Raw genomic sequence first — 57,671 nt, forward strand, 5'->3', positions numbered from 1 at the left:
GATACAATGTTTGAAGGTGGCAGCGAAGCGACTGACGAAGTTGCTGAAGAAGAAGCCGCTGCTGTACTTGCATCTGTTGAAAATGAACCCGGTCGTACCACTGACCCAGTGCGTATGTATATGCGCGAAATGGGTACAGTTGAACTTTTGACACGTGAAGGCGAAATTAGCATTGCAAAACGTATCGAAGAAGGTATTCGTGACGTTTTACACTCTATTGCTTATTGGCCAAATGCGGTCGAAGTTGTACTGCAAGAATATAAAGATTATGAAGCGGGTGAACGCCGTTTAGCGGATATTCTTTCTGGTTATTTAGATCCAGAATCTGACGAAGCCATCCCTGAAGTGATCGACGAAGAAGATTCTGAGATCGATGAAGACGAAGCGTCAACCAACAAGCCGACTAAAGATGTCAAACTTGATGATGACGATGAAGACGAAGAGTCTGAAGGTGATGATGATTCTGAAGGCGAATCTGGTCCAGATCCTGAAATTGCTAAAGCACGTTTCACTGAGCTTGAACAAGCATGGTTAGTGACTAAAGCTGCTATTGAAAAAAATGGCCGTAACAGTAAAGAAGCTGCTGCTGCACTTGAAGCACTTGCAACTGTGTTCATGATGTTCAAATTCACACCACGTTTATTCGACATCATCTCTGATTTGATCCGTAATACCCATGACCAAATCCGTACTTCTGAACGTGAAGTCATGCGTTATGCAGTACGCCGTGGTCGTATGGACCGTACTCAATTCCGTACGTCTTTCCCAGGTCAAGAATCTAACTTTGCTTGGTTAGATGAACAAATTGCGAAAGCACCTGCAGAAATGAAAGGCTATCTTGAAAAAGTCCGCCCTGACGTTCTTGCATTCCAACAAAAAATCGCTGACATCGAAAAAGAACTTGGCTTAGATGTTAAAGGCATCAAAGACATTTCTAAACGTATGTCGATTGGTGAAGCGAAAGCTCGTCGTGCGAAAAAGGAAATGGTTGAAGCCAACTTACGTTTGGTAATTTCGATTGCGAAAAAATACACCAACCGTGGTTTGCAATTCCTCGACTTGATCCAAGAAGGTAACATCGGCTTGATGAAAGCGGTGGATAAATTCGAATATCGTCGTGGTTATAAGTTCTCTACTTATGCAACTTGGTGGATTCGTCAGGCGATTACGCGTTCTATTGCCGACCAAGCACGTACGATTCGTATTCCTGTGCACATGATCGAAACCATTAACAAGATCAACCGTGTATCTCGTCAATTGCTTCAAGAAATGGGTCGTGAACCGACACCTGAAGAATTAGGTGAACGTCTAGAAATGGACGAAGTGAAAGTTCGTAAAGTGCTTAAAATCGCGAAAGAACCAATTTCAATGGAAACACCAATTGGTGATGATGAAGATTCGCATCTTGGTGACTTCATTGAAGACGGCAACATTACCTCTCCGATTGATGCTGCAACGTCTGAAGGCTTAAAAGAAGCAACACGTGAAGTTCTTGAAAACTTGACTGAACGTGAAGCAAAAGTCTTGAAGATGCGTTTTGGTATCGATATGCCAACAGACCATACTCTGGAAGAAGTGGGTAAACAGTTTGACGTAACACGTGAACGTATTCGTCAGATTGAAGCGAAAGCTTTACGTAAACTTCGCCATCCATCACGTTCAGAGCATTTGCGTTCATTCCTTGAGAATGACTAACCTATAACTAGGACAATGCAGGCTTGAATATGGGGTTTTCCACCCCATATTATGAGCATGTAGCAAAGATTCCAAATACCTGCTCATTGCAGGTATTTTTAAATAATGAGGTGTCCCATGACTGATATGACTAATCGCGCTCCTTCACGTGAATTGCAAGAGCATCTTTGGGTCTTCCCTATGGACTACCCAATTAAATTGATTGGTAATGCAGGTGAAGAACTTCGAGTTGCTGTTGTTGATATTTTACAGAAGCACTTCCCTGAATTTGATGGTGACACAGTAAAAATACAGCCGTCACGCACAGGTAAATACCACTCTTTAACTGCTCAACTGCGCTTTGAAGAGTTGGAACAAGTTCATGCCTTATACGCTGACCTTGCAGCCTGTCCTTTAATTAAGACAGCGCTATAATTAAAAAGTCCAAAATGCGAAAGTGTTTTGGACTTTTTTTGTGAGAATAAAATAAAATGCAAAATATTGATGATGAATTCTATGAGCGAGCGGATCAACACATTCAGTTATCTAATCAGCAAATTACGGAAGAGATAGGAAAAGGGAAAGTAAGCGCCTCTATGCTTTTTGCAACATCCCGTTTTAATGCTTGGATCAGCGCATGTGGATGGGAAACAGCAGAACAGCTCGCTAATGCAAAACAAGAAACCATCGAATATTTCCTTGCTGAATATCGCAAAATGCTTGAAGAAAATTTAGATGAATACATCGAAAATTTTAAAGAATATATGTTTATCCCTCCTGAATAACGACATAATTCAACGACCAATCAATTTAACGCTGCCAAGGAAATCCTGTTGTAATGATCGCTGCAAAACCAACTTTAATCATTCGCCAATACAATCATCTGACTCCCTATGAAGATCGTTTTGTCGAAATGAAAACTTATACTGAACAGCGCGATGAAAACACACCTGATGAACTGTGGATATTGCAACATCCCGATGTATTAACTCAGGGGCAAGCTGGCAAACCTGAACATATTTTGGTGCAAAGTAACATCCCTGTGGTACAAACAGACCGTGGTGGGCAAGTCACTTGGCATGGGCCGGGTCAATTGGTGGCTTATTTCATGTTTGACCTAAACCGTTTGGGATGGAATGTTCGTACATTGGTTTCGTATGCCGAAACCCTCATGATCGATTTGCTGAACAAATATGGTATTCAAGCTTATGCTAAGCCTGATGCACCGGGTGTATATGTCAATGAACGAAAGATTGGTTCCTTGGGCTTTAAAATTCGTAAAGGCCGTTCATATCATGGTTTAGCACTGAATATTGATTGCGATTTATTTGGGTTTCATACCATCAATCCATGTGGCTATGCAGGATTGGAAATGGTGCGCATACAAGATTTAGTACAGGATTACCCTAAATTTGAAAACTTATGCGTCGATATCATTGATACTTTGAAAAACAGTGGTTACTTTAAAGACGTAACAGTCAAACAACTATAAAAGACTTTGCTTTCTCAAATAAAATAATTTAGAGTAAAAGCTCTAAATTTAATAATTATAGATAAGGGATGTACACGTGATTGCAACTAAATCCGTTAAACCCGCGCTCCAGCAGGCCTATGTCAAACTCATGATGGATGTGATTGGCAGAGGTCTGGTCATGGCGAGCCAGGTCGATGAAGAAATTAAACAAGAAGTTGCTAAATTTCCAGTTAATTTTATTTTATCTATGAATGTTTTTCCAAATGGTGCTGCATTTGTCGCGCAAGTCACGGAAGACCACCAACTCAAACTCCTCACACCCGGCACTCAAAAGCCTGACTTAACCATTACGTTTAAGCATTTGAGTCATGCCTTTTTGGTCTTCTCATTTCAAGAAAGTACCGCACAAGCCTTTGCCAATGACCGCATGATCGCCGATGGTGATTTGTCTTATGCAATCCGATTGGTGCGTTGTCTCAACAAAATGGAAGCGTTAATTTTACCTAAATTGGTGGCTGAATTGGCTGTCAAAGAATATCCAACACATTTAAGCCTAAAAGAAAAACTGAGCGGTGCTGCAAATATTTATTTAAAAGTAGCCCAGTCTTATTTAAAACGGAGCGCATAACACATGGCTAAACCATATTACGAATTTTTCTGTCCTGTAAAAGTGATTGCTGGCCATGCTGCTTTAGAACACATCCCATTCGAACTGTCTACTTTGGGTGCTAAACGCCCCATGATCATTACGGATAAAGGCGTTCGCAGTAATCAATTACTTGCACCGATTGAAGCGGCATTTGAAAGCACCGAGACGGTGATTGGCTATATTTTTGATGATGTTCCGCCAGACTCTAGTTTAGAAACCGTACGTAAGGCAGCTCAACTTTACCGCGACAACCAATGTGATGCCATTATTGCTGTCGGTGGCGGTTCAGTGATTGATACCTCTAAGGCAACCAACATCTTGGTATCTGAAGGTGGTGATGACTTACTGAAATACTCAGGTGCGCACAACTTACCTAAACCTTTAAAACCATTTTTTGTGATTCCAACAACTTCGGGGACAGGTTCGGAAGTGACTATGGTCGCTGTGGTTTCTGACCCTGAAAAGAATGTCAAAATGGCCTTTGCATCGAATTATTTGATGCCACATGCGGCAATTCTTGACCCACGCATGACGCAAACTTTACCACCCCATCTTACGGCGATGACAGCGATGGATGCGATGACGCATGCGATTGAAGCCTATACGTGCATGGCGGCAAACCCTATTTCAGATGCCTATGCTACTGCCGCAATCAAGAAAATTAGCAATAGCTTATTTGGTGTATTAGATAATACCAGCGATGCGCATGGACGCTTAGAACTTGCACAAGCTTCTACGATGGCAGGAATTGCATTCTCGAACTCAATGGTTGGTTTAGTGCATTCATTAGGCCATGCGCTGGGTGCAGTCGCTCACCTGCCCCACGGCTTATGCATGAACTTATTCTTGCCGTATGTGTTGGAATACAACAAAGAAGTGAATGGCGATAAGATTGCTGAATTGCTATTACCACTGGCTGGCCCTGATATTTATGCACAAACGCCGGCCAACCTACGCGCTGAAAAAGCCATTTCAACGCTTTTAGCCATGCGTGACCGCTTGTTTAGTTTGACCAAATTACCACGTACTTTGAGTGAAACAGGTAAAGTGACTGAAGCTCAATTAGATGAAGTGGCAGAGAAAGCACTGAATGATGGATCTATTATTTATAATCCTAAAGAAGCCAGCTTAGAAGACCTCAAAACTATTCTAAAAAAAGCTTGGTAATTGCTGAAAAATAAGCGAATATAGCGAAAAATTAAGCCTGATGTTTTTTTAAACATCGGGCTTTTCACTTGCAGAACGCAATATCAGTTATTTTTTAATCAAACTGGCATAATTTCTGCTAAAAATAATTTCAAAGTTACTGACAAAATGTACCAATTTGGAGTAGATTGGCGCACTTTTGTTTTAAAACGTAGGGGGGATCGTTCGTCTCAAACGATCCTTAGAATATGACTGATCCTTGATCAACGATAAGAGGATAACGCCGTTGACAAATATCTCTGGGACTCAATCGGCAGCTAAACTGCAAAAAACGCTTGGACTCTGGCACATTATTATTATTGGTTTGGCTTACATCCAACCAATGACTCTATTTGATACTTTTGGTTTAGTATCTGAAGAAAGTCATAGACACGTGCCGACTTCTTACATTATTGCCCTTATTGCAATTCTGTTTACCTCGATTAGTTATGGTCATATGATCCGTCGCTACCCTTCTTCGGGTTCTGCGTATACCTATGCCCAAAAATCTATTCACCCGAACGTAGGTTTCATGGTGGGTTGGTCTTCTTGGTTAGACTACCTATTATCTCCAATGGTGAATATTATTCTTGCAGTGATTTACCTTGAAGCACTATTTCCAACAGTAAACCACTGGGTATGGGTCATTGTACTGACAGCATTCATGACTGGAATTAACTTACGCGGCGCGCGTTTTGTTGCTAACTTTAACAGCCTGATTGTACTTGTGCAGTTATTAGTAATTGGTATTTTCACGTGGATGGTCTACAGCAAGCTTCAAATGGGCTTCAATGCTGATGGCCCGATTTCTGCGGCAGAACGCTACCAATTATGGAGCCTTGAGCCATTCTGGAATGAGCTGACGTCTGTGGGTGCGCTGATTACAGGTGCAACATTACTGTGCTTCTCGTTCACTGGTTTTGACTCATTAAGTTCATTGGCAGAAGAAACAAAAGATACTGAGAAAACACTGCCGAAAGCGATTTTCTTAACTGCTTTAATCGCAGGGATTATCTTCATTATTAGTACCTACTTCATGCAGCTGTTCTTCCCTGCTGAGCCGGGTAACTATTTCAAGAATATTGCTGAAACACAGCCAGAGATACTCTTGCTCGTCGGCGGCTCACTGTTCCAATCCTATGTTTTAACTTTTGCGATTGTGACAGTAATGGCATCAGGTATTTCTGCACATGCCGGTGTATCACGTCTGATGTACGTAATGGGGCGTGATGGCGTCATTAACAAGAAGATCTTTGGTCATATTAGTCCGAAAAACTTCACACCATCGTACAACATCATGATTGTAGGTGCGGTTGCATTAACTGCGGGCTTTATGGATCTTGATATTGTCATTTCGATGATTAGTTTTGGTGCATTGACAGCCTTTACTTTCGTGAACTTATCTGTGATTTCACGTTATGCACTTCGTGATGGCCGCACAAAAACAGCCAAAGATATTTTTAGCTTTGTCGTTATTCCAATGCTTGGCTTTATCAGTATCTTTGCGATGTGGTTAGAAATTGAAGAAACTGCTTTGAAATATGGTTTATGGTGGGCAATGTTCGGTATTTTATACCTTGGTTATAAAACTAAAGGTTTTAAACACCCAGCACCACAACATAACGAATTTGATGATAAATTCTAATCAAGTTTATCTCTAAACAAAAAAGGCGCTTAAAGCGCCTTTTTTGTTTTAAATATACCAATTAAGGTTGTATGAATTTTCTAGATTGCTGAAATTGAATTGAAATTTCTTCACACTTGTCTGGTGTATTGCCTTTTAATTCAACCGATGCTCCATCACCGTGTGACCATATACCATCTTCAACAGTCTCTAAATTTACAGCTGCTTCAAATATATGCTGTTGTTGTGGATAGAGTTTGATATCTATAGGTGTATCACATACTTGTTTTGGAAAATATGGTCTAACCTGCTCGAATAATTGCATGGTTAATGGCATATCACATTGCAAATGAATGGTGACTGGTACGCTATTGGTATTTTTTAAGATCAATTGAACATTTTGCGAATTAAGATCCGCTTGGGCAGCAGGTATTTCTACATACGTTTTTGTGTCAATCGACTGACGATCAAATGGATTGAGGAAGGCTAATTTACGTTCCACGCCATAACAAGAATCCTGCACGGAAGCTGAAAACTCTAAATATCGTGTCCCCAAGATAATTGTTCCGCGGCCATCCCCTGCATGACCGATATCAATGATTGGATCACCTGTGCCTTCGATCGTTACCCCACCGCTCGAAAAAAAATCAATTTCACAGCCTGACAATATGGACATCAGGCTGCAAAGTGTCAGTATTTTAAAATTTAATTTTCGCATCATGTTGATAAACTCCAAAGCGAAATGCACGATTTGCTTCAGGATTCCCGTCATCCATTGCGCAACGCTCCGCGGCAAGTTTTAAAAGTTGTAGTGAGTATTTCTGCCAAAGCTCTAAGCTCATTTCATGTAATTTATTAATCGATTCTTCTGTTAATTCGTCAGCACAAATGGCTTGTTCTAAGTAAGGTATTTCATCAGGATTCAATAAATTATGCAAACCCGCTTCTAAATGCGCTTGAACATTTCGTGTTAAAATTTTACGTGCTTCTAACTGCGAAGGATCTGGAATAAAACGACGTTGTTGTAAATACACCTGTCCATCTTTTTCAGTGGCAATTTCCAAACGAACAAGCTCATTGAGTACCGAACGTGGATGGCGCTCGGTGGAGATACGTTTCACTAACATTTCAAAACTATTTTCCGACTCACTACTAAAGGGCAATGAATCCCCCCAGCCTTCTGCAAGCCACAAACCAATCACACGTGATGGCACACTAATTGGCTCCGAAACAGTTGCTTCAGTCAGATCCTTACCCTCAGAAATCACTTCTTTATAAGCAGTCACGTCTTTACGGTGCAGGCCAGAAAGTAAACTGATCGCGGAAATCGTCGGTTTTTGATCGATACGCTCTAACTCTTGTACAGCTTGTTGGAAAAAAACCGGTTTCAATGCAGCAGTAAACTCGGTATATCCCACACCTGAGCGAATCAGCCATTGGCTCAGCTCATTCATCAGCACCAATACTTGCTGTAAATTTTGATCTGCCTCATTAGTGAGAAGTTTGCTCATTGAATTGCCATGAAAATTAGACTGCATAAGTGAAATTTTCGCATTGTTTAATCTACTTCACAATTTTTATCTGATGAGATCTTGAGGATATTCAGTAAAAAAATGATTATTTACATTAAAATGCGTAAAAGAAACACTGATCGAGATATCTAAACTTTCAACACTATGCCACCAACCAATTGGGATAAATAAGGTTTCCCCTGGTTGCAAAATGCACTCGAACGGTGTCACATTTTCTAACAGTGGATAGGCTACTAGATCAGCCTTTGCGACGTCTGAAACCTGACTGAATACCCAATGATCGTTATACATATACGGCATTTGCCATGCAGGAATCAAAGTCACTTTTTTACGTCCATAGATTTGTGCCAACATATTATTGGTTAAGTCATAATGCAGTGGTGTAAATGTGCCTGCAGGGCCAAACCATAAAAAATGTCGATCTTTGATCTCTTTTTGACAATAACCTTTGGCGAAGTCACCTAGATCCTCACTTATCTTTTGCATGAACTGCTTATTTTGAGCGGCGTTATTCGCAGTTAAATAAATGTCATTGCTACGCTTAGTGGCTTTGATTTGTGCGACAAAATCTTGCATCAAAATAATGCGTTTCAACTGTACCGATTTTTTTTCAAAATCTTGATACTGCTCACGATGCATCTGGACTTCAACCAACTCATTTTCAAAATGCTGTGCAAAATATTTAGGACTCCATTTATGCAATGCAGGCCAATGTTGTATCCCACCTTTTAAAATGACCGGCCGCATCTGGCTATAATACTGCTCTAGAAATGTTGCAAAATCAGGTGTTTCTATGCAATCGATTGTGGATGGACTGTGGTCGTTCAATTGATTCAATTGACCCATCACCTGTAATAACCAGCGCTGTTTATTCTGCTGTTGCTGTAGTTGCTTCAGTTTTTTTAAAATTACGTTATTGTTTACATGCTTTAAAAACTGAATGATCAAATGATTTGAAATATTTTTTTGCTTAATTTTTTCTAAAATTTCAACTGTCTCTAAGCTCTCAAGACTGTAGTCCAAAAGTTCATTTTGCAGCTGTTCTGAAAGTTGTTCATCTTCAGAAAATAAGTATTGATCCACCCTTGGGCTTAATCCATGTGATTGTAAAATTAGACTTATTTTCTGTACATCGCAACCATTTTCAATATTTTCATTCAACCAATTTTGCCATTCCGTCGGTAAGGACTGATACCAATTTTTACTTTGCTTTAGATGTTCACTCTGGCTTTCTACATTCATTTTCACCACTCCACCCTCTTTACAAGTGAAGTATAAATGATCTATTTTTAAAATGCTAAATTTTCGCATTTTATAATTATTTAAACACCGCGAATGTTATGAATCCGTCAAATATCACGCGGAATGACATAACAAAGTAAAGGAGAAAGTTCATGAAAATTCGTCATTTAGTCATCGTTAGCAGTCTGTCTTTAGCTTCAATACCGGTATATGCAGGTTTTGCCGATACCATGCGTGATTTAAGAAATACGCTGAATCAATTTAATGAAACATCCAAAGAAGTATCGAATACCGCAAAAGAATGGACAGGCAGTCAGGCCACGACTAATTCAAATTATGCTGCAAATGGTTTCAGTATGGGACAGCAACTTAGACCTAAAATTAATAATCTACCGCTTTATAAAACTGCCGATAAATCGAGCCAAGTCATTAATAAACTGTCAAAAAATGCAGATATTATTTTTGCGGGAAACATGACTAAAACAGGTTTGATAGAAGTCACTACAGAACATGGCAATGGCTGGATTGAATCACACCTTGTTCAATAAATCTTGATTTTAAATGTTTATACAACCGCATCAGCCGTACATAACAACTTTACTCTATTGAGCACTAGTCATGAATAATAATCACAAAATCAGCATTATCGCTGCTGTATTTACGACATTGGTGGGCTGTGGTGGATCAAGCTCCAATGATGGTGGCGCGACACCTACACCTACACCTACACCTACACCTACACCTACACCTACGCCAACGCCAACGCCAACGCCAACGCCAACGCCAACGCCAACGCCAACGCCAACGCCAACGCCAACGCCAACAACTGTAGCGGATAAATTCACAGGTGAATGGATTCAAGGGAACTCTGCTCTCGGTAACAGTAATTGCGATTTACCACAAATTTCAATTCATAAAACCAGTGAAAATTCAGTCAGTGCACTGAACGAAGAACTTAAATATGCGGTACACAATAGTTCAAGCAAAACCTGCAGCGGCGAATTTATTTCCAAACGCTATCAATTACTTCATGACATGGTTATAAGTGAAATACAGCCGGCTGCAACACTAAATAACTTTGAATATCATGCGATTAAGTTTCAACCAGTCAGGGGTGGCGCGACTACCAACCGTGTCTTAACTTTTTTAAATAATCATTCTTTCTGCGTAATTAATGCGACGATTTCAAATCCAAGCTATATCATCATGCAACGTGGTCTAATTACTGACCCACTCAAGGACAGCCGCTGCTATACAAAAAATTCCAATGAATTCTTCACCAATTTAAAACCGAAAACCAAAATCACAACTGCAGACTTCAAGACTGAGAGCTTTATTAATACCACCGACACTGTGAACTTCTTGGCTCAGCTCAATACAATGGGACAAAGTGGTTATAAGTTAATTGGCTATGATTCTAAAACTTTGGACAATGGCAATGTTAATAGCTACATGAAACTTGCCAATAAAAATACGCGTTTCAATCATATTGTGGCAGATCGTACAGCACCCTCTACCGCTGACATTTATTTTACATGGCGTAATCAGTTAAACGAAAAAGGCAAATCAGGCTATCAATACCTGCATAGCGTCAGACCAACCAATGCCCTGAATTTCAAAGATTATTTTATTAAGAAGGAAAATGATACCGCAACATACACCTATGACAGCGGCTATGTTTCCCCACTCGTCGACCCAGTGCAACTGGAAACCATACTTAATACACTGGGTGCCCAAGGCTGCCGTATTATTCAGTTCAAAAACTATTTCACAGGTTTACGACCTGAAGTTCTGAACGGCAAACAAAATAGTCCTAAAGTTGCAACCTGTATAAATAGCAGCGCACACCATGGCACTTACAGCTATCGCTATAAAACTTACCCAACCGGCAGCAATAGTGTAGAACGCAGCATAAAATTACAGGAGATGATCGATGAGCAAGCTAAAGACGGTTACCGCTTAGTCAGCCGTGCTTTAGATATGAGTTCAACCACCAAAAACGGTATGCTGTTTATGAAAGACAGTGAAAACACCAATGTCGGTGAGTTTAAAGTCTTTAGCGAAACTGTCTTTGCAACGTCGACATTTAACGACGTCTTACTGAAACGTCTTCAGCAGCAAGGTCAATTGGGTTGGTTATACACCAGCGGTCAACTGCTGTTTGCAAATAATCCAAAACATCTGCAAACAGAGCTGAGTGACTTTAATCTAATTGATTAATTCACGAGGTAATTTGAGCTTTTAAAAGTACTTAAGCTTTTCTATGTCCTTGTTGTTTCGACATCAAGGACATTAATTATTGAAATGGATCAAAGCAATAATACACACCGATTATTTTAAGCGGCAGTTAAAACCCATCTTGGTATCTACTATATTTTTTTCATAACCTAAACTTTGAATAAATTGATTTCGATCTGCTACTAACTGCTGATCGGCAGGGCTAAGACGCGCTTTATTTTTTTGAGCCAAGCTGTATGTTTCATTGACTAAGTCTTGATATAGCCCACATACTTCCTGACGCTTTGCTTTTTTCAATTGGCGACCACCATACCAAGAACGCTCAAAATCGTCGGCTTTTAGTGTTTTTCCCCATTCCTCAATACGCTGATTTTGCCTTTGCTGCATTTCCAGCATGCCCTGCTGGATTTCAGCCTTAGTAAAAGGCTTGATCACCTCAACCTTCGGTACAACTGGAACATTTTCTGTAGTTGCAGTGACGGTCACTGGTGTCTGTTCTGTTGTGTTCGATACGGTTGGATTAGCCCAACTCATTGATGAAATGAATCCGGTCGCAATCACGACACCAAAAGCTTTTAAATTTATAGATTTCAAGTTTTAAGTACCCGTTTTATTTCTTCACAGTGTTCTTATACACATTTTTATATTGATGCTGAAGTTTTTAAGCCCTTATTTTACAAAACTTCATTGCTGTAAACGGTTCACTGTGTTCACTCCCAATAAAAAACCGCTCGATAGAGCGGCTTTTTGAACAGATCACACTTAGACCAATTCTTTAAAGTCTTGCTGACGCCAAGCTTCATATAAAATCACAGCAGTAGCATTGGACAAGTTTAAACTGCGTGAATTTGGTGCCATCGGCAGGCGAATCCAATGTTCTTTCGGGAACATCATACGGACATCTTCTGGCAAACCACGTGTTTCTGGCCCCATCAACAATGCTACAGGGCGATTTAGATTAGAGGTATGCGGTGTTTCAAATCCTTTGGTGGTTAATGGATAAATGGCATCCATCTCAATACCTTGCGCTTTTAAGCCCGCAAGGCATTCTTCAAAGTTTTCCCACACTTTCATGTGCGCCCATTCATGATAATCCAAACCGGCGCGGCGAAGTTTTTTATCATCCAGCTCAAAGCCTAATGGCTTGACCAAATGCAACTGCGCTCCAGTATTGGCACATAAACGAATGATATTCCCTGTATTTGCAGGAATTTCTGGCTCGTATAAAACAACATGGATCACAGTTTTTTTCTCTACTCTTTAGTTAAATAATGGCTTAAAACTCAGGCTATAGTTACAAAGCTAAAGCATAAGTTTAGATGATACTACAAGCGCTTGTTTATCCTCTTTGCTTAGCTTTCGCATTGCAATTGGATAATACCAGAACTTGTTTATCCTCTTTGCTTAGCTTGCGCATTGCAATTGGACAATACCAGAACTTGCTTATCCTCTTTGCTCAGGCATAGCCTTCGTCTTGCATGTGGACAATTCAGCAGCCTGCTTATCCTCTTTGCTCAGGCATAGCCTTCGCCTTGCATTTGGACAATTGAGCAGCTTGCTTATCCTCTTTGCTCAGGCATAGCCTTCGCCTTGCGCTCGGGCAACGCGTTGCGTTGCTTATCCTCGCTCATGCCATTGAAGTTGTTCACGCAGACTCACCACATCACCAATAATGGTCAATGTAGGCGCCTGAATTTGGTATTCACTGACTTTAGATGCAATATCTGCCAATGTCCCAACCACGACTTTTTGTTCAGGTGTCGTCCCTTTAGAAACCAATGCGACAGGCATGTCTGGACGCTGCCCGTGCGCGATGAGTTTCTCACAAATTTTTTCTAGTCCTACCAAGCCCATATATAGCACAAGCGTTTGATTTTGATAAACCAACTCATTCCAAGGCAGCTCAGGCGAACCTTCTTTCAGATGGCCTGTCAGGAAGCGTACACTTTGCGCATAATCACGATGCGTTAAAGGAATCCCTGCATAAGCCGAACATCCAGAGGCAGCAGTAATTCCCGGAACGACTTGGAAGGCAACGCGTGCCGCAAAGAGTTCCTGAATTTCTTCACCGCCGCGGCCAAAGATGAACGGATCTCCACCTTTTAAGCGACAGACGCGTTTGCCTTCACTTGCGTATTTTACCAGTAAGGCATTAATGCCTTCTTGCGGAACAGCATGATTGGATCGTGCCTTACCTACGTAGATTTTCTCTGCATCACGGCGGCAGAGGTCCATAATCGGCTGAGAGACCAAACGGTCATAGATCACCACATCCGCTTGCTGCATTAAACGCAGTGCTTTTAAGGTCAGCAGTTCAGGATCACCCGGCCCCGCCCCAACCAAATACACCTCACCTTTCGGCTGTTTCCATTCCAATATGGCCTGTTCAATCAAACGATTTGCTTCAGTCAAATTGTCATTGAATACTTGCTCTTTGAGCGGGCTTGCATACAAGTCTTCCCAAAAAATACGGCGTTCATCTGGATTGACGATTTTGGCTTTAACGGCTGCGCGCCATTGACCTGAAAACTTAGCCAGTTTGCCCATGCCATGCGGAATTGAGCTTTCTAACTGGGTGCGTATTTGGCGTGAAAGCACTGGCGATGTGCCATTAGATGCAACAGAGATGACCAGCGGAGAACGGTCAATTATCGCAGGAACCATAAAACGGCAATGCGGCGGATCATCAACACTATTGACCAAGACATTTTCAGCTTCGCAGGCTTCAAAAACCGCCTGATTGACCGCTTTGTCATTGGTTGCTGCAATCACTAAACGAAACTGACGCAGCGCAATGGCATTTTCTTGATAAACCGATTCGTGATAAATCGAGTTGAGATATTGACCTTGGGTTTTATTAACCAAGGTCAATAAATCATCTTCAATTTCGGGTGAGCAAACTGTCAGCTGAGCGCCCGCTTTTGCAAGCAGCACAGCCTTTCTATATGCAATTCGACCACCACCAACAATCAGACAAGGTTGCTGCTGCAACTTCAAAGAGATTGGAAAGATATCCACACACGACCTCAATAGTTTAAATCTGATTGTCTTAAGCAATTTTTGTGCACAAATGTATGCACTTTATCGACTATTAATCGATAAATTCAGCACCGCCCATATATGGACGAAGTACTGCTGGAATTTCAATTGAACCGTCTGCACGTTGATAGTTTTCCATCACGGCAAGTAAAGTACGACCAACTGCCAAACCTGAACCATTCAGCGTGTGTACAAACTCAGTTTTCTTTTGGTCAGCACGGTAACGCGCTTTCATACGGCGTGCTTGGAAGTCACCCATGCATGAGCAAGATGAAATTTCACGGTAGGTATTTTGACTTGGCACCCAAACTTCTAAATCATAAGTTTTGATTGCACCAAAGCCCATGTCTCCGCCACACAGAACGACTTTACGGTATGGTAAGCCTAATGCTTGAAGAATACCTTCGGCATGACCCGTTAATTCTTCCAAAGCATCCATCGAAGTTTCAGGTTTTACAATCTGAACCATTTCTACTTTGTCAAATTGGTGTTGACGGATCAAACCACGTGTATCACGGCCATACGAACCCGCTTCGCTACGGAAACATGGCGTATGTGCTGCATATTTTAAAGGTAGACGTTCTGGGTCAATGATTTCATCACGCACGAAGTTGGTTACAGGCACTTCTGCAGTCGGGATCAGGTAGTATTCTTTTTCGCCTTGAAGTTTGAATAAATCCTCTTCAAATTTAGGCAATTGGCCTGTACCACGTAAAGAATCTGCATTAACTAAATAAGGTACATACGCTTCTGTATAGCCATTTTCCAAGGTATGTGTATTTAACATAAATTGGGTAATTGCACGCTGTAAACGCGCCAATGGGCCTTTGAGTACGCTAAAACGAGTACCTGTCAATTTGGTTGCGGTTTCAAATTCTAAACCGCCCATCATTTCACCCAAGTCAGTATGGTCTTTGATCTCAAAATCAAACTGACGTGGTGTACCCCACTTTAGAACTTCAACATTGTCATTTTCGTCTTTGCCTTCTGGCACAGACTCATGAGGTAAATTTGGAATCGATAAAGATTTGGCTTCAAGTTCAGCCTGAAGCTCAGAAAGTGCAACTTCTGCGGCTTTAATTTCATCACCAATAGCAGACATACGTGCCATGATTTCAGATGCATCACCGCCAGCTTTTTTAATTTGACCAACTTGTTTTGCACCAGCATTACGTTCAGCTTGTAACGACTCAGTTTTAGACTGAATTTCCTTACGGCGAGCTTCAAGGTCTGCCCACTCTGCTACGTTAAGTTGAACACCACGTTTTGCTAAGGCTAAGTTTACAGCCTCAATATTATTTCTGAGTAATTTCGGGTCGATCATAGCCAATCTTAAGTAAAGAAAAAAACTGGCTATAGTGTAAGCTCTTAACACTTAAAAATACAGTGACCGAGCTTACAGGTGCCCCTTATTAGACCAATAATCTTGCTTCAAATTGTCTTATTTGGTTTCGTAATTTGGCAAACTTGGTAAATATTCAGGTTTAAATAGCTCTTTAGCCATAAAATATGGAAGTTTTAGCTCAGGCATGCCCTCTGCGTAGCTCGCCAATTCATACAATGGATAAGCAAATACGATCCCGTTCGCGCCATAATAAAAATTATCGCTTAACTGTAGTTTTGAACGTTCAATATCGTGACTATCCAACCACATATAGTTGGCATCAAACAGTGCGCTAATCACTTTCGCGTCTGCACCTTTGACCAAGACATCTTGTAAAGCCAAACGTTTTTTGGCTTTTAAATCAAAATTGACATATTCAACATGCGACATGCCATGAGCCGCATGCGCTGCGTAGGTATAGCTTTCGATTGCAAAAGTTGCGATATGTCCCCACTGACTAATATATCGAACAGAAGTGGTACTTTGACTTAGGCCTGCATCCGTCTTGTCTGATAAATCGATTTTTTGATTCGGCTCAGTTGAAAATGCAATCGGGTCTGCTTTTTTAATCCGATCAGTAAAATATTGATTAATCCAATCAACATTGGTTTCAACTGTTTGAATCCTATATTGGGTACAACCTTCCGCATCGCAAGCTTGAGCTTTTGGTAATTGCATCTCAACAGATTTAGATTGAATAAGTGGAATCGCATCAGCGACGACCGCTGGCTTCTGTTCCGTTGTTTCACCTTCAACAGGTTCATTTCGAGGATGGCAGGCCGTTAATGACCCGACTAAAACCACAGCTGAAACAGCCCAAGCTATATTATTCATATGATTTTTTTTCATCCCAAAATTCCCTATAGCAACAGTCAAAACCACAAGTCACTTCATTTAAGCAAACTGTGAATATCAGCATACTACTAAATTTCTCTTATATTCAGCTTGCTGGCTTTACATTTCTCCATAAAAAAAGCAGACGGATGTCTGCTTTTTTTCGATTATGAGAATTATTGATCAATAATGTCCGTACCTTTTGGAGGTACAAAATTAAAGGTTGACGCTGGAATAGACGCATTCACCTTCACATTATTGAAACGTACATGGGTTGTTTGACCTAATGAGTCTTGGAGAATCATTAAAGTCGGCGCATTTTTCGCACCAAAACTAATGGTTAAGCTTTGAAACACACCATCATCACTTTTTGGATATAAAGTGTAATAAGTTTTCGTCTTATTCGGCTGTGTAATACGATAAGACTTCATAATTTGAGCCGTATTACCCGACAATAATAATGCAGGCGTATTCGCAACTTGGTCATCTAAGCTTTGGCGTACCGCTTGTTGTAGGTCTGGATCATAGATCCAAACTGTTTTACCTGTAGTCGCAATGGTTTGCTTAGATGGGCTGGTTGTTTCCCAATAGAATTTACCCGGGCGCTGAACTTTCATGACCCCAGTAAAAGTCTGGTTCATATGCTGCGCACTTAAACCTTTCTTTTGAGTTGCTTTGGGGTTAGTCACTTTTGTAGTTTGCTGAAAGTTAGCTGTAAAACTTTTAATACCCGATAATTGTTTCACCAAATTTGCAGTTGCCTGCTGCTCCGACGCTGCAACTGGTGCCGCGAATACTGTCGTACTCATAACCGGTGCCAGTGTCGCTGCACCTAATGCCATAGCACAGATGGTTTTACGAAGCATTTTCATAGATTCACCTTTTATATTTGCATCAACGCAATTTGTTAGATGGCTCCATCTTAAACCACTTTCATTGACTAAATTTAGAGAAAATAAGAAGTTTTGTATGGTTATTAATGCAAATTGCTGTTTTTTATTCATCATGATGGAGAAATATAAAATAAAAAGGCACTTGATTTGATTCAAATGCCTTTCAAATAGTTAAACAACGATTTAGCAATTTTAATAATCCAATATTAAGTTACTTCCATTGCCAACCGATCGATGCACCAGCGCCAAAGTCACCTTCAGAGTTCCCTGTTGCAGCCAATTTATACACATATTTATTGCTCTCAGTTACTCCACTAAAACCTACTGCATAGCCTTGTGAACCTTCCCAAGTCCCCATACCTACACTGAACATGTTATATCCAGCATCTGTGGGTTGAGGTAAGGAGGCGATTGCAATACTTGAAGCAACAGCACCGTAAACATTATCTTTAAATTTATTGAAATTATGGTTCAATTCATTCACACGTTGATTGGTATAACTATTGGCTTGATTAAGTACATTTGCCCCATGCTGATCTGTATATGCTTTTGAACTATTTAACACTACTAGATCTGCTTGACGTATTTGTTTCACGTTTACCGCATCGGTGTCTGCCGTACCAGCTGCCACATGGATAATTTGCCGCTCTGCACCAGCCGAGCCAACGGAAACCGTATTATTGCGGTCAGAGCTTGAACCATTGCCAAGTACAACAGCATTATTTGCAGAGGTGTTGATATTGTTACCAACCACATAGGTATTATTACCTGTGACTGTTTGAACCTACAGCACCAGATCCATCACCACTGACTGTATTGTTTACACCGAGGGCAATAGACTGATTACCATCAGCTTTATTACCTGCACCGACTGCAATCGCATCTTGTCCATTCGCAGTTGGTTTAGGTGCTGTATTGGCAACGTTTGATTGAATTTTAATGTACGGATCTGTTTCTTTTAAGCTCAACAACCATTCAACTTCAGTACCGACAAATCCATTTTTTATCGCAAGTTCATACGCACTAAAACCATTTTCACCAGTTAGTCCTTGTGCGCCAACTGCACCACGTAGACTTTCTAACCATTGGTCTTCATTGCCTTCATAACCATTGCTCACCGCAACTTGATAAGCACTTGCACCATCTAGACCATTGCTGCCATTCAGACCGTTCAACCCATCCTTACCATCGATGCCGTCTCGGCCATTGAGTCCATCTTTACCAGTAGCGCCTGTTGCTCCTGTATCGCCTTTGTCACCTTTAGCTCCGGTTGCACCTGTTGCTCCTGTATCGCCTTTTTCACCAGCAGGACCTTGAGGTCCCATTGGCCCTTCTGGGCCAGGAATTCCACTATTGCAACGATTACAAGTATGCTCAGGATATGACGAGCCACTCCCACCAGCCCATGCAATTGAACCTAAGAAAATAAAATACTCACAGCTAGTAATTTTGGTACAGCTTTAATAGCGATTGAAGTTATTTCACCAAGTCCTAGTGTCTTTTCAAATGCAATTTGTTGGCTTTTATCAGGACAATTCCTTTTCTGATAGTCAGCACCGATAAAAACTGTATTCAATATTTTATTCATGTCCTTATCCTTTTTTTGTATTTGTACTCCTCTATTACGCTCTTTATTTTTTTATGATTTAAATCACTATTTATGGTGAATTTATTGATTTGTACATCATTTGTAACAATCTAAAAAATACCTCACATTTTATTCAGACGAAAAAAAACCCGCAAAAATGCGGGTTTTTTTCTATTAAAGCTTACGCTTCAACAGATACGTAGCGACGACCGAATTGGCCTTTCACTTCGAATTTCACAACGCCGTCAGCAGTTGCAAATAAAGTATGGTCACGGCCCATACCTACATTTACACCAGCGTGGAATTCAGTACCACGTTGACGAACGATGATGTTACCAGCAGTCACAGATTGACCGCCGTAGATTTTAACACCCAACATTTTTGGGTTCGAGTCACGACCGTTTTTAGTCGAACCACCGGCTTTTTTAGTTGCCATGTCTACTTACTCCTCGTAATTAGCCTGAAATAGCTGTAATTTTCAACTCAGTGAACCATTGACGGTGACCTTGTTGTTTACGATAGTGTTTACGACGACGCATTTTGATGATGCGGATTTTGTCGTGACGACCATGGCTAACTACTTCAGCAGTTACTTTAGCGCCAGCTACTACTGGTGCACCAATTTGAATGCTGTCACCGTTAACAAGCATCAACACGTCATCAAAAGTAACAGTTGAGCCAGTTTCAGCTTTCAATAATTCTACTTTAAGGGTTTCACCCTCAACTACACGGTGTTGTTTACCACCGCTTTGGATTACTGCGTACATTTAAGTACTCCAAACATGCCCGTGTTGTCGTGCCGGTAAAGGGATATACCGATCTTAAAACGATCGTCACTGGGGTTTCGCAAAGGCAAAGATTTTAAGGGATAACCCGAAAAACAACAAGTCATTTCCGTAAAATATTAGATGAGTATGCGTTTATTATATAAACAGTGTCATTAAAAGTATTAAAATGAGTGCTCTATTTCACTTATCATGCTTTTGACAAGGTTTGACATAGATTTTTAGCAACAATTCGCTAATATACACTGGACTGACATCAACAACATGCTGTTCAAACAACATGCTAAAGATAAAAGTCTGTTAAAAAATAAGTACAATACTTCCGCTTGATGAAAAAAATCACTTAAGATTAAGTCAATTGAGTAAGTTCTTATCTGTTATTCATATAACAAATTGCTACACTACGTCTGTAATTCAAAAATTATTGAGGTTTCTCTTCATATGACCATCGACTTTAAGCAAGATATTCTCGCGCCTGTTGCTACTGACTTTGCTGCGATGGACAAATTTATTAATGAAGGGATCACGTCTAAAGTTGCCTTGGTCATGGCAGTCAGTAAACATGTGGTTGAAGCAGGCGGTAAACGCATGCGTCCCATTATGTGCTTACTTGCAGCAAAGGCTTGTGGCGCAGAAGATTTAGAAAAACACCGTAAACTTGCAGCAATTATTGAAATGCTGCATACCGCGACCTTGGTACATGACGACGTAGTCGATGAATCGGGTTTACGCCGTGGCCGCCCAACAGCAAATGCGACATGGAATAATCAAACTGCCGTACTTGTGGGTGATTTTTTGATTTCTCGCGCTTTTGATTTATTGGTGGATCTAGACAGCAAAGTATTACTCAAAGACTTTTCAACGGGTACCTGTGAAATTGCTGAAGGTGAAGTTTTACAACTTCAATCACAGCATCAACCAGAAACCACGGAACAGACCTACTTAGATATTATTCACGGCAAAACATCACGTTTATTTGAGCTCGCTACCGAAGGTGCAGCGATTCTGACTGGTACACCAGAGTACCGTGAACCGCTTAGAAAATTTGCCGGACACTTTGGAAATGCCTTTCAAATTATTGACGATATTTTAGATTACACCTCAGATGCTGAAACATTAGGTAAAAATATTGGTGATGATTTGATGGAAGGTAAACCAACTTTACCTTTAATCTCGGCCTTAAAGAATACCACTGGCGAAGAACATGACATTATTCGCCGCAGTATTGCCACAGGTGGTACGGCAGATTTAGAGCGTGTAATTCAGATTGTACAAAGCTCTGGGGCACTTGATTATTGTAGCCAACGAGCGACTGAAGAAACTGAGGCAGCACTAGCCGCTTTAGCAGCGCTACCAGATACTGAATATCGTCAAGCTTTAATCAACCTCGCAAACTTGGCATTACACCGAATTCAATAATTAACAATATTCCTCGTAATTCCCATTGCCTATGCATATAAAACTGAATGATATCTTTTTGACCATGCAGCAACAGCTCGATACCCCTCGGGCTGTGCTGGATGAAAACTTGCTGATCGAATTGGTCAACCGAATTCGACCAGAAGATACAAAAAATACTGACGAAATTAAGAAAAAATTTCAGGCTTTCATCCAAGCTTTACTCATCACGCCAGATGCAGCCTCTACCCTGCAAAGCTTTGTTCTAAAACTCATTAGCCGATATAAACAAACCAGTTTATATGCGGACACGGGTATTTTGTCTCTCGATGGTTTTTGGGGACAACTGTTCCAACGTCTTGGCGCACATTTTCTTCCCCTGATCAATGACGAAACTCAACTACAAGATTTAGTCCGTCGAGTTTTTTATCGTCATAACGACAAATATTGGCTCGACAGTATTGATGATCAGCAATGGATGCAGCTCTTTCGATTGTTTAACCAAGGTCATAGCAATCAGGAAGAAAAAAAGAAAATTCGCCGTGAATTAATTAAGGCCATTACCGTTTTGTCTTATCGGGTGAGTGGTATTGGCTTATATCCTGAATTTATTAATGCGCAGCCTGAACTGACCGAATATGAATCGCCTTTTTTGGTGCAAAACCGTGAAATAAACGATTTTATTCAACAGTATAAAAAGCTCCATCAAAGTGCTGAAGAAATGAGTGCCGTGCTACCGCCGGATGCTTCTCAAGCGTTGGTGATGCTGGAACAATGTCGTGATGTGGTCCTGAAGATTCGCCGTGCGACCAAACGTATTGGTGTAAGTGTCAGTCTGACTTACTTATTATCACTTTTAGAACAGTGTTTAGATCGCTTAGAAATCTTACTCAACCTGATTGTTGAAGAAGATGACGTCCGCTATGTGTCTATGGGCAGTTTACTCAGTGATGTGACTTCAGCGATTTATAGCGAGCGTAGCGTGCGCGATTTACTTGCCACCAATAGTGAATTGGTTGCCCTACAAGTCACCGAAAATGCAAGTAAAACTGGCGAACACTATGTAAGTACGGACAAACAAAGCTTTATGAGCATGTACCGATCTGCGGCAGGTGCCGGCGTGATCATTGCATGTATGGCAACACTAAAAGTGCTGATGACCCGTGTCACCATGGCACCGCTCATGCAAGCCATTTCATATAGTCTGAACTACTCTTTCGGCTTTATGCTGATTCATGTCTTACATTTTACGGTTGCTACCAAACAGCCTGCGATGACAGCTGCCGCACTTGCCTCAACGGTTCAGCATCGTAAAGGCTCGAAAATGGCTCAGATTGCCGAACTTGCCGCGCTGATTATTAATATTATCCGCACCCAGTTTATTGCAATTTTAGGCAACATCAGTATTGCGATTCCTGTTGCAGCGCTGATTGCCCTCAGTTGGGACATGGCTTTACATGAACCTTTAATGAATCATGCAAAAGCAGCCAAAACATTACACGACCTTAACCCATTCACTTCTCTCGCTGTCCCACATGCTGCGATTGCTGGGGTATGTTTGTTTTTATCGGGTTTGATTGCCGGTTACTTTGACAACATGGCGGTCTATCGCAAAGTTGGACCACGAATTCAAGCGCATCCAAAGTTAAAACGCATCATGGGTCAAGACAGACTGGATAAGTTTGCCGCTTACATTGAACGAAACTTAGGTGCTTTGGCGGGTAACTTCTTATTCGGGATCATGCTGGGTAGTATGGGCACAATTGGTTATATCTTAGGTTTACCTTTAGATATTCGCCATATCGCCTTCGCCTCGGCCAACTTCATTCAAGGCCTCATCAATATTAATGGTTCACCAGACATTGGCTTAATCATTGTGTCATTCTTAGGAGTTATTCTGATCGGTCTGACTAACTTATTCGTCAGTTTCACGTTAACCATTATTGTGGCACTACGGGCACGTCGCGTAAGATTTGAACAATGGAAACCACTGGCTAAATTGGTGATGACTCATTTTCTAACGCGACCAAGTGACTTTTTCTGGCCACCAAAAGCCCCACTTGAAGTTGAAGATGGCACACAAGCCAGTAAGAACAATCATTAGCAGATTTGTGTTTTATTTTAGTAAGATGTAAATGAACACAAAAAATAAAATCAGTATGATTTACACAGACTTGAAATAAAGTGTACTGATGAGTACACTTTAGTCCATTAATTAACCGAGCTCAAACCGGTTAAAATGACAAGGAATAAAATATGCCACGAACGCTACTGTTTGTTGGTTTTTTTGCATTAATTATCAGTGTGTTGTCGCTTTATCCCACCTATTTAAATCTATTAGATTTAAATATCGTGGAATGGATGAGTCAGCACCGTATTGCTGTTTTTAATCAAATTGCCATCGGACTTTCCGCGCTAGGCGGCATGCCTTTTGTATTATTTTTCACCACGCTATGGTGTTTACACTTTGCGTGGTATAAAAAATACACAGAGATTGTTTTTATCAGTATAGGGATCTTTGGAAGTATCGGCCTTGCATGGTTGCTTAAATTTACGTTCACCAGACCGCGCCCCCCAGAAATGTACCATCTTGTAGCGTCTTACGGGAGTTCATTCCCAAGCGCACACAGTTGTTATGCTGCATCGCTTGCGTGTCTTATGATCTTGATTTACCGACAACATGCTCAACATCGCTTGATCACCATTTTGGCATTGTTATGGATGCTGTGTATGGGTGTTTCGCGAGTATATGTTGGGGTTCATTTTCCGACAGATGTCTTATCCGGTTGGAGCATAAGTTTTATTTGGATCGCGCTACTTTATTTGAGTTACATCAAAATCAGTAAAGCGTAAACAAATGAATAATTTAGATAAATATCTAATTGAGGTGGAACAATGATGTCTGCAAAGCTTTGGGCTCCTGCCCTGACTGCTTGCGCATTGGCAACAAGTATTGCACTTGTTGGTTGTAGCAAAGATCCTAAAGATGCACAGCAAGCTGCTGCTGCACAGCAAATGCCACCAACTGAAGTCGGTGTCATTGTTGCCCAACCGCAAAGCGTTGAACAATCTGTTGAACTTTCTGGCCGTACATCTGCCTATGAAATTTCAGAAGTACGTCCACAAACCAGTGGTGTAGTACTTAAACGTCTATTTGCAGAAGGCAGCTATGTTCGCGAAGGACAAGCCTTGTACGAGATCGATTCACGTACAAACCGTGCGTCAGCTGACAGTGCTCGTGCTGCTTTAACACGTCAACAAGCAAACCTAAACGTGTTACGTGTTAAAGAAGGTCGTTACCGTCAGCTTGTTGGCTCAAATGCGATTTCTAAACAAGAATATGACGATATTGTTGCGCAAGTTAAACTGGCTGAAGCAGACGTTGCTGCATCTCAGGCAGAACTTAAAAATGCAGAAATTAATTTAGGTTATTCAACTGTACGTGCGCCAATTTCGGGTCAAACAAACCGTTCAACAGTGACTGCTGGTGCATTAGTTACTGCATCTCAAGCTGATCCATTAGTCACAATTCAACGTCTTGATCCAATGTACGTTGACATTAACCAATCAAGTGCTGAACTTCTTCGCTTACGTCAACAATTAAGCCAAGGCAACTTGGACAGCAGTAATAACACCAAAGTGAAATTACGTCTTGAAGATGGTAGTGAATACCCGATTGAAGGTCGTTTAGCATTTTCTGATGCAAGTGTAAACCCAGATACAGGTACGGTTACACTTCGTGCTGTTTTTTCTAACCCGAACCATTTATTACTTCCGGGTATGTTTGCCAATGCTCGCATCGTTCAGGGTGTGATTCCAAACGCTTACATTATTCCACAAGCTGCTATTACACGTACCCCTACAGGTCAAGCAATGGCAATGATTGTGAATGCAAAAGGTGCTGTAGAATCTCGTCCTGTAACAACAGTCGGTACTCAAGGTGCAAACTGGATCGTGACTCAAGGCTTAAACACTGGCGATAAAGTGATTGTTGACGGTATTGCAAAAGTGAAAGCTGAGCAACAAGTTGTAGCCAAACCGTATCAACCTCAGGCTGCTGCACCTCAAGGTGCTCAACAACCTGCTGCAGCAAAGCCAGATGCTAAAGTTGCAGAACAAGCAGCACCTAAATCTGAACAAAAAGCTACTTCAAACGCATAGGGAGTAGACTGAATGGCTCAATTCTTTATTCATCGCCCCATTTTTGCGTGGGTGATTGCATTGGTGATTATGCTGGCGGGTGTACTCACGCTATCTAATATGCCAATTGCACAGTATCCGACCATTGCGCCGCCAACGGTTTCAATCTCTGCGACTTACCCTGGTGCGTCTGCAGAAACAGTTGAAAACACCGTAACCCAAATCATTGAACAACAAATGAATGGTTTGGATGGCTTACGTTATATTTCGTCAAACAGTGCGGGTAACGGTCAAGCATCTATTACATTGAACTTTGAACAAGGGATCGATCCAGATATCGCCCAAGTTCAAGTCCAAAACAAACTCCAGTCTGCGACAGCGCTATTACCTGAAGACGTACAACGTCAAGGTGTAAAAGTCACCAAATCTGGCGCAAGCTTCCTACAAGTTGTAGCATTCCACTCACCGTCGGGCAAGTTGACTGCGGACGACATTAAGGACTATGTAAACTCGAATATTTCTGAACCTCTCAGCCGTGTGGCAGGTGTAGGTGAAGTCCAAGTATTTGGTGGTTCTTATGCGATGCGTATTTGGCTAGATCCAGCCAAAATGGCAAACCTGAAAGTTACACCGAGTGATGTGGCTGCGGCTATCCGTACACAGAATGCTCAGGTTGCTGTTGGTCAGTTAGGCGGTGCGCCTGCAACTGAAGGTCAAGTACTGAACGCGACAGTTACAGCACAAAGTTTGTTGCAAACACCAGAGCAGTTTAAAAACATTTTCCTGCGTAACAGTAGTGATGGTGCTCAAGTACGTTTAGGTGATGTTGCACGTGTTGAATTAGGTGCTGACAACTATCAGTTCGACTCTAAGTTCAACAACAAACCTGCTGGTGGTGTAGCGATCAAACTAGCAACTGGTGCAAACGCATTAGATACAGCCGAAGCTGTTGAAGCACGTTTAAAAGAACTACGTCCAAACTACCCTGAAGGTTTAAAAGACACGCTTGCATTTGATACGACTCCATTCATTAAGTTATCGATTGAAAGTGTTGTACATACCCTTGTAGAAGCCGTGATTCTTGTATTCTTTGTGATGTTCTTATTCTTACAGAACTGGCGCGCAACGATTATTCCGACATTGGCTGTACCTGTAGTGGTATTGGGTACTTTTGCTGTCATTAACATGTTTGGTTTCTCGATCAACACACTCACCATGTTCGCGATGGTACTGGCGATTGGTCTCCTCGTGGATGATGCGATTGTTGTCGTAGAGAACGTTGAACGTGTCATGGTTGAAGATCATCTTGACCCCGTGACTGCAACTGAAATCTCAATGAAACAGATCTCGGGTGCCTTAATCGGTATTACCTCTGTGTTAACCGCTGTATTCGTGCCGATGGCATTCTTCGGTGGTACGACAGGTGTAATTTATCGTCAGTTCTCAATCACGCTGGTAACAGCAATGATTCTGTCATTGATTGTAGCATTGACCTTTACCCCTGCCCTATGTGCGACCATGTTGAAACAACATGATCCAAACAAACCAGAAAGCAACAATATCTTTGCCCGTTTCTTCCGTTGGTTTAACAGCTCTTTTGATAAAGTTGCGCATAAATACCAAGGCGGCGTGAACTTCATGACACACCACAAGATTTTCTCTGGTGTGATTTATGCAGTTGTAATCGGCTTATTAGTGCTTTTATTCCAAAAGTTACCATCATCATTCTTACCTGAAGAAGACCAAGGTGTTGTAATGACACTGGTACAGTTACCACCGAATGCCTCACTTGAGCGTACGGATAAAACTGTCACTGCAATGACCGATTACTTCCTGAAAAACGAAGAAAAATATGTCGATTCTGTATTCAGTGTTGCCGGTTTCTCGTTCACAGGTGTGGGTCAAAACGCAGGTCTTGCATTCATCAAGTTAAAAGATTGGGAAGACCGTACATCACCTGAATCTCAAGTGGGTGCGATTATTCAACGTGGTATGGCATTGAACATGATCGTGAAGGATGCTTCATACATCATGCCAATCCAATTACCAGCAATGCCTGAATTGGGTGTCACTGCTGGCTTCAACTTGCAGTTAAAAGCTTCTGCAGGCCAAACCCATCAACAACTTATCGATGCCCGTAATATGGTGCTCGGTATGGCTGCTCAAGATAAACGCCTCATGGGTGTTCGTCCTAACGGTCAAGAAGATACGCCACAGTACAAAATCACAATTGACCAAGCTCAAGCCGGTGCCATGGGTGTCAGCATTGCTGAAATCAATACCACAATGGGTATGGCCTGGGGTGGTTCTTACATCAACGACTTCGTTGACCGTGGTCGTGTGAAGAAAGTCTATGTACAAGGTGAAGCTGCGGCACGTATGATGCCTGAAGACCTGAGCCAGTGGTATGTCCGTAACAACCAAGGCACAATGGTACCATTCTCGACCTTCGCTACTGGCGAATGGACTTATGGTTCACCACGTCTTGAACGTTATAACGGTATCGCATCTGTGAACATTCAAGGTTCACCGGGTGTAGGTGTAAGTTCGGGCGACGCGATGAAAGCGATGGAAGAAATTGTACAAAAACTTCCTTCGATGGGCGTTCAAGGCTTTGACTATGAATGGACTGGTTTATCTCTAGAAGAACGTGAGTCTGGCGCACAAGCACCATTCCTATACGCACTTTCATTGTTAATCGTCTTCCTATGTCTTGCTGCCTTGTATGAAAGCTGGTCTATTCCGTTCTCAGTATTACTGGTTGTACCATTAGGTGTATTGGGTGCGTTATTACTGACTTTCCTTGGAATGGTGTTCTTCAAAAATCCAAACTTGGCGAATAACATTTACTTCCAGGTGGCTATTATTGCCGTCATTGGTTTGTCCGCGAAGAATGCGATCTTGATCGTAGAATTCGCCAAAGAACTTCAAGAAAAAGGTGAAGATCTGTTTGACGCAACATTGCATGCCGCTAAAATGCGTCTACGTCCAATTATCATGACCACTTTAGCCTTTGGTTTTGGTGTACTTCCGCTTGCGCTTTCTTCGGGTGCAGGTGCAGGTAGTCAGCACTCCGTAGGTTATGGTGTATTGGGTGGCGTAATCAGTTCTACCCTACTTGGTATCTTCTTTATTCCTGTGTTCTACGTATGGATCCGAAGTATCTTTAAGTACAAACCAAAACAACAAAATAATCAGGAGCATTTATCGTGATGCAAAATGTATGGTCTATTGCAGGTCGTAGCATTGCGGTTTCTTCACTTGCGCTTGCTTTGGCTGCCTGCCAAAGCATGCGTGGTCCAGAGCCGGTTGTTCAGACCAATATCCCCGAAAGCTACACAGCAAGTGCTTCTGGTACTTCTGTTGCTGAACAAGGATATAAAGATTTCTTTGCTGACCAACGTCTGGTACAAGTTCTTGACTTAGCTTTAGCCAATAACCGTGACCTACGTACGGCTGCTTTAAATATTGAACGTGCACAGCAACAGTATCAAATCACTGCCAATGGTCAATTACCAACCATTGGTGCAAGTGGTAGTGTACTTCGTCAAGACACGTTGAATACACAAAAGCCTATCACCTCTTACAATGTCGGTTTAGGTGTCACTGCCTATGAACTTGATTTTTGGGGTCGTGTACGTAGCTTAAAAGACAATGCCTTAGATAGTTACCTTGCAACTGCAAGTGCCCGTGATGCAACACAAATTGCGTTGATCGGTCAAGTGGCTCAAGCATGGTTAAACTATGCATACGCTAACTCAAACTTGAAGCTTGCAGATCAAACCTTAAAGGCTCAGCTTGAATCTTACAACCTCAACAAAAAGCGTTTTGATGTCGGTATTGACAGTGAAGTTCCTGTTCGTCAGGCTCAAATTTCTGTAGAAACTGCACGTAATGATGTTGCGAACTACAAAACTCAAATTGCTCAAGCGCAAAATTTATTGAATCTATTAGTGGGTCAACAAGTACCTGCGAACTTACTGCCGAACCAACGTGTCAGTCGGATTACTTCGACCAATACCATTGGTTCAGGTATTCCAAGTGACTTGTTGAACAACCGTCCAGATGTCCGTGCAGCTGAATATAAACTGTCTGCTGCCGGTGCGAACATTGGTGCAGCTAAAGCACGTCTGTTCCCTACGATTAGTCTGACAGGTTCAGCGGGTTATGCTTCAACGGACTTAGGTGATCTATTTAAATCAGGCAACTTTGTATGGTCTGCTGGCCCGAGCCTTGATATTCCAATCTTCGATTGGGGTACACGTCAGGCCAATATTAAAGTTTCTGAAACTGACCAGAAAATTGCATTGTCTGATTATGAAAAATCAGTTCAGTCAGCTTTCCGTGAAGTGAATGATGCGCTTGCAGTTCGTCAAAACATCGGTGACCGTATTGCAGCACAGCGCCGTTTAGTTGATGCAACCAATACAACTTACAAACTGTCAAATGCCCGCTTCCGTGCTGGTATTGATAGCTACTTAACTGTACTGGATGCGCAGCGTGCATCTTATGCAGCTGAGCAAGGTTTGTTGTTGCTTGAACAAGCAAATCTCAACAACCAAGTTGAATTGTATAAAACACTTGGTGGTGGTATCAAAGCCAACACTTCTGATGCTGTGCAATACCAACCTTCTACTGCTGAGCGTAAAGCTGCATCAAAACAATAATTTGAGTTAGCCTAGCCCGTAATATTTGAAAAGCTCACTTCGGTGGGCTTTTTCATTTTTAGATCGGAGCTTCAAAATAAAAATGAACATATTGCTTTTTGCTGAAGAGTTTCCTATCTTCAATTCACCTTTTTATATTGATAACTAAAAATGCTTTTAAGTAATCTTGAATCTGTTCCGGGCCATACCATTACACAACAACTTGATGTCGTTTATGGCAGTACTGTCCGCAGTAAACATGTTGGTCGTGACTTTATGGCTGGCCTAAAAAATATTGTGGGTGGTGAGCTCAAAGGTTATACAGAACTACTCGAAGAATCTCGTCAAGAAGCTATGAGCCGTATGATTGATAAAGCACGTGCCTTAGGCGCGAATGCGGTCGTCGGCATCCGTTTTTCAACCTCAAATATTGCTCAAGGCGCCTCTGAATTATTTGTGTATGGCACCGCTGTTCGCGTAGAAGCCAACTCAGCAAAACTCCCAGACCCATTTCCAACTCAGGACTAAGTCATGGATGCCTTTATTTTTAAAGTCCTGATTTTTGTGGTGCTCTTTTGTATTGGTTGGGGCTTCGGTCGCCATATCGAACAAAAACATCTCAAAGAACTCGAAGCTCAAGAAAAGCGATTGGCACATATTCGCATAGACAACAACCGCTTTAAAACTACTGAACATTTCGGACAACTGATTTCGAGTAATGTAGTGATTTCACATGATTATTTTAAATATGTGATTGCCAATATTCAGAACTTCTTTGGCGGACGTTTAACCAGTTATGAAAGCATCGTCGATCGGGCACGTCGTGAAGCCGTGGTGCGTTTAAAGCAAGAAGCTGAAAAGATGGGCGCAAACCAAATTATGGGCTTACGTTTAAGCACCACTGAGTTGGGTATGCAAGGCGGCATGGTCGAAGTCTTTGCGTATGGAACAGCAATTCAAAAGAGAGACATCTGATCTCTCTACTTCTCCCCAATTCATTTTTACTATTTAATTTACTTTACACAATGTGTTTTCAAACTCTTCATAACTCACATTTTCATTGCGACAAACTTTAAAACAAACTTCATTAAATTTCTTTTCATCAATATTTGGATCATGATAACTAAATGCAACATCTCCAGCATAAGCACGTGCCAGATCTTGCACCACAATGTCAGCTTTACATCCATATAAAGTTGGACATGCCTCTAATGTTCCTTCGTAATACTCTTTACACTGAGTCGCTTCGACATCCACCTTATTGGGTTTTTGCATCGACACATTTAAACCATTTTCATTCATTAGAAGAAAATATTGAAGTTTTCTAAATGGTTTTAAGTCAATCTCGAGTCCCGAATGATTGATACGAGCCAATTGATCTTTGTAAGAATTATGATCATCTGAGATTAACTCTGCATTACCAGCTTTGTCGATTTTGATAAAGCTATAGTTGACAGGCATATATGCGCCACTCCCCTTATGTGCAATCACTTCGATCAAATGATCTTTCGCAATAAATGCTCCCGTAAATACAGTCGATTCAACACTGGTCAGCAACTTACCTTTCACTAAAACACAATATCCAAAACATTGATCTTTGAATCTAGCCTGATCGCCTTTAAAATCATCAACAGGATGAAATTCAGCTCGCCATTTAAAATCACCAATTTTATTCGAGCTATAAGGTAATTTATCAACATCTGAATCTTGAGGATTTTGACTGTAATACTCAGACTTCAATAATCCTTGTTCATCAAACAGTGCTTCGATCGGTAACCACCCCTCATTTGGTCCTCGCATAACAACTTCTGCACTCGCCGCTTCAACATTAGGTTCAATCTCAACAGATTCAGTAACTGGTTCTGATACAGTTCCTATTTCTTTTTCAGGCTTTTCGAGTGTTGAGTTGTGCTCAATTTTTTGAGTTTTCTGTTTAAAATAAAAATAAGCCACCGTACCAATTACACCAATGATTGCGCACAAAATGATGGCTATTCCCCATTTGTTAAAATTATTCTTTTTCATTTCTTATAATCTCGATACTCATTAAAAAAGTCACTGTTAAGAGTGACTTTTAAACAATTTAAACTTGTTAAAACTTACTTCACTTTGGTTTTACGAATCATTTTATACAACGTTGTTGGTGATAAACGTGACACCCAAACACCGAGCTTTTCTTTAGAACCACCCACCACGATGTATTCTTCCCCACGTTGCAAAGATTGCACCACCGTTTCGGCAAACTCATTGGCTTCTAGACCATTTTCAATGGCTTCATCCTGATGCCCTTGTGGCTTGCCGGCACCATTGAGTGCATTAAATGAAACATTGGTTTTGACAAATCCGGGGAATATCACCGATACGCCCACCCCTTGATCCGCCACTTCTGCACGTAGACTGTTTGCCCACATATGAATGGCAGCTTTTGCAGCAGAATAGGTCGCGCGGTATTGTGTACCTAATAAGCCTGCAACACTTGAAACAAAAGCAATTCGACCAGACTTTTGTGCTAAAAATGTCGGTAAAACGGTTTTGGTTAAATAGACTTGCGAAAAATAATCTACTTCCATGATGGCACGTTCAGTTTGCATAGTCGTATCCGTAATCAATGCACGCTGACTCAATCCCGCATTATTGATTAGCCAGTCAATTCGACCTTTATGCGCACGGACTTGTTCATAAGCATGGCGAACTTGTTCTTCATTGGTAATATCTGCACACACTGAAAGATGCTGATCTGGATGTAATAATGAAACACGGACTTTTTCCAACTCTTCAAAACGACGTGCGGTCAAAATGACCTGCGCCCCTTGCAAAGCACATTCTTTTGCTAAAGCTTCACCCAAACCTGACGATGCCCCAGTAATCCATACCACTTTTCCGTTCAAATCATCACGTTTTGCCATTTTGACATCCTTTTAAATAACTAATTTATTCATTTATATGTATTTTATGCTTTATGTAGTACAGGCTCATTGCTCAAAAACACCATAAAATGATCAAAGTACTGACTCATCGATTGTGCATCATAAATTTTGCCGAGTTTATCGAAGCGTTTATATCCGAGTTGCGTGGTGAGATTGATGACACCGGTTAAAGTTTTATCCACCACCATATTAAATTTCAGCATTTTTTTTGGTTCACGCACCAAATGCGTCACCCCTGCATCGACCACTTGCGTGAATGCTTTCAACGCGAGCGGCACATATTGGTTTTGCCCGTCTTTCATCTGACTGACAAAGCCTAGCAAGTCATTCGCTAGAGAGGCATCGATCGGGTAATGCATAAAATGCTGACCATCTTTGCTATAAAAACGTCCATATAAATAATTCACCATCGGTACAAGGCGGTCATTGCCGAAAAAAGACACAGACCACGGCATATATTTACGGGTCGTTTCACGTATTTGCTGAATAATTTTTTCGGATTCATTGTCTCCAGACTTATTCATGCGCGCCATTTGACCAAAAACTTGATCTAAAATTTCACATGCAATATCCGCTAGATTATCCCCTAAGGCTTTGGACTGACTTTCTGTTTCACCTGCGTTGAGCTTTTGATGAATCGTCTCAAAACGTTGATATGTCGTAGGTTGAATCTTTAAAGAAATAGAATAAGTCATTTGATATTGCTCCTTTTATCTTAGTTTTGGGATCAATGGATACTTCTTATCTTAGGTCCTATCATACGGACTCTTTTATTTACTGCCAAATCCTAAAAGTTAACATTCGCCCAACATCCCTAATTCACCATTTTTTTTGCTACAATAGATCTAATTTTTTATCCACTTTTGATCTGTTTAGACTATGACTGATTCAGCGCAAAATATTGCTACGACCTACGATCCGACCGAGATCGAAAAAAAATGGTACAAGACTTGGGAAGAGAGAGGCTACTTCAAGCCATCTCAAAAAGGTGATTCATTCTGTATTATGATTCCGCCACCAAACGTCACTGGTAGCTTGCACATGGGTCATGGTTTCAACAATGCCATTATGGATGCGTTGACTCGTTATAACCGTATGTCTGGCAAAAATACCCTTTGGCAGCCGGGTACCGACCATGCAGGTATCGCAACGCAAATGGTTGTTGAACGTCAATTGGGTGCTGAAGGCATCAGCCGTCACGACCTTGGTCGTGAAAAGTTCATTGAAAAAGTGTGGCAATGGAAAGAACAATCTGGCGGTAACATTACCCGTCAAATCCGCCGTTTAGGTTCTTCGGTAGATTGGTCTCGTGAACGCTTCACCATGGACGAAGGTTTATCAAATGCTGTGAAAGAAGTATTTGTTAAGCTACATGAAGAAGGCTTAATTTACCGTGGTAAACGCCTAGTCAACTGGGACCCTAAACTACAAACTGCCCTTTCTGACTTAGAAGTTGAGTCTGATAAAGAAGAAGCAGGTTCACTTTGGCACTTCAAATATTTCTTTGAAGATAAGTCACTTCGTACCCATGACGGCAAAGATCACATTGTTGTGGCGACAACACGTCCTGAAACATTGCTTGGCGATACAGCTGTTGCGGTTGCGCTTGATGATGAACGCTATGCAGCGCTTGTAGGCAAAAACATCATCCTACCTATTACAGGCCGTGCTGTTCCTATCGTAAAAGACGAATATGTAGACAAAGAATTTGGTACAGGCTGTGTGAAAATCACCCCTGCGCACGACTTCAATGACTATGAAGTGGGCAAACGCTGTGAACTTCCAATCATCAACATCTTCAACAAAAATGCTGAAGTGTTGGCTGAGTTTGAATACATCGCGAAAGCGGGCAAGCAAATTTCTAAAACCATTCCTGCACCTGCGGACTACATTGGTTTAGAGCGTTTTGCTGCACGTAAACAATTGGTTGCTCAAGCTGAAGCTGAAGGCTGGTTAGACCAGATTCAACCGTACACATTGAAGCCACCTCGCGGTGACCGTTCAGGTGTGATCGTTGAGCCATTATTGACTGACCAATGGTATGTGAAAATTGCGCCACTTGCTGAGCCTGCAATTAAAGCGGTTCAAGACGGTCAAATTAAGTTTGTCCCTGAGCAATACAGCAACATGTACATGGCTTGGATGAACAACATTCAAGACTGGTGTATCTCACGTCAATTATGGTGGGGTCACCGTATTCCAGCTTGGTACGATGCTGAAGGCAACGTATTTGTCGGTCGCGACGAAGCTGAAGTTCGTGCGAAAAATGGCATTGCGCCTGAAGTTGAATTGAAACAAGACGAAGACGTGCTTGATACATGGTTCTCTTCTGGTCTTTGGACATTCTCAACTTTAGGTTGGACTGGTGACGCTGCGAAAGATAAAGAAAACTATTTCCTCAACACTTTCCACCCGACTGATGTACTGGTAACTGGCTTTGACATCATTTTCTTCTGGGTTGCCCGCATGATCATGATGACCATGCACTTCATGAAAAATGAAGACGGCACACCACAAGTTCCGTTCAAAACTGTGTATGTACACGGTTTGGTACGTGATGGCGAAGGTCAAAAAATGTCTAAATCTAAGGGTAACGTGCTTGACCCATTAGATTTGATTGACGGTGTTGATCTTGAAACTTTAGTACAAAAACGTACTACAGGACTCATGAACCCGAAACAAGCGGCGAAGATTGAAAAATCTACCCGTAAAGAATTCCCTGAAGGCATTCAGTCTTACGGTACAGATGCGGTTCGTTTCACTTTCTGTGCGCTTGCGAACACTGGCCGTGACATTAAGTTCGACATGAAACGTGTTGAAGGTTACCGTAACTTTGCCAACAAAATCTGGAACGCTACCCGTTTCGTGATGATGAACTGTGAAGAGCAAGTGATTGGTATCGATGCTCGTCAAGACCTTTGGGAATTGCCTGAACAGTGGATCGTCAGCCGTCTGCAAAAAGCGGAACAAGCCGTGCAAACAGCATTCGCGACGTATCGTTTAGACTTGGCTGCACAAGCGATTTACGAGTTCATTTGGAATGAATACTGTGACTGGTATGTCGAGCTGACTAAGCCTGTTCTAAATGATGAAAACGTATCTGTTGAGCGTAAAGCTGAAGTACGTCGTGTTCTTCTTGCTGTAATGGAAGCGTCTTTACGTTTGGCTCACCCATTGATGCCTTACTTAACAGAAGAAATCTGGCAAACACTTGCGCCGAAACTCAACATTTCTGGCGAAACAATTATGTTGGCTCAGTACCCTGTTGCTGAACAAGCATTGATTAATGAACAAGCTGAAGCAGATATGCAATGGCTTCAAGGTTTGATTGGTGCGGTACGTAACATCCGTGGTGAGATGGGTCTAGGTAATGCTCGCTTGTTACCTGTTCTTCTTCAAAACACAACAGAAAGCGAGAAAGCTCAGATCACACGTATTGAAGCTTTATTCACTGCGTTGGCAAAAGTTGAAAGCATTACTTTCCTTGCTGATGGCGAACAACCGCCATTGTCTTCATCTTCTGTAGTCGGTCATGTGTCTGTATTCGTTCCAATGAAGGGCTTAATTGACCCTAAAGCGGAATTGGGTCGTCTGCAAAAAGACTTAGACAAGGTTCAAAAACAGCATGACCAAATTGCAACTAAACTTGGCAATGAAGGTTTTGTGGCAAAAGCACCTGCAGCTGTAGTTGAAGGCGAGAAAGTGAAACTTGCTGAGTTTGCTGACCAATTAGCGAAGATTAAAGCGAATATGGAGCAAATTGCAGCGCTTTAATTAAATACATTATAAAAAAGCCCAATATTGGGCTTTTTTTATACAAAAAAATAAACTATATTTAAATAAATCTAAATAATATTGAGTTTCTATATATGATAATACTTAATCAAAACAACAATATAGCTAACACATATTTTGAACGATTAAATTACTTTGGCTTGAGTATTATAATCCCCGTCACAATAGGTCTATTTTTTGCAAAAGGTGCAAATTTTAGTGCTCAAAATGTACAACTTGTTAGTCAGCTTTTTTTATTAATTAGCATTATTTATCTTATAATTGACTCATCAGAAAGCACCAAAAGTTATAAGCGAATAGCCAAAGTATATGTTGAAAAAAATAGTCATTTAAAACTATCCTTAAAAACACTAGTTTTTTTAATTAGTTACTGCTTTTTAGGATCGTTAGCCATTGGGTTAATTTAAAGGTATGATTAAGCAGTTCAATTTAATTTAATTGAAGGCGAGAAAGTTAAACTTGCTGAATTTGCTGATCAGTTAGCGAAGATTAAAGCGAATATGGAGCAAATTGCAGCGCTTTAATGTGTTGTTATTTTGATCCAGTTTTTGTATAAAGGGCTGATTATTCAGCCCTTTATTTATTTAAAATTTCAACCAATATGGTGTTCTAATATTAATTATTTATTTTGATTAGATGTGAATCTGATAATAAAGGGATGACTTCTGATGAATAAGAAGACAAACATGCTATTGCATTATCAACCGATCTAGATTCACCAAATGCCATTCTTAAAACAGTATCATCTACACAACGCTGGATAACCTTTTCATTGACAGTTTCATAACCTAATTTTTCAATTAGAATAAGCATTGCTATTTCTAAAGTATATACACGTTGAGATAAATTATCAGTAATCTCTTTCAATGATGATGTATTAAGTAAAGATACTAAACAACGTCTATCACCAGTAGCAATTTTGCTAGAAGGATTATTATATGCTGATAATATTAGCTGAGCTTCGCCAGGATCAATATTCGAAGCGCTTGATAGCTCATCTAAAATTTCATGTTGAGGGACAGCATCTGTAATTGCTTTTGTACGATTAACGAACTCAACTAATTTCTGATATAAGTCAGGATTTGTTAGCTTATTTTTTCCTTTTTTAGCTTGACTAGGAATTGCCCGACGAGCAGTAGAGGTTAGATAGCAATCTTGATTTTCTAATTGTATTGCATCACAAAAGGGAATTAATAAATCACAACCTGCTAATTTCATTAAAATATCATTATCAGCAAATAGAATCACTTTTACATCCCAATAAGATGACGCAATGCCTTTTCATCATCAAGGCTATCAACATCCACATATTGCATAAATGTGGATTTTGCGATTTCTTGATCCGATTCACCAATATTTAAACTTTTTATTAATGTCTTACAGGCTGCGGTAGCTAACCCCATATTGTTAATCGTAAATCCATAATTTAAAACAATATGCATTGGATCAATTTTATTGGCACGTCCAACTTGTAAAGCTGAGGCAGCTAATGTATTCGGGTATAACCGACTTTCTGATCTGTATGCCGCATCACTCCTACCTGTAATCAACTCTAAAGCAAATTTATTTGCTTCTAACTCTTGATTATCACAATCTGATTCAGTAATTTTCTCATCTACCACCCAATCATCATCAGTTACATGACCTAAAATAATGTGGCCTAGCTCATGAGCTAAATGAAAAACCAAATAACCATGCTTACGTGTACTAGTCAGAATAATTACAGGTCTACCCTGTAACTGCAAAGCTAATCCTTGCATTTTTGGAGAAGGTAAATTTTCAACAAAAATTACAGGTATGCCTATTTCCCAACAATAATCCAATAAAGTTTTGAAATCTATCCAAGGTACATTTCGCGCAAGTAAGGTTTTTCGAATACTCTTAGCAGATATATTTACTAAATTAGCACACTCATTTTCATAGGCTTCCAACGTTAATCTCGCAGCTAAGCATGAAAGAGCTACTGCTTTAGTTAAATCTTTTTCTTCAACATTACTAGCATGTTTAAATTTATGCTTTGGAACAATAAAAGTTGGATCAGCGTCCCCGATAAGGCTACTGTAACGAATACTTAAATATTTCGATAGAATTAATGAAGCCTCTTGCAAACCGGCTGGAGTGTTTGCAATATTATCGTCCCACCAATCAGGTAAAAGCTTCTTAACTATTGATTTTTTAAAACCTAATGTATCTAGCTTTGAATATAGGGTTTGCATAGGGCTGATTGTTTTTGTAGTCATAGCAACCTCCATGAAACAAAATTATTGATTTCTAAAATTTGTGGAACATTATATACTATATCGTGAAACAACAACTAGAATAATTTCAAAAAATATTAAAAACCCCCACACTTAAAACAAATTAATTGTAGAAAAATCAATTATTTATTAGGTTTGTAATTAAATATAAATTTAATTATACAGATTAAAGAAAGCTATAATCTAAGTCAAAACATATCCGCCCCAAATCCACCAACACCACATTCGTCCGACTCAAAACATCATGATTCCAATACCGCACAACGGTTAAACCCAAAGCCTCTAGAAACTTAGTCCGCTCAGCATCATATTCAATCGCATCATCCATTCCATGCTGACTACCATCTAATTCAATGACCAAACCAATTTCATGACAGTAAAAATCCACAATATAACGTTCAATAACATGCTGACGACGAAATTTAAGATTCATAAAACGTTTGGTCCGTAGAAGTTGCCACATGAGGTGTTCAGCATCGGTGGCAGTGTGACGCATGGATTTGGCGAATATTAAAAGTTGGGGGTCGAGTTTATTGTTCATTACGTTTTGTTTTTATTATTTTAATCAGATTATCAAATTTTATAACCTCTCCCTAGCCCTCTCCTATAAGGAGAGGGAATATTCATTATTAAGCCAATAGACGGTATTTAATTAGATGCAACTCCCTCTCCCTTTGGGATGAGAAGCATTGCTTCGCAAGGGGGTGAGGGAAACGTGCTTTTAATGAAAAAAGTATCAAAGCATCCCATTCTCCAGCAACACCACCACCCCTTTCACCTTCTCCATATATTTCAGCCGTTCTTTTTCCCACTTCACTTGTTCTTTTAACACCGAAACATCGCCATCAATCACCTTAAACACATCTTTCACCTGCATATTTTTCGGCTTCGGTTTTTCACTCCAGTGAAAGCTATCCTTGATGTCATCAATTTGACTTGCAAGGCGTTGACTTTGCGCCTCTAAAGCCATCTTATAAAACTTTAAATGTTCATCAGTTAAAGCTTTAGGGCTTTTGCCCTTATTAGTTTCTAGCTGTAATTGCAGTTTCAGTAAATAAAACAAATCCTGTGCTTCATAGGCTTGGTTCACCACTTGCAGCAACTCGGTTTTTTCCGCTTTTTTAGCTTCATCAGGTTCACGGTCCGGGTGAATCATGGCAGTGATTTTTAAATACACAGTTTTCAGTGATTGGTTCACTAACTTTTCAGCTTGCTCACGTTTTTGCGCAAGTCGTTTACGCTGATGCTCTTTTTTCTCACGTTGATATTGTTCGCTGTCCCACTCTTCATAAGACTCATATTCTTCTGTCGTTTCTTGTTCTATATCAACATGACCTTCTACTTTGCTCTGTTCAGTTTGGGCTGACTTAGCTTTTTTATTTGGCTTTTGATTATGCGCATGATGCTGCTGATAAAAGGCATCCACCTCAGTGACTTTTTCAAGTTCGGCAGTATTTAAATAGTTGGATTTTTTTAGCTGCTTAGCCAGTTTCGCAAGCTTTGCATCCAGCTGTGCTAAGTCTGCTTTAGCAAAGTCTTCTTGCTGTAGATGTTGCCAAAGCTGAGTTAGTTGACGGTAGTACACCACATGCAAATCACGGTAGATCGGCACAAGTTTGAGTTGGATATAACTTTGAATTTCACTTTTGGCGTTTTGCCAAAGATCTAAATCCAGCTTTTGCTGTTCGATTTGCTCAATCAGTTTATTCAGCTTTTTATGCTGTGGCGATAAAGCTTCAACACTCGGGAGTAAACTGACTTTTAACTCAAAAGACATAAGCAAATTTAACGCAAAAAGAAAATTATAGCCGATCTAAGCACGAAACTTATGAGCACTTTGCCTAAATCAAAAAATCACGTTTTATAAATAACACTCAAACCGATGCAAATATTGACTCAACTCTTCCCGAACCACCACCTCATGTCCTGCATGACTTCGACTTTGTTCCAAAAGATGCTCAGAGTCGATCACTACCACGCGATGACCATCCGCAATTAAACGATCTACACCTTCAAAGAGCATTCGGACACCAACATCGTGTATCAAAGAAATATTGGTCAGGTCTAAAACGATATGGTTCTTCGCAACAGGTTCATCCTCTAAGATCCGCAGTAACATTTCCGACTCAGTAAATTGCAATACGCCGCGCAGTTCATACACCACCACCGAATGATCAAGGCCGCAGGTATAGCGACTCTGGACGATCGTTTGCGCTGAAGGTGTTCCCTCCATCACATGTAGTCCCATGTCCTTAGACAGTCGTTCAAATATTTCTACGCCTCGAACACTATTCCCATGTGTATCGAGTTTCGGACTAAAGACTGCCAACCCAACCTGCCCTGGCAAAGCCCCCATGATGCCACCGGCCACACCGCTTTTGGCAGGAATACCGACCGTTGTCAGCCAATCACCCGCAGCATCATACATGCCGCAAGTCATCATCACACTCAACACTTGGCGCACCACCGAACGTGACAGCAACCGTTTTCCTGTGGCTGCTTGCACGCCACCATTGGCAAGCACACTGGCCATTTTTGCCAAATCTTTAACCGTCACTAATATTGCACACTGACGAATATAGCCATTCACCACATCTTCAGGGTCTTCTTCAAGCACACCGACTGTGCGCAGCATGTAACCGATCGACAAATTTCGAAAAGCCGTCTTCACTTCAGACTGGTAAACCGCTTCATCAAAACTCAGCTCACGCCCCGCCAGTTCACTTAAAAATTCACGGAGTTTTTCAGCTCGAGTGCTGTACTCGTCATGCGGTAAAAGTGAATGTGTGGTGATTGCCCCCGAATTGATCATCGGGTTTTTCGGGGTATTGCTCTGTGGATCGAGCGCAATTTGATTAAACGCCTCTCCCGATGGCTCGACACCGACTTTTTGTAAAACGCTGTCTAAGCCAAGATGACGAATCGCTAAAGCATAAGCAAAAGGTTTAGACATCGACTGAATGGTGAACTCGACTTCGTCATCACCCGAGGAATAAATCGTGCCATCTACGGTAGACAGTGCCAAAGCCAGTCTATTCGGATTGGCGTTAGCTAACTCAGGAATATAATCTGCCAAAGCTCCGTGTTGATTGGCATCGCAGGCATTAAGGACATGCTGTAAATAATCTGGAACAGGCGTTTTCATAAGGGCTATTTTTTGTTGTGTGCTTTTTTATTTATAACAAATTGAGCTGCCTCTGTATAAGTCCTTATGGTGAAGATGCTTTCTGAGCTAAAACATGTATGTGCTGTATATTCAAATGGTGCATCATTTCTCGAATAAAAACGAAATAACTGAGTTGAATGATTGCCTGCTCACCAAATAGATTTTGATAATATTCAGTATGTTCAATCATTTCATTAAAGCCATGTTCTAAGCTTTGTCGTTCAATGCGGGTCGCATGTTCAAAAAAGGTTTGCGCCAGTATATGCAGCATCGCATCATTCGACTGAGCATAGCGCTGCGTCTGATAATCGAGCTGTAATCGTTCTAAAATTTCTTCAATTTCATAGATCAAATATTCAATCGCTAAAGCATCGAAGCGCTGATGTCGAACACATTTTTGTACCAAAGCCGCTAAGCCATGATCAAAATGAATATTCTGTTGCTCGGTCTGAAAGTCGAGCTGCGCTAATCCGAGCTGAAATTGTAATTGCTGCATCGCTATCTTTTAAGTTTTTAATCTTCTACCAAGTTTAACTCACGAAAGCTACACACTTGGTTACGACCTTGTTGCTTTGCCATATACAGTGCTTGATCAGCCATACGCGTGACCACAGCAGACGGTGTCCCCTCAATCGCAGTTGCCACACCGAAACTTGCACTAATCTTCAACATTTGATGGTTGGCTATCATGGTTTCAGCTTCAGAAATGGCTAATCGACAGCGTTCAGCGACCTCTATCGCCTGCTCTAAACTCTGATTTTTTAAAATTAAAATGAATTCTTCACCGCCATAACGTCCAACCACATCTTGTACACGAGTATTGTCATTTAAAATTTGAGCAACACGTTGTAAAACGGCATCTCCTGCATCATGTCCATACTGGTCATTGATCAATTTAAAATGGTCGAGATCAAGCAAAACCACTGCAAATTCAGGCCGTATCTGTTTACTGAGCCTATCAAGTTCATGACTGACATAACGACGGTTAAACACATTGGTCAGGCCATCAACACGGCTGAGGACTTCCATCTTTTGTTCACGGTGTCGCCACTGTAAAAGCAAAATCTGAAAAAATACCGCACTGACGATCAATATGGGTAAATACAACTCCGCCATACTCATGAGCCAAAAGGCATTATCGTAAAACTCACTCTGTTTTAAAGCTGGGCTGAAAATCGGTGCATATTCTAGATGGTCAATCGAAGTTTGATAGCAAATGTAGCCAATAAACAGTGTGATCGGAAATGTAATACTGAGCATAATTGCAGGACGATAAAAAACCAAACCGACCATCAGCAGATTGACCGTCCCCGCCATAGTGGCAGGACTATAGATCCCAATCATATAGCCACCATAGATCATACCGATCCCAAACAGGACGGGCGCAAAATAGCTAAAAAACAGTCTAAAATTTAAATATTTTTTGAAATAAAGACTGAGTACTGCCAATACGCCATAACTGAGTAGGACTATACAAGCGACGATGATCCTGAACTTGAGTTCACTCGGATTAAACCAAATCCGATTGGTCGAATAATAAAAATTCATGATGCACCACTTCAACACGCTAACTTGACTCAGCATGCCAAAGATGAGAAGTAAACGCCCTTTATCGTAGTCAGACCAATTGATGATGAGATAGTCTGACTCAAACAAAAGATGCTTCAATTTACGCCATTGTACGCCCCATTTCGTACAGACAGCATTGCCCCAATTTTTCCCCATTAATCTTCTTTTTTATTTTATTATTTCGCTAGTTATACAAGGTTTTAACTTCAAAAAGAAAGCCTATTTTCACAGTTAAAAGTGCAACCTTTGAAGCCTTTAAACTTCACTTACACCACTATTCAAATTACTTTTCCGCTATTTTTTTAGCTCAATTGGTCACTTTTATCTTTTTGAAATAGTACAGTTTATTATTCTAAACGCTCGGTGAATAAGATCCCGTTCAGATGATCGACCTCATGTTGTACGATCCGTGCAGGAAAGCCATTCAGGGTTTTCTCTTTGACTTCACCTTGAAGGGTCAAATATCGCACGTGAATTTGCTCGGCTCTCGGGACTTGTCCTCGTGCATTCGGCACACTTAAGCAGCCTTCTTCACCCCAAACCGTGGTCGTAGATCGAGATGTAATCACTGGATTGACCATCACGATCGCCTCCATTTCAGGCGCATCGGGATAGCGTAAATTTGCACGTGAAGCCACGATAATTACCCGCTTAGAAACATAAATTTGCGGTGCGGCAATGCCTACGCCTTGACGCTCAAGCATAGTGGCATGAAGTGTTTCACTTAGTGCAGTTAACCATGCAGAACCTATTTCAGATGCTTGCACCTCTGCAGCCGTGAGCGTCAAAATTGCTTCACCACGTTGTGCAACAGCAGCAATATGACTCATGTATTTATCCTTTTTTAAGTCTAGCAAGCTTAAATTATTTAACTGATGTAACGCACGTAAAAGTAATTTCACAATTTTAAAATGATATTTAAGTTTATTCGACGTAGTCTTACATCTAGGATTTAAATAAAGGGATTAGCCTTCGGCTGGAGGTACTCTTACGAAACAATGTTTCTCATTAGGCAAAATGAGAAGCAAAGCTTCGCAAGGAAACCATCTTGCGGTGCAATGCACCTCACCGACAAAACTCGTTCACTAGTATCAAATTATTCAAAGTATCGCAAAAACTTTTTTGATTAGAAGGAGTCCTGTCTCAAACACTTGCGGATGACGTTACCGCGTATCATTCTTTCATTTGAATCAAATAACGCTTCTGATGTTACTGCGTAATATCAGTTATTTAAAAAAAACAACCATGCAATATGCATTATTATCGGTTCTGAGTATAAAACAACAGCGTGCTATGGCTTTGAATCTTTTGTGGTTTATATAGAGCACAAAGTAAAATAGTAGATCATACTACCCTATACCATTGATATTTATCATTTATACATCAAGGTACACTATTATCTATTACCAATCATTCTTTTAGTTAATGCGACTTTATCTATATTATTTTGTTCTTAATTAATAATATTTTCATAACTATAAGTTTTTAATAAGGCAACAAAGTTTGATTATTCAATAAAAATTTGAATCACTAAAATCCTCAAATGCTATTTGCTGCTGGAAAATATTTGCATGGAAGCTCAGCCACGCCTGACTCGTCAAGATAAACGCACCCTCGGACTGTCATCCCTCGGTGGCGCACTTGAGTTTTATGACTTTGTCATTTATGTGTTTTACGCCAAAATTATTTCGGAACTGTTTTTCCCCACTGGCCTCAGTCCATTTTGGGCGATGCTGAATACCTACGGTATTTTTGCCGCAGGATATTTTTTCCGCCCATTGGGTGGTGTGGTGATGGCGCATTTTGGCGATTTGATTGGTCGTAAGCGTTTATTTAGTTTGTCTATTTTACTCATGGCTCTGCCTACACTGATGATTGGTGTGATGCCGACTTTTGAAAGTATTGGTTATGCAGCACCACTTTTGCTCCTACTGATGCGTGTGATTCAAGGCATCGCGATTGGTGGTGAAATCCCAGCGGCATGGACTTTTGTTTCAGAGCATGTGCCTGAGCAAAAAATTGGGATCGCCAATGGCTTACTCACTGCTGGCTTATCTTTAGGTATCCTATTGGGCGCACTGATGTCTTTGTTTATTTCATTACAATTTACAGAGTCAGAAATCCATGATTGGGCATGGCGGATTCCATTCATTCTAGGCGGAATCTTTGGTTTTGTTGCGCTCTATCTCCGCAGTTATTTAAAAGAAACGCCTGTATTTAAAGCTATGCAAGAAAAGAAACAATTGGCTAAAGAGCTTCCTGTGAAACAAGTGCTGCAACAGCACAAAACAGGCGTTGTGATTGGTATGCTGTTTACATGGTTCTTAACTGGCTGCGTTGTTGTATTGATTTTAGCGATGCCAAATTTACTCACGGGCGCCTTTGGTTTTGAACGTGCCGATGCCTTTAAAATGCAAAGTGCCGCTATTGTGATGCAAATGGTCGGTTGTATCTTGGCAGGTCTTTTGGCAGATCGCTTCGGTGCGGGTAAAGTGATGCTGTTCGGTTCACTCCTTGTCGCAATAATCGCGGGCGTGTTCTATAACAGCTTGGGCCATGTGGCAGCATCGACCGTGTTTGCGCTCTATATGTTGCTCGGTTTGGCATCAGGTACGGTTGGTATGGTGTCTTATAGTATGGTGAAAATGTTCCCTGCACAGATTCGTTTCTCGGGCATTTCATTTTCATACAATTTGGCCTATGCCATCGCGGGTGGTATCACCTTGCCGTTGGTTCAATGGTTGAGTTTATACAGCAACATTGGCGCTATGTATTATATTTGGACCGTCTGTTTGGTGACCTTCTTTACTGCGATGCTTTATCGTCAACGTTTTGAAAAAACATCTCATTAAAATAATAAAAAAGCGGTCAATGACCGCTTTTTTTAAATCTCTTTCAAATCAATTCAGGCTTTTAAATTTTTACGCAATTCATCTTCTACAATTTCAATCTCAAGCTGACTAAAACGACGAATTTCACCTTCTGCATGTTTTTCAAGTAATCCACCAATAAGTGGAACTTTGACTTTCACCGTCCAGTCCAAATTGAAACTCACTTGTGTTGCATCACCACTGACACTTCTTTTACAATTGGCTTCGAGCGGTAGGTTCGGATCTAGTTTGACGTCAGAGGTTAATGCCGCCAAATTACTAATATCCGTACGTTTTAAGCGAAACGCATCTTTTAAAAATTTCTTGGCAATATCTGGAATATTTACATCAAGGTTATACGCACGTTTTAAGGTATACATATCACCTGTTTTTTTTGATTCTAAAATTTCTAGATTTTCACCCGGTATGCGTTTGCACACCGCTTCATGCAAGCTGATATCTGCGGCTAGTCGTTTAAAATCTTCAATTGAAACGCCATGAATAGTGGCATTGACGGTAAATTGATGTGCCATTCTCGTAATCCTTCAGGTCAATATTGGTTTTATTGTTTTATTTCGCCCAGTCTACAGTTGCTAAAACTGTGCTTTGGATTAAATCGGAAAGCGCTGTGGCTGTCATTGACCTGAAACCAAGCTAGAAAAACAGAATTGCCATACTGCAACTCAGAGGGACTCTGCCTTAAAGGCTTTTTTGAAATATTTGCCCATGCTGATTTTTCAACTCGAGCTGAAATTCCCAGCCCGCATCAATTTTTAAATACATCCCTGCATAGGACAACTTTGCGTACCAATGACCAAAGTCGAGGCTAAAAATATCAAAGCTGGCTTGTTCAGGAAGCTGTTGTATTGGTTTTGCATGTATCAAAGCGCTTGGTTCAAAAGACGTGCAGTGCGAGCCATAATCATGAAAAAGTTCGAAACATAGCTGATTAAAAATTTTAAATGTTGAATCTTTTGGGTCAAGTTGCGTCATTGCTTTAATAACGTTCCATATCTTTTCATTTCTTCTTACGCTTATTTTTTTCTTTTTTAAAACGAATCTTTAAAGAGCTGATTTTAAAAATTTTATTAATTTAAAAGCATGCTATGCACCACACCATCCCGATCACGGTGTACCAATTTGATTACTTGTGAATAATCGATCAAAACGCTTTGGTGTTTATAACTGATTTGGATGCCGTATTCATCTGCACCATCATCCAAACCGCTGATGCTACATTGCGTGCCTTGTGGAAATGCCTTGAGCCATTCAGCGTTATACACATCTGCTATTTGCTCAAACTGAAAAAAGGTCGCTTTTTGCCGCAGTAGAAACCCAGCTTGTCGATCAAAACGCAGTTGCTGCTCAAGTTGAAAGTCGATAATCATGACTCTGCACGCTCTTTAATTGTTCATCGGGTTCAGAACATCGGCTATTAAAAGTAGCTTTGCCATCACCCGATGATCCTTATAAAGCTTTCATCGCCTGTTGCTGCTGTTTATTTTTGACTTGTGTCCATTGCCACCAACCAAATGCCGCCAAGCCCACAAAACCTGCATAGAGCGCCGCAGTGAGATACAGGTCTTTGTATATAAACATACCCACATAGATAATATCGACAAATACCCAAAGCACCCAAGTGGCAATATGTTTCCGGCTGGTCCAATATGTTGCGAGTAAGCTAAACGCGGCCAATTGTGCATCCAAAATTGGTACGGCTGCATCGGTAAAATAGTGCAGGCTTAAACCAAAAATCAAACCGCCCACCGCAGCTAAAAGCATTTGAAAGATCACAATTTTGGTCGCAATCGGTTCAATACGAATGTCATGATCTTGTTGTTTGCCCTTCAACCAATGATAGAAACCATAGAAGTTCACCACCACAAAGAAAAACTGCAAAATGGTTTCGCCATAAAGTTTGTAGGTATAAAACAGGTAGGCATACAGCAAAAAAGCTGCAAAGTTAAACCACCAACACCACATTTTTCGCTTTATGGTTAAAGTCACCCCGATTAAGCTAATAATGACTGCAAATATTTCTAAGTTCGACATGGTTGATTGGGCCTTAAAAAAGCTGCAGCTATTATGGAAAAAATCGGCCCAAAGGCAAGCTATATCCCACACTATTTCATATCAACTCTGTAAATTTTAAATCAAACCATTCAGCCAACTTACTTTGATTTTGATGTTTTGAACGCATCAGTTTTGACAGTTTTCTAACAATCGTTTAAAAACTTAGTTATGCCTAAAGAATAATCAGAAGGAATCATCCAAATGTCAGAACAACAAGGTCGTGTAAGTCGAGAAATTCGTGGTCATCTTTATTTAATCGGTTTGGACCGTGCAGATAAACGAAATGCGTTTGACAGTCATTTAATTCATGACCTTTCACTGGCGCTCACTGAATATGAAGATGATCCAAATTTACGCTGTGCGGTAATTTTTGCTCATGGCGATCATTTTACTGCGGGTCTAGATCTGGTCGAACTACAACCCAAACTTGGCAGTGGACTATTTAATTTTCCTGATCAGCAAATTAATCCGTGGGGAACCAACTCACGACAACGAAAAAAACCGGTAGTTGTTGCGGTACAAGGGTTCTGTTTTACGGCGGGTATTGAACTCATGCTGAATGCCGATGTCGTGATCGCACATCGTCAGACGGAGTTCGCTCAGATGGAAGTGCAACGTGGCATTCTTCCCTTTGGTGGTGCAACAGTTCGCTTTGTGCAAGCAGCGGGTTGGAATAAAGCCATGCGCTATTTACTCACAGGTGAACGTTTCAATGCGCAAATGGCATATGACATGAACTTGGTGACTGAAATTACCGACCAAGCGCCCTTATCTCGTGCGATAGAACTTGCAGAACAAATTGCACAGGCCGCACCATTGGCGGTTCAGGCAACACTGGCCTCAGCACAGCAAGGTGTGCATTTGGGGGCCGATGCTGCCTTTGCTCAATTGGATCAGCACTTACAACCATTACTAGAAACACAAGATGTACAAGAAGGTGTCATGGCCATGCTACAACGTCGCGCAGCCAATTTTCAGGGCAAGTAAGCCTTTATTTAAACTGAGTAAACCCTTTCCGTCCTGCCACATCAAGAGAAAAATTATGTCAACGGATTTAGAACAAGCAACGCACGAAATACATAGTACACAGGTTAAGTTCCCTGCAACCGATGGCTATACGCTTTCAGGCGTTGAATATCGGCCTAATTCTGCCGCTAAAGCCAATATTATTATTTCAAGTGCGACAGGTGTACCTCAACAATTTTACCGTCGTTTTGCCGAGTATGCCGCAGGACTCGGTTATCAAGTACTGACTTTTGATTATCGTGGTATTGGACGTTCTGCTCCTCCAAAACTTAAAGGCTTTAAGATGTCCTACCTCGACTGGGGACGTTATGACCTTTCTGGTGCCATAGCTTATATGCAACAACAGGGTCAGGAAACTTTTCTAGTGGGACACTCCTATGGCGGCCAAGCACTAGGACTTACCTCAAATCACGATCAGATACGTGCCATGTATTGTTTTGGCACTGGCGCAGGTTGGCATGGCTATATGCCCTTTAAAGAAAAAATGAAAGTTCATGTGATGTGGAATATCGTTTTTCCGCCGATGGTTGCCATCAAAGGGTATTTGCCTTGGAGCAAACTCAAAATGGGCGCTGACCTTCCTGTCGATGTCTATAAACAATGGCGCCGTTGGTGTAAAAACCCAACCTATTTCTTTGCCGACCCTGAGCTGAGTGAGCTATCTCAACAATATGCTGCAGTTCAAACGCCGATTTATGCAGTCGCTGCACTTGATGATGACTGGGCATTACCCAATTCACGACATGCTTTTATGCAACATTATGCGCAAGCATCAATGCACTATATCAATATTGAAGCGCAAGATTATGGTCTAAAACAGATTGGTCATATGGGATATTTCCGCAAAGGTGCTGAACCCTTATGGCAGGAAGTGATAGGAAGGTTTGATGAACTATTAGTCGCCTAGACCAATTTATTTCATACACATCACATTGATTTATTCGGATAGAGAGATACATGCGTCCACGGAAAAACACCTCAGAATATCTATTGCTACAGTCAGCACACGCCTTTAAACGCTATGGCTATATGGGCTGCAGCATGGGGAAATTGGCTAAAGCCTGTGGACTCTCAAAAGCTGCGTTTTATTATGACTATCCGAATAAAGACGCTTTGCTGATGGAAATTTTAAACCTGACACACGTGAAGTTAAAGCACAGTATTTTTCAGCAATTACAGCGATCCACTGCATCACCTCAACAGACTTTTCCGCACATCCATGAATTGGCCATCCAGTTTTTTAGCCAAGGTGGATTAGGTTGTTTAGTCGGGATATTAAGTATGGAACGTCAACATTTACCTGCCGAGATTTTTGCAAAATTGCAGTCCATCTTTCACGAGTGGCAACTTGCCTTTGAAGTGTTTTTTCAGCGATGTATGAGCATCGAACATGCCACGCAACTTGCCAAAATCAGCTTGGCTGATTATGAAGGCGCAATTTTAATGGCTCGAATGAGTGATGATTTGAGTTATCTTGATTTAGTTCGAGACCGCATTTTGCTTCAACTTGCAGAGTCTTGATAGCGATATTCAATTTTATGTTCTTCGCCAAAACGGTCGACATGTGTATAGAACTCGCCGTATCGACCTAAATAATACTCGAGCGATTGATTGTAAAAATTCCAATAAATCGACCATTCATTCAAATCTAATTGACGAATTTGAGTTTTACAATTGACTGGCATGCGACGTAAAAAAACTTCTTGTAACTGTTCGGCTGCCTGTAGCGAATCTAATTTGTATTGTTGTTGAAAGAAAATTTCCGCAATATCATCAAAAAGTTGCTGTTCATATTCATCTACTTCAATGACTTGATCGACGTCACGAATAGCATCATCATTCGATGCTAAAGAGATACTGTTCGATTTTTCTGGTGCTTGGTAGCGCGTATATTTTTGACGATATTTTTCTGTTTTTAGGATTTTTTTGACCACAATGCCCGCTGCAGACAACGCGATCAGAATACATATCACAATGAGAAAATTAACCATAATAACAACCTACTGCCGATGACGCGCATGCACATCTTGAATCATCGAATATTTTTATGGACTAATATAACGCACAATAACGTTTAAAATTCATACAAAATTATTTTAAAGCTGAAATTTGGCCTATTTTCTTTGCTAATTTATTTCAAACTATTACACCTGCTGAAATCATTGAGTATGTATACATTTCTAAAAGATCTATTATTACTTTAAAAACAGTATAGTTAGATGCATTTATGTGGTTATTTATCCATATTTAATGATTAATTTATAAATATACATTTGTAAATTTTGCAACAATTTTGAAATAAAAACCCAACCCAACAGCGCAATGGCAGCAAAAAAACATAAAACGCAACAATAAGCCTCTTTAAGCACAGGGCGATATCTTCTGAAATGGCAGGCTGTTGGAGTTTTTTATAAAAAGAAAAAATTATGATACGCGAAGCACAAATCCAGGACATACCCGAAATTATTCACGTGATTCACAACAGCATTCGTTCATGTATCCAGGACCATCAACGTAATGAAAGTGTGATTCAAACTTGGCTTGAGGAGGCAAACCAATCAAATATTTTAATGTGGATGCTTTACAACGACAGTTGGGTCTACGTCAGTGACAATCGAGTGGTCGGCTTTATTTTAGTCAGTGATCAGGGACAAATTTTACTGAACTATATTTGCCCTGAACGTCAGTACCAAGGCATTGGTAAGGCGTTATTATTAAACATGATGCACTGCGTCCGGAAAAAGAATATTACCGAGATCAGTCTAGAAAGTACCCATACGGCACTCGCCTTTTACCAAAAATATGGCTTTGTCGCACATCAGGATTTTGAGCCTGCCGATGTTCCGCTCAAATTGGTCAAACAGCTCTGTTAGTAGAGAGGTAAAGCTCATAGAAGGATAGATTTTCAAATAGGATGATTATGGTAGGTGAATTTAAAGAGAGATCAATCTAAATAAGTATTGGCAATGGATACTATTGATATCCCCACAAAGTTTTAACCGTTTACAACTGAGTATTAAGGCTTAAGTTGATCGCGTCCTGCCTGTTTAGCCATATATAAATAATGGTCTGCATGCTTCATTAAGGCTTCGATACTGTCGAAGTCATTCTGCTTATCCATCCATGCCATGCCCAAACTCAGTGTGACGTAATTTTTGTCATCACCCCGATTAACATGTTCAAGTTGTTCATTACGCATGGCTTCGAGTACCAATTGCAATTGCTCTTGGGCAATCGCATACGGAACATCATGCATCAATATGGCAAACTCTTCTCCCCCGTAGCGAGCCACATAGGCTGAACTTGGCAGGGTATTTTGTATGGTTTTCACGATCTGCTGTAACACCTCATCGCCTTTGAGATGTCCATAGTGGTCATTATAATTTTTAAAATAATCGACATCTAACATAGCAAAGACCAATGTTCGGTGACTATGAAAACGGACTTCCGAATATAAGCGTTGAATTTCAGCATTCAATGCACGACGGTTAAATGCCCCTGTTAAGGCATCAATACGAATTTGTAGCTCTAATTTTGTATTCAGCTCGTGAAGCTGTAAGGTGCGTTCTTTAACTTTCTGATCGAGTGAACTGTTTAGCTCAAGTAAACTATTATTTAACTGCTCGGTATGCATAGACTGCTGTGCATAATGGTGCGATTGCTGAAACATGATCAACAAGGCATATAAACTGGTTGAAATGAACGATAAATTGACTGAATCAATCAAATTCATCATCAGTAAAAAGTCGTTTAAAAAAGTAATGCACAGGAAAATAACCGCGATTAAATTTAATTTTGAATACGGCTCTTTCTTTTTCAGTGTTAGGTAAAAACCATAAGCAAAATTACTTAGAACAACGATCACATAGGCAAAACTGTAAGTTGCCAAAGGTTGAAAAATTTCAGGCGTCGAAACAAAAGTCACTGAAATATTCAACGACAACAGCAAAATCGCGATCTGATAATTTAAGGTAAATAAATAGCGACGACTGAGCAAGTGGATATAACTTAAAAAGAAAATCGATGCCAAATAGGTAAATAAGTATTCTAATCGCGTGCCCCACAACCAATTGATATCGGTAAAAGTGGTATAGGCATAAGGTGCTGAAAATAAATTATGGAGTGCTAAAAAGACAATAAATAAGCCAAACACCAAGTTACTTCGGCTATTGCGACCGCGTAAACCTCGGAAAACAGAAAATAGGATCGTAAATAGTCCCACCCCCAAGACGGCGCCCGACACCATCCCAATACTCATCATTTGTTGTTGGAATTGGCGGTTTACTGTCTTGGCGATACCAATACGCATTGGGTTTTCAAACCCGCCATGCATACTGTTAAAACTTGAAGCCTGAATGGTTAAAGTGAAATATTCATCTTGTGCCACAAAATAGGCAATTCGCGGTGCATTCTCCGTTTTTTGTTCTGCTTCAGTACGCCCAACTTCTCCCAAACGAACGATCACATCACCATTTAAAAATACCCGATACGCACCGTACTGATTTGGAATCAATATTGCGATACGACGGCCAATAAATTGTTTGGGGATTTGGAAATGTCCAGTAAATGTCCCAAAGCCTTTACTATCCCCTGTGATGTCTTTAAATGATACGGGAAGATAGACCGTTTGACCGACCAGAACTGAACTTGGAGAAGTTAAAAATTGATTTGGATAAAACAACCATTTGCCTTGCAATAGGCTACTGGTATCTTCTGTGAAGTAGATTTGGTTAACTTCGTTTTGATGCTTTAAATAAAATGATTTAGGCGCAGTTTCATACTGTGCTTGAACAGTCGATACAGTAAATGCCAGTGTAAAAATAATAAAGGTAAAAACCCAGAACAATCTGGTACAAGGCAACTGTAAATACAATGGCTTTGATTCCTGCGTTTATACTCGAGTAATTATTCTAATCTACGGTAAAAGACAAAAATAACAACATCTATTTTATCCAATTGATCAATAACGTCCATGTCATTGATCTAAAACTATTGATCTATTAATCGCGAGTTTTTACGTCATACAATTCAATCTCAAAAATAAGATTTGAATTGGCAGGAATTACATTACCCATTTTACGCTCACCATAAGCCAAATGTGATGGTACGATTAACTTACGTTTACCACCGACTTTCATCCCCATGATGCCCTGATCCCAACCTTTAATTACACGGCCTGTACCAATCACCGTTTCAAAATAATTACCACGATCCAATGATGAATCAAATTTAGTACCATCTTCTAACCAACCAGTATAGTGAGTTGTAATCAAAGCACCTTTAACCGCCACTTTACCTTCGCCTACCACTAAGTCAATAATTTCTAATTCCGTGCTCATGCTCTCAACCTCAAATGCCGCAATCAAAATAAAGCCCTATTATAAACAGAATCAGTCTGAACATGATGCCCTTGAATGCGTTAGAACTTACCGATTCAAAGTTGAGAACACAATGATTTAGATCAGCATGCAAATAAACATTTACTAGTAAAGCTCACATGTCTTGAAACATTTAGGAGTATTCCGTTATCACTAAGATGCATTGGTAAGAAACGAATAAAAAATTTAAAGCGCTCTAAAAGTTTGAACGTTCATTGAATGAAGACGTTTATGCGGTAAAAACAACGCTATTTACAATGATAATAAAGAGGATTCATCCATGAGCATTACATAAATTGAGGCCTGGAAATTTTCCCCAAATTAGATTTTTATGATGGTTTTAGATCGACTGAGTTTCAAATCAACTTTTAAATCAACAGAATAGTATTCACTAAAAAATTGTTATATATAAGGATGCAAGCCTAAACTCACACCCATCATGAAGAGTTAAATCAAATGATAAACTTATTGCAATTGTGTCCATTCAATCACCGCTTGAGCTTTATCACCTATCAAAGTCCATTCGCCGTCCATTACGTTTAATTGTAAAGACATGGTTCGTTCGCATAACTCTTGAATGGCAGCTGTACTCGCTTCAGATAATTGCCAAATCTCAACATTCTTCAGTGTTTTCAATTTGCTGTTGCGTTTATACCATTCATCTACTGATGAACCATAAGTAATCACAGCGACTTGTGGGCAACGAGCACTGGCTTTTTTGACTTTGTCTTCGTCAGGGCAACCGACTTCAATCCATTTCACCAATTGACCTGTTAAATCTTTTTCCCACAGCGCTGGTTCGTCTGTTTCGAAAAGATCTTTGGTAAATTCTAATGCTTCATCTGCATAGCGTGCATATGCCAAGACACGCACCATCAAACGTTCAATCGTTTCAGAAGGATGCAAAGCCATCGTCAATTGATAATCACCATATTGGTGTACATCCATATTGGCAATGTTCAAATCTGCTTTATAAATTGTAGCTTTTAGCGCCATGGTAAAGTCCTCAAATTTGGCGCCTAGCATATAAGATTTAGCAAGCTTTTGCTGCGTTGATTTACTTATTTCTCAGCTTTATCGGCATCGATACGACACTGCATTAAGCGATCTTCAAAGTCGAGCCATTCACGTTCAGTTTGGTAAATAATTTCGACACGATTATCGATACTTTCCTCGCTCGACTGATAATTAAACTGATCAGGATTAAAGTTAAAGGTTTTCCAACCTTGGTCTGTCTGAAAAATACCTTTGATCCGTAGCCAATCTTGCTGCTCACAGAGTAAATCTAACAACTCAAAAAAGTCGAAGGTCCATCGTTTTGGGAGTTTCCAACCTGCGACACTATAGCCCTGAGCGGATTCAACATAATGATAAGGCAACTGTTTAATTTCTGTGGGCACATCGACCAGCATTTGCTTTTGTATCGCCAATAAAGGCTGAATTTTACGCGGACTTCCCACATAGGCGAGATCAATATTTGCCAGTTTTAAATCACCTTTTACAACATTGATCCATTGCTGCTGATACGGTAAATATGCTTGTTTGAGTCGTTCCAAACCAGCTTGATCGGCATCACTCATGCAATCGACATGAGACACCACAACGATTTGTGCCACTTTGAGTTGATCGGCATACAGGTTTTGTGACGCCCAATCTTGATCATGTAAGCGTGAGCCATCGACCACGGTCACCAATGCTCGCATGGCTAAATGCGGATGCCAATGTGGCTCGGTCAATTGCTCCAAAAGTTGTCCTGGATGCCCCAAACCTGTCGGCTCAATAAACAGTCGGTCGGGTTTCACCTCTGACAATAATCGTGACAACGCAATTTGCATCGGCAGTTGGCTGCTACAACATAGACATCCACCCAATAATTCCTTCACCGCAAAGCCCTGATCTTGCGGCAACATCTGTTGATCGACCCCAATTTGCCCAAACTCATTCATCAGCACGGCCCAAGTTTCGCCCGCTGGCTTTTGCTTTAATAGCTGCTGTAAAACTGTGGTTTTACCCGCACCTAAAAAGCCAGAAATAATATGAACAGGAATCGCACCGTGGGTAGAAACTAATTTCAAAAGTGAATCACTCAAATAAATAGCCAATAATTGATGGCCTTTACCATAATGATTTCAAAAAAATGCTGCAAGCCTAGTCTTCATTTCTCCGTCTTCATTTTCCTAAAGCATAGATCAGCCTAGTATCCGAGGCATTGAATGATGATCTGGCTGTTAAACAGCCTGTTATTCCATTTGCATGAATGCATGACATATCTGGTCACACTTTA

57 protein-coding genes and 1 pseudogene (1 of these 58 only partly in view) are annotated in these 57,671 nt (G+C 40.7%); 24 read left to right on the forward strand and 34 right to left on the reverse strand.

Annotation, left to right across the window (positions count from 1 at the left end; genetic code table 11):
- From rpoD to FTU06_RS02830, 7 genes are all read left to right on the forward strand, one after another.
- Window positions 1–1,695, forward strand: partial view of an RNA polymerase sigma factor RpoD gene (gene rpoD / locus FTU06_RS02800; RefSeq protein ID WP_078191374.1) — the 3' portion only. It extends 195 nt beyond the left edge of the window; the window shows 1,695 of its 1,890 coding nt (coding positions 196–1,890); its start codon lies beyond the left edge, outside the window; it ends in the stop codon at window positions 1,693–1,695.
- Window positions 1,696–1,821: 126 nt separating this feature from the next.
- Window positions 1,822–2,109: a YbeD family protein gene (locus FTU06_RS02805; protein WP_180063275.1), complete on the forward strand. Its 288-nt coding sequence runs from the start codon at window positions 1,822–1,824 to the stop codon at window positions 2,107–2,109.
- 56 nt (window positions 2,110–2,165) lie between these two features.
- Window positions 2,166–2,459: a DUF3144 domain-containing protein gene (locus FTU06_RS02810; protein ID WP_180063215.1), complete on the forward strand. Its 294-nt coding sequence runs from the start codon at window positions 2,166–2,168 to the stop codon at window positions 2,457–2,459.
- Window positions 2,460–2,512: 53 nt separating this feature from the next.
- Window positions 2,513–3,166 (forward strand): lipoyl(octanoyl) transferase LipB, encoded by a 654-nt coding sequence (lipB, locus tag FTU06_RS02815; protein ID WP_180144803.1) that lies wholly within the window; start codon window positions 2,513–2,515, stop codon window positions 3,164–3,166.
- Window positions 3,167–3,242: 76 nt separating this feature from the next.
- Entirely contained in the window at window positions 3,243–3,776 is a 534-nt protein-coding gene (locus FTU06_RS02820; protein ID WP_168378113.1) for a hypothetical protein, read from the forward strand.
- A gap of 3 nt (window positions 3,777–3,779) precedes the next feature.
- The gene (locus tag FTU06_RS02825; RefSeq protein ID WP_111885299.1) at window positions 3,780–4,964 is read left to right on the forward strand and encodes an iron-containing alcohol dehydrogenase; all 1,185 of its coding nucleotides are present in this window, start codon (window positions 3,780–3,782) and stop codon (window positions 4,962–4,964) included.
- Window positions 4,965–5,229: 265 nt separating this feature from the next.
- Window positions 5,230–6,627, forward strand: a complete 1,398-nt coding sequence (locus tag FTU06_RS02830) for an APC family permease (RefSeq protein WP_180007581.1) — start codon at window positions 5,230–5,232, stop codon at window positions 6,625–6,627.
- Window positions 6,628–6,688: 61 nt separating this feature from the next.
- On the opposite strand, the gene FTU06_RS02835 is transcribed toward FTU06_RS02830, so the two are convergent.
- From FTU06_RS02835 to FTU06_RS02845, 3 genes are all read right to left on the reverse strand, one after another.
- On the reverse strand, window positions 6,689–7,327 hold the full coding sequence (locus FTU06_RS02835; protein WP_180025802.1) for a hypothetical protein: 639 nt from the start codon (window positions 7,325–7,327) through the stop codon (window positions 6,689–6,691).
- On the reverse strand, window positions 7,305–8,117 hold the full coding sequence (locus FTU06_RS02840) for a DUF6502 family protein (RefSeq protein ID WP_180007579.1): 813 nt from the start codon (window positions 8,115–8,117) through the stop codon (window positions 7,305–7,307). The genes FTU06_RS02835 and FTU06_RS02840 overlap by 23 nt, the downstream gene beginning before the upstream one ends.
- A 66-nt stretch (window positions 8,118–8,183) precedes the next feature.
- Window positions 8,184–9,380: a cupin-like domain-containing protein gene (locus FTU06_RS02845; protein ID WP_180144806.1), complete on the reverse strand. Its 1,197-nt coding sequence runs from the start codon at window positions 9,378–9,380 to the stop codon at window positions 8,184–8,186.
- A 152-nt stretch (window positions 9,381–9,532) separates the two neighbouring features.
- Between FTU06_RS02845 and FTU06_RS02850 the strand changes: the two genes are divergently transcribed.
- A complete protein-coding gene (locus tag FTU06_RS02850; RefSeq protein WP_180007577.1) occupies window positions 9,533–9,928 on the forward strand; it encodes a hypothetical protein in 396 nt (131 codons plus the stop codon).
- Window positions 9,929–9,998: 70 nt separating this feature from the next.
- On the forward strand, window positions 9,999–11,600 hold the full coding sequence (locus tag FTU06_RS02855; RefSeq protein ID WP_180144809.1) for a PT dipeptide repeat lipoprotein: 1,602 nt from the start codon (window positions 9,999–10,001) through the stop codon (window positions 11,598–11,600).
- Window positions 11,601–11,711: 111 nt separating this feature from the next.
- Here the strand turns inward: FTU06_RS02855 and FTU06_RS02860 are convergent, their stop codons facing one another.
- The 11 genes from FTU06_RS02860 to rplU form a co-directional block, all read right to left on the reverse strand.
- The gene (locus tag FTU06_RS02860) at window positions 11,712–12,212 is read right to left on the reverse strand and encodes a hypothetical protein (RefSeq protein ID WP_218946185.1); all 501 of its coding nucleotides are present in this window, start codon (window positions 12,210–12,212) and stop codon (window positions 11,712–11,714) included.
- Between the two features lie 168 nt (window positions 12,213–12,380).
- Window positions 12,381–12,860, reverse strand: coding sequence for a tRNA (cytidine(34)-2'-O)-methyltransferase (locus FTU06_RS02865; RefSeq protein ID WP_111885295.1), 480 nt, complete (start codon window positions 12,858–12,860; stop codon window positions 12,381–12,383).
- Window positions 12,861–13,235: 375 nt separating this feature from the next.
- On the reverse strand, window positions 13,236–14,636 hold the full coding sequence (gene cysG, locus FTU06_RS02870; RefSeq protein WP_180144812.1) for a siroheme synthase CysG: 1,401 nt from the start codon (window positions 14,634–14,636) through the stop codon (window positions 13,236–13,238).
- 73 nt (window positions 14,637–14,709) lie between these two features.
- Window positions 14,710–15,981 (reverse strand): serine--tRNA ligase, encoded by a 1,272-nt coding sequence (gene serS, locus FTU06_RS02875; protein ID WP_180007573.1) that lies wholly within the window; start codon window positions 15,979–15,981, stop codon window positions 14,710–14,712.
- Window positions 15,982–16,098: 117 nt separating this feature from the next.
- The gene (locus tag FTU06_RS02880; RefSeq protein WP_180007572.1) at window positions 16,099–16,890 is read right to left on the reverse strand and encodes an RsiV family protein; all 792 of its coding nucleotides are present in this window, start codon (window positions 16,888–16,890) and stop codon (window positions 16,099–16,101) included.
- A gap of 161 nt (window positions 16,891–17,051) precedes the next feature.
- A complete protein-coding gene (lolA, locus tag FTU06_RS02885; protein ID WP_111885313.1) occupies window positions 17,052–17,747 on the reverse strand; it encodes an outer membrane lipoprotein chaperone LolA in 696 nt (231 codons plus the stop codon).
- Between the two features lie 232 nt (window positions 17,748–17,979).
- On the reverse strand, window positions 17,980–18,522 hold the full coding sequence (locus tag FTU06_RS17060; protein WP_180007571.1) for a YadA-like family protein: 543 nt from the start codon (window positions 18,520–18,522) through the stop codon (window positions 17,980–17,982).
- A 10-nt stretch (window positions 18,523–18,532) separates the two neighbouring features.
- Window positions 18,533–19,093 (reverse strand): hypothetical protein, encoded by a 561-nt coding sequence (locus FTU06_RS02895; RefSeq protein ID WP_180007570.1) that lies wholly within the window; start codon window positions 19,091–19,093, stop codon window positions 18,533–18,535.
- Window positions 19,094–19,185: 92 nt separating this feature from the next.
- Window positions 19,186–19,356: a hypothetical protein gene (locus tag FTU06_RS02900; RefSeq protein WP_180034466.1), complete on the reverse strand. Its 171-nt coding sequence runs from the start codon at window positions 19,354–19,356 to the stop codon at window positions 19,186–19,188.
- 181 nt (window positions 19,357–19,537) lie between these two features.
- Entirely contained in the window at window positions 19,538–19,792 is a 255-nt protein-coding gene (gene rpmA / locus FTU06_RS02905; protein ID WP_067764378.1) for a 50S ribosomal protein L27, read from the reverse strand.
- 19 nt (window positions 19,793–19,811) lie between these two features.
- Window positions 19,812–20,123, reverse strand: coding sequence for a 50S ribosomal protein L21 (rplU, locus tag FTU06_RS02910; protein ID WP_078191390.1), 312 nt, complete (start codon window positions 20,121–20,123; stop codon window positions 19,812–19,814).
- A gap of 459 nt (window positions 20,124–20,582) precedes the next feature.
- Here rplU and sdsA point away from each other — a divergent pair, with 459 nt between their 5' ends.
- The 8 genes from sdsA to FTU06_RS02950 all read left to right on the forward strand — a co-directional run bounded on the left by sdsA (window position 20,583) and on the right by FTU06_RS02950 (window position 31,300).
- Window positions 20,583–21,560, forward strand: a complete 978-nt coding sequence (gene sdsA / locus FTU06_RS02915) for an All-trans-nonaprenyl-diphosphate synthase (protein ID WP_078191391.1) — start codon at window positions 20,583–20,585, stop codon at window positions 21,558–21,560.
- A gap of 31 nt (window positions 21,561–21,591) precedes the next feature.
- A complete protein-coding gene (locus FTU06_RS02920; RefSeq protein WP_180124231.1) occupies window positions 21,592–23,643 on the forward strand; it encodes a site-specific recombinase in 2,052 nt (683 codons plus the stop codon).
- A 152-nt stretch (window positions 23,644–23,795) separates the two neighbouring features.
- A complete protein-coding gene (locus FTU06_RS02925; protein WP_180005070.1) occupies window positions 23,796–24,392 on the forward strand; it encodes a phosphatase PAP2 family protein in 597 nt (198 codons plus the stop codon).
- A gap of 42 nt (window positions 24,393–24,434) precedes the next feature.
- The gene (locus tag FTU06_RS02930) at window positions 24,435–25,700 is read left to right on the forward strand and encodes an efflux RND transporter periplasmic adaptor subunit (RefSeq protein ID WP_180144815.1); all 1,266 of its coding nucleotides are present in this window, start codon (window positions 24,435–24,437) and stop codon (window positions 25,698–25,700) included.
- Window positions 25,701–25,712: 12 nt separating this feature from the next.
- On the forward strand, window positions 25,713–28,892 hold the full coding sequence (locus FTU06_RS02935) for an efflux RND transporter permease subunit (RefSeq protein WP_180005072.1): 3,180 nt from the start codon (window positions 25,713–25,715) through the stop codon (window positions 28,890–28,892).
- Entirely contained in the window at window positions 28,892–30,346 is a 1,455-nt protein-coding gene (gene adeK, locus FTU06_RS02940) for a multidrug efflux RND transporter AdeIJK outer membrane channel subunit AdeK (protein WP_180034600.1), read from the forward strand. The genes FTU06_RS02935 and adeK overlap by 1 nt, the downstream gene beginning before the upstream one ends.
- 150 nt (window positions 30,347–30,496) lie before the next feature.
- The gene (locus tag FTU06_RS02945; RefSeq protein ID WP_078192212.1) at window positions 30,497–30,853 is read left to right on the forward strand and encodes a YbjQ family protein; all 357 of its coding nucleotides are present in this window, start codon (window positions 30,497–30,499) and stop codon (window positions 30,851–30,853) included.
- Window positions 30,854–30,856: 3 nt separating this feature from the next.
- Window positions 30,857–31,300 (forward strand): YbjQ family protein, encoded by a 444-nt coding sequence (locus FTU06_RS02950; RefSeq protein WP_078192213.1) that lies wholly within the window; start codon window positions 30,857–30,859, stop codon window positions 31,298–31,300.
- Between the two features lie 33 nt (window positions 31,301–31,333).
- Here the strand turns inward: FTU06_RS02950 and FTU06_RS02955 are convergent, their stop codons facing one another.
- The 3 genes from FTU06_RS02955 to FTU06_RS02965 all read right to left on the reverse strand — a co-directional run bounded on the left by FTU06_RS02955 (window position 31,334) and on the right by FTU06_RS02965 (window position 33,947).
- Window positions 31,334–32,350: a hypothetical protein gene (locus FTU06_RS02955; protein ID WP_180144818.1), complete on the reverse strand. Its 1,017-nt coding sequence runs from the start codon at window positions 32,348–32,350 to the stop codon at window positions 31,334–31,336.
- Window positions 32,351–32,424: 74 nt separating this feature from the next.
- A complete protein-coding gene (locus tag FTU06_RS02960; protein ID WP_180144820.1) occupies window positions 32,425–33,231 on the reverse strand; it encodes an SDR family oxidoreductase in 807 nt (268 codons plus the stop codon).
- Between the two features lie 44 nt (window positions 33,232–33,275).
- Window positions 33,276–33,947, reverse strand: a complete 672-nt coding sequence (locus FTU06_RS02965; RefSeq protein WP_180144823.1) for a hypothetical protein — start codon at window positions 33,945–33,947, stop codon at window positions 33,276–33,278.
- 184 nt (window positions 33,948–34,131) lie between these two features.
- Here FTU06_RS02965 and FTU06_RS02970 point away from each other — a divergent pair, with 184 nt between their 5' ends.
- Together FTU06_RS02970 and FTU06_RS17065 are read left to right on the forward strand one after the other, a co-directional pair.
- Complete coding sequence (locus FTU06_RS02970) at window positions 34,132–37,026, forward strand: valine--tRNA ligase (RefSeq protein WP_180144834.1); 2,895 nt, start codon at window positions 34,132–34,134, stop codon at window positions 37,024–37,026.
- 455 nt (window positions 37,027–37,481) lie between these two features.
- A pseudogene (locus FTU06_RS17065) lies at window positions 37,482–37,571 on the forward strand (hypothetical protein); the annotation flags it as partial.
- Window positions 37,572–37,662: 91 nt separating this feature from the next.
- On the opposite strand, the gene FTU06_RS02975 reads toward FTU06_RS17065, so the two are convergent.
- The 8 genes from FTU06_RS02975 to def all read right to left on the reverse strand — a co-directional run bounded on the left by FTU06_RS02975 (window position 37,663) and on the right by def (window position 44,870).
- Complete coding sequence (locus tag FTU06_RS02975; RefSeq protein WP_180144836.1) at window positions 37,663–38,295, reverse strand: hypothetical protein; 633 nt, start codon at window positions 38,293–38,295, stop codon at window positions 37,663–37,665.
- Between the two features lie 2 nt (window positions 38,296–38,297).
- Window positions 38,298–39,287, reverse strand: a complete 990-nt coding sequence (locus FTU06_RS02980) for an ImmA/IrrE family metallo-endopeptidase (RefSeq protein WP_180144847.1) — start codon at window positions 39,285–39,287, stop codon at window positions 38,298–38,300.
- A gap of 184 nt (window positions 39,288–39,471) precedes the next feature.
- On the reverse strand, window positions 39,472–39,846 hold the full coding sequence (locus FTU06_RS02985) for an endonuclease domain-containing protein (RefSeq protein WP_180144851.1): 375 nt from the start codon (window positions 39,844–39,846) through the stop codon (window positions 39,472–39,474).
- Window positions 39,847–40,041: 195 nt separating this feature from the next.
- On the reverse strand, window positions 40,042–41,082 hold the full coding sequence (locus FTU06_RS02990) for a molecular chaperone DnaJ (protein WP_180144854.1): 1,041 nt from the start codon (window positions 41,080–41,082) through the stop codon (window positions 40,042–40,044).
- A gap of 84 nt (window positions 41,083–41,166) precedes the next feature.
- Window positions 41,167–42,450 carry a glutaminase gene (locus FTU06_RS02995; RefSeq protein WP_180144857.1) on the reverse strand — a complete coding sequence of 428 codons (1,284 nt, stop codon included), beginning with the start codon at window positions 42,448–42,450 and terminating at the stop codon, window positions 41,167–41,169.
- A 64-nt stretch (window positions 42,451–42,514) separates the two neighbouring features.
- On the reverse strand, window positions 42,515–42,967 hold the full coding sequence (locus FTU06_RS03000; RefSeq protein ID WP_180144860.1) for a hypothetical protein: 453 nt from the start codon (window positions 42,965–42,967) through the stop codon (window positions 42,515–42,517).
- Window positions 42,968–42,984: 17 nt separating this feature from the next.
- Entirely contained in the window at window positions 42,985–44,196 is a 1,212-nt protein-coding gene (locus FTU06_RS03005; protein WP_180144863.1) for a GGDEF domain-containing protein, read from the reverse strand.
- Between the two features lie 191 nt (window positions 44,197–44,387).
- Window positions 44,388–44,870 carry a peptide deformylase gene (gene def, locus FTU06_RS03010; RefSeq protein ID WP_180144866.1) on the reverse strand — a complete coding sequence of 161 codons (483 nt, stop codon included), beginning with the start codon at window positions 44,868–44,870 and terminating at the stop codon, window positions 44,388–44,390.
- A 741-nt stretch (window positions 44,871–45,611) separates the two neighbouring features.
- Here def and FTU06_RS03015 point away from each other — a divergent pair.
- A complete protein-coding gene (locus FTU06_RS03015) occupies window positions 45,612–46,892 on the forward strand; it encodes an MFS transporter (RefSeq protein ID WP_180055499.1) in 1,281 nt (426 codons plus the stop codon).
- Window positions 46,893–46,945: 53 nt separating this feature from the next.
- On the opposite strand, the gene FTU06_RS03020 is transcribed toward FTU06_RS03015, so the two are convergent.
- The 4 genes from FTU06_RS03020 to pnuC all read right to left on the reverse strand — a co-directional run bounded on the left by FTU06_RS03020 (window position 46,946) and on the right by pnuC (window position 48,962).
- Complete coding sequence (locus FTU06_RS03020) at window positions 46,946–47,443, reverse strand: DUF2505 family protein (RefSeq protein WP_180048763.1); 498 nt, start codon at window positions 47,441–47,443, stop codon at window positions 46,946–46,948.
- A gap of 166 nt (window positions 47,444–47,609) precedes the next feature.
- Window positions 47,610–47,903 carry a hypothetical protein gene (locus FTU06_RS03025; protein WP_180048764.1) on the reverse strand — a complete coding sequence of 98 codons (294 nt, stop codon included), beginning with the start codon at window positions 47,901–47,903 and terminating at the stop codon, window positions 47,610–47,612.
- Between the two features lie 95 nt (window positions 47,904–47,998).
- Window positions 47,999–48,298: a hypothetical protein gene (locus FTU06_RS03030; protein WP_180144870.1), complete on the reverse strand. Its 300-nt coding sequence runs from the start codon at window positions 48,296–48,298 to the stop codon at window positions 47,999–48,001.
- A gap of 79 nt (window positions 48,299–48,377) precedes the next feature.
- Window positions 48,378–48,962 (reverse strand): nicotinamide riboside transporter PnuC, encoded by a 585-nt coding sequence (gene pnuC / locus FTU06_RS03035; protein ID WP_180144873.1) that lies wholly within the window; start codon window positions 48,960–48,962, stop codon window positions 48,378–48,380.
- A gap of 222 nt (window positions 48,963–49,184) precedes the next feature.
- Here pnuC and FTU06_RS03040 point away from each other — a divergent pair, with 222 nt between their 5' ends.
- From FTU06_RS03040 to FTU06_RS03050, 3 genes are read left to right on the forward strand one after another with little or no spacing between them, the layout of a single operon-like run.
- Window positions 49,185–49,970 (forward strand): crotonase/enoyl-CoA hydratase family protein, encoded by a 786-nt coding sequence (locus tag FTU06_RS03040; RefSeq protein WP_180144875.1) that lies wholly within the window; start codon window positions 49,185–49,187, stop codon window positions 49,968–49,970.
- Between the two features lie 55 nt (window positions 49,971–50,025).
- Entirely contained in the window at window positions 50,026–50,916 is an 891-nt protein-coding gene (locus FTU06_RS03045; protein ID WP_180144878.1) for an alpha/beta fold hydrolase, read from the forward strand.
- 50 nt (window positions 50,917–50,966) lie between these two features.
- The gene (locus FTU06_RS03050) at window positions 50,967–51,530 is read left to right on the forward strand and encodes a TetR/AcrR family transcriptional regulator (protein WP_180144881.1); all 564 of its coding nucleotides are present in this window, start codon (window positions 50,967–50,969) and stop codon (window positions 51,528–51,530) included.
- Here the strand turns inward: FTU06_RS03050 and FTU06_RS03055 are convergent.
- Entirely contained in the window at window positions 51,512–52,000 is a 489-nt protein-coding gene (locus FTU06_RS03055; RefSeq protein WP_180144884.1) for a hypothetical protein, read from the reverse strand. The genes FTU06_RS03050 and FTU06_RS03055 overlap by 19 nt on opposite strands.
- A 435-nt stretch (window positions 52,001–52,435) precedes the next feature.
- Between FTU06_RS03055 and FTU06_RS03060 the strand changes: the two genes are divergently transcribed.
- The gene (locus tag FTU06_RS03060; RefSeq protein WP_078191420.1) at window positions 52,436–52,882 is read left to right on the forward strand and encodes a GNAT family N-acetyltransferase; all 447 of its coding nucleotides are present in this window, start codon (window positions 52,436–52,438) and stop codon (window positions 52,880–52,882) included.
- A 143-nt stretch (window positions 52,883–53,025) separates the two neighbouring features.
- Here FTU06_RS03060 and FTU06_RS03065 read toward each other — a convergent pair whose 3' ends face one another.
- The 4 genes from FTU06_RS03065 to FTU06_RS03080 all read right to left on the reverse strand — a co-directional run bounded on the left by FTU06_RS03065 (window position 53,026) and on the right by FTU06_RS03080 (window position 57,462).
- Window positions 53,026–54,882, reverse strand: coding sequence for a diguanylate cyclase domain-containing protein (locus FTU06_RS03065; protein ID WP_373684685.1), 1,857 nt, complete (start codon window positions 54,880–54,882; stop codon window positions 53,026–53,028).
- 127 nt (window positions 54,883–55,009) lie between these two features.
- Entirely contained in the window at window positions 55,010–55,348 is a 339-nt protein-coding gene (locus tag FTU06_RS03070) for an FKBP-type peptidyl-prolyl cis-trans isomerase (RefSeq protein ID WP_180055505.1), read from the reverse strand.
- Between the two features lie 504 nt (window positions 55,349–55,852).
- Window positions 55,853–56,383 (reverse strand): YaeQ family protein, encoded by a 531-nt coding sequence (locus FTU06_RS03075; protein WP_168379277.1) that lies wholly within the window; start codon window positions 56,381–56,383, stop codon window positions 55,853–55,855.
- A 65-nt stretch (window positions 56,384–56,448) separates the two neighbouring features.
- Window positions 56,449–57,462, reverse strand: coding sequence for a GTP-binding protein (locus tag FTU06_RS03080; protein WP_180144888.1), 1,014 nt, complete (start codon window positions 57,460–57,462; stop codon window positions 56,449–56,451).
- Window positions 57,463–57,671 lie beyond the last annotated feature (209 nt).

The sequence above is a fragment of the Acinetobacter sp. YH12052 genome (assembly GCF_013419835.1).
GTDB classification, from domain to species: domain Bacteria; phylum Pseudomonadota; class Gammaproteobacteria; order Pseudomonadales; family Moraxellaceae; genus Acinetobacter; species Acinetobacter amyesii.

What these genes read in the sequence shown, in the direction of transcription:
- FTU06_RS02805 (WP_180063275.1), top strand. Translation starts at nt 1,822, where the DNA reads ATGACTAATCGCGCTCCTTCACGTGAATTGCAAGAGCATCTTTGGGTC.
- FTU06_RS02810 (WP_180063215.1), top strand. Translation starts at nt 2,166, where the DNA reads ATGCAAAATATTGATGATGAATTCTATGAGCGAGCGGATCAACACATT.
- lipB (WP_180144803.1), top strand. Translation starts at nt 2,513, where the DNA reads ATGATCGCTGCAAAACCAACTTTAATCATTCGCCAATACAATCATCTG.
- FTU06_RS02825 (WP_111885299.1), top strand. Translation starts at nt 3,780, where the DNA reads ATGGCTAAACCATATTACGAATTTTTCTGTCCTGTAAAAGTGATTGCT.
- FTU06_RS02835 (WP_180025802.1), bottom strand. Translation starts at nt 7,327, where the DNA reads ATGATGCGAAAATTAAATTTTAAAATACTGACACTTTGCAGCCTGATG.
- FTU06_RS02840 (WP_180007579.1), bottom strand. Translation starts at nt 8,117, where the DNA reads ATGAGCAAACTTCTCACTAATGAGGCAGATCAAAATTTACAGCAAGTA.
- FTU06_RS02845 (WP_180144806.1), bottom strand. Translation starts at nt 9,380, where the DNA reads ATGAATGTAGAAAGCCAGAGTGAACATCTAAAGCAAAGTAAAAATTGG.
- FTU06_RS02850 (WP_180007577.1), top strand. Translation starts at nt 9,533, where the DNA reads ATGAAAATTCGTCATTTAGTCATCGTTAGCAGTCTGTCTTTAGCTTCA.
- FTU06_RS02855 (WP_180144809.1), top strand. Translation starts at nt 9,999, where the DNA reads ATGAATAATAATCACAAAATCAGCATTATCGCTGCTGTATTTACGACA.
- serS (WP_180007573.1), bottom strand. Translation starts at nt 15,981, where the DNA reads ATGATCGACCCGAAATTACTCAGAAATAATATTGAGGCTGTAAACTTA.
- FTU06_RS02880 (WP_180007572.1), bottom strand. Translation starts at nt 16,890, where the DNA reads ATGAAAAAAAATCATATGAATAATATAGCTTGGGCTGTTTCAGCTGTG.
- lolA (WP_111885313.1), bottom strand. Translation starts at nt 17,747, where the DNA reads ATGAAAATGCTTCGTAAAACCATCTGTGCTATGGCATTAGGTGCAGCG.
- FTU06_RS02895 (WP_180007570.1), bottom strand. Translation starts at nt 19,093, where the DNA reads ATGGGACCTCAAGGTCCTGCTGGTGAAAAAGGCGATACAGGAGCAACA.
- FTU06_RS02900 (WP_180034466.1), bottom strand. Translation starts at nt 19,356, where the DNA reads ATGAATAAAATATTGAATACAGTTTTTATCGGTGCTGACTATCAGAAA.
- rpmA (WP_067764378.1), bottom strand. Translation starts at nt 19,792, where the DNA reads ATGGCAACTAAAAAAGCCGGTGGTTCGACTAAAAACGGTCGTGACTCG.
- rplU (WP_078191390.1), bottom strand. Translation starts at nt 20,123, where the DNA reads ATGTACGCAGTAATCCAAAGCGGTGGTAAACAACACCGTGTAGTTGAG.
- sdsA (WP_078191391.1), top strand. Translation starts at nt 20,583, where the DNA reads ATGACCATCGACTTTAAGCAAGATATTCTCGCGCCTGTTGCTACTGAC.
- FTU06_RS02920 (WP_180124231.1), top strand. Translation starts at nt 21,592, where the DNA reads ATGCATATAAAACTGAATGATATCTTTTTGACCATGCAGCAACAGCTC.
- FTU06_RS02925 (WP_180005070.1), top strand. Translation starts at nt 23,796, where the DNA reads ATGCCACGAACGCTACTGTTTGTTGGTTTTTTTGCATTAATTATCAGT.
- FTU06_RS02930 (WP_180144815.1), top strand. Translation starts at nt 24,435, where the DNA reads ATGATGTCTGCAAAGCTTTGGGCTCCTGCCCTGACTGCTTGCGCATTG.
- FTU06_RS02935 (WP_180005072.1), top strand. Translation starts at nt 25,713, where the DNA reads ATGGCTCAATTCTTTATTCATCGCCCCATTTTTGCGTGGGTGATTGCA.
- adeK (WP_180034600.1), top strand. Translation starts at nt 28,892, where the DNA reads ATGCAAAATGTATGGTCTATTGCAGGTCGTAGCATTGCGGTTTCTTCA.
- FTU06_RS02945 (WP_078192212.1), top strand. Translation starts at nt 30,497, where the DNA reads ATGCTTTTAAGTAATCTTGAATCTGTTCCGGGCCATACCATTACACAA.
- FTU06_RS02950 (WP_078192213.1), top strand. Translation starts at nt 30,857, where the DNA reads ATGGATGCCTTTATTTTTAAAGTCCTGATTTTTGTGGTGCTCTTTTGT.
- FTU06_RS02955 (WP_180144818.1), bottom strand. Translation starts at nt 32,350, where the DNA reads ATGAAAAAGAATAATTTTAACAAATGGGGAATAGCCATCATTTTGTGC.
- FTU06_RS02960 (WP_180144820.1), bottom strand. Translation starts at nt 33,231, where the DNA reads ATGGCAAAACGTGATGATTTGAACGGAAAAGTGGTATGGATTACTGGG.
- FTU06_RS02965 (WP_180144823.1), bottom strand. Translation starts at nt 33,947, where the DNA reads ATGACTTATTCTATTTCTTTAAAGATTCAACCTACGACATATCAACGT.
- FTU06_RS02970 (WP_180144834.1), top strand. Translation starts at nt 34,132, where the DNA reads ATGACTGATTCAGCGCAAAATATTGCTACGACCTACGATCCGACCGAG.
- FTU06_RS02980 (WP_180144847.1), bottom strand. Translation starts at nt 39,287, where the DNA reads ATGACTACAAAAACAATCAGCCCTATGCAAACCCTATATTCAAAGCTA.
- FTU06_RS02985 (WP_180144851.1), bottom strand. Translation starts at nt 39,846, where the DNA reads ATGAACAATAAACTCGACCCCCAACTTTTAATATTCGCCAAATCCATG.
- FTU06_RS02990 (WP_180144854.1), bottom strand. Translation starts at nt 41,082, where the DNA reads ATGTCTTTTGAGTTAAAAGTCAGTTTACTCCCGAGTGTTGAAGCTTTA.
- FTU06_RS02995 (WP_180144857.1), bottom strand. Translation starts at nt 42,450, where the DNA reads ATGAAAACGCCTGTTCCAGATTATTTACAGCATGTCCTTAATGCCTGC.
- FTU06_RS03000 (WP_180144860.1), bottom strand. Translation starts at nt 42,967, where the DNA reads ATGCAGCAATTACAATTTCAGCTCGGATTAGCGCAGCTCGACTTTCAG.
- FTU06_RS03005 (WP_180144863.1), bottom strand. Translation starts at nt 44,196, where the DNA reads ATGGGGAAAAATTGGGGCAATGCTGTCTGTACGAAATGGGGCGTACAA.
- def (WP_180144866.1), bottom strand. Translation starts at nt 44,870, where the DNA reads ATGAGTCATATTGCTGCTGTTGCACAACGTGGTGAAGCAATTTTGACG.
- FTU06_RS03015 (WP_180055499.1), top strand. Translation starts at nt 45,612, where the DNA reads ATGGAAGCTCAGCCACGCCTGACTCGTCAAGATAAACGCACCCTCGGA.
- FTU06_RS03020 (WP_180048763.1), bottom strand. Translation starts at nt 47,443, where the DNA reads ATGGCACATCAATTTACCGTCAATGCCACTATTCATGGCGTTTCAATT.
- FTU06_RS03025 (WP_180048764.1), bottom strand. Translation starts at nt 47,903, where the DNA reads ATGACGCAACTTGACCCAAAAGATTCAACATTTAAAATTTTTAATCAG.
- FTU06_RS03030 (WP_180144870.1), bottom strand. Translation starts at nt 48,298, where the DNA reads ATGATTATCGACTTTCAACTTGAGCAGCAACTGCGTTTTGATCGACAA.
- pnuC (WP_180144873.1), bottom strand. Translation starts at nt 48,962, where the DNA reads ATGTCGAACTTAGAAATATTTGCAGTCATTATTAGCTTAATCGGGGTG.
- FTU06_RS03040 (WP_180144875.1), top strand. Translation starts at nt 49,185, where the DNA reads ATGTCAGAACAACAAGGTCGTGTAAGTCGAGAAATTCGTGGTCATCTT.
- FTU06_RS03045 (WP_180144878.1), top strand. Translation starts at nt 50,026, where the DNA reads ATGTCAACGGATTTAGAACAAGCAACGCACGAAATACATAGTACACAG.
- FTU06_RS03050 (WP_180144881.1), top strand. Translation starts at nt 50,967, where the DNA reads ATGCGTCCACGGAAAAACACCTCAGAATATCTATTGCTACAGTCAGCA.
- FTU06_RS03055 (WP_180144884.1), bottom strand. Translation starts at nt 52,000, where the DNA reads ATGGTTAATTTTCTCATTGTGATATGTATTCTGATCGCGTTGTCTGCA.
- FTU06_RS03060 (WP_078191420.1), top strand. Translation starts at nt 52,436, where the DNA reads ATGATACGCGAAGCACAAATCCAGGACATACCCGAAATTATTCACGTG.
- FTU06_RS03070 (WP_180055505.1), bottom strand. Translation starts at nt 55,348, where the DNA reads ATGAGCACGGAATTAGAAATTATTGACTTAGTGGTAGGCGAAGGTAAA.
- FTU06_RS03075 (WP_168379277.1), bottom strand. Translation starts at nt 56,383, where the DNA reads ATGGCGCTAAAAGCTACAATTTATAAAGCAGATTTGAACATTGCCAAT.